Source organism: Streptomyces desertarenae (assembly GCF_042681365.1).
GTDB classification, from domain to species: domain Bacteria; phylum Actinomycetota; class Actinomycetes; order Streptomycetales; family Streptomycetaceae; genus Streptomyces; species Streptomyces desertarenae.
On sequence record NZ_JBHUFU010000003.1, the window covers coordinates 57672 to 113401 of the forward strand.

The following is a 55730-nucleotide window of genomic DNA, read 5'->3' on the forward strand; positions in this document are numbered from 1 at the left end:
TCACTTCCTGCTCGGTGCCTGCCTCTTCCGACTGGGGGAGACTGCCGCGGCCGTCAAGCCGCTGAGCCAATGCCTCGGCCTCGACCCCGATCACGCCGAAGCCCGCAATGCGCTGGGTATGACGCTCGGTCGCCTCGGCCGCCACGAGGAAGCGGACATTCATCTCGCCAAGGCGGCGTACCTGGGGCACGTACAGGCTCCCGGCACTCTTGCGAAGATGGGCGTGGACTTCTGCAGGACATGCGCCGCGCCCGTGTACTCCACTGCCGAATCCGACGCCGACGTGGTCATCGTCCCGCCCGAGATCGGGTGGAAGTGCGCCGCATGCCGGACCGTAGGCTGCGGCCGGTGCGTGACCGGGAACGGCACGTCGACTGTGGGCCCCCGCTGTCCGCACTGCAGTGGGCCTCTCGTTCAGCTCACGAAGTAACTCTGCGGAATCCTCGGCTCACCCGAGGTCCTCAAAGGCTTCGAGGTGGGCGGTTCGCCTGCTGTGCGCGGGATGCGGCGGCTTGCCGGGGCGCGCCGGCAAGCGGACCTTGAATGCAACGCGGGTGAGCCATCGCCTCGGTAAAGGCGGGTGTTCTCCAGACGGCAGGACGGTGATGCACCCGGGTGGCACCGCGACCTGGCCGCAGAACTCGGTCTCCACCACGCCTGGGACTGGTGAAACGGGAATGGCGGGCCGAATCCCTGCGGCTTCAGCACGGCGGTCCCCGCTTACCGAGCCTTTTCCAGCCTGCCGTATGCACTGGTCAGGAGCCTGTGGCCAGACCGCGGTCACGATCGGATCGGGCCTTTGAGGCAGCGGTCCGCTGCTCGCGCGACCGGTTGCCGACCGTTCCGGACGAGGCCCGGCACTCCACGTCGGTCAGGTTGGAGAAGGCTCAGCAACCGGGCCGCCCGCTCCCGCAGGCCGTCCGGATCAGGATCAGTACGCACCCCGAACCCCTGCCGACCAAGATCGTCGAGCACCAGGCCCGCAGCTCAGCTCATTTGAAGCGATCAGTTAGTCAGGACCGATCACGACCGCCGCCACCACTGGTCCATAACCCGGAATCCGAACCACTCTTGTCGTGGTGCGCAAGAGTGCGTCCTGGCTGAGTAAGCCTTCTGCCTCTTCGTGGCACACGATCGCCAGTGCGAGGTCGCACATGCGGTCGTGGTCGTAATCAGAGGGGGTCTGACGGGTGGTGATGCGGCAGTCCGAGATGTCCGCGCCTTGGCTGATGTACTCGGCCGTCGCGTAGATCATGTCCGGGCTGGGGGCTGCCGCGGCGCTGTGCAGGATGTGAATGTGCTCAATCCTCTGACCAGTGTCGAACACCCGCCGTACCTTGTGCGGCTTCCCGTTCCTCTCCTGCAGCCCGCTGTCGTAGATCATGACTGCTTCGGGGCACCCGCACTGCCGGCATTCGGTGATGGGCGGCTTGCGCCACCGTCTGTTCCCGCGCAGGTACGTGTACAGGGCCAGCGCGGTGAGGTCGTGCCGGATGAAGCACCGAAGACAGTGCACCACGCACTCGCTTGTGACCTCACTGCCCCGGCCCAGGACTTCGGCCAGCCTGCAGTACGGCGGAGTCACGGCCGTGAGCGCGGAGAACTCCGTAGCGAGCAGCGCGGAGCCCGCCTCGACGGCCTCCGCCACGAAGGCGGGGACATCACGATGCAGGAGGCGGGTGCGTCCGTCCACGCTGAGCCGCGTGATGAGCCGCTCGCCGGCCCAGGACGACGAGCGCTTCTCCTCACGGGTGAAGTGGGCCCGCAGGCGCTTCCACATGGTGTGTTCCTCGCAGTGCGACACGTGCTTCCGGCTCCCATGTTCCCCGCAAACCGGCAACAGGCAGGGCGAGTTGGGGGAAGATTGAGGAATGACGACAACGACGACCGGCCGGCGCAGGGTCTGGGCGTGGCTCGGGGCCTGCCTGGGCGCCGCGCTGGCCGTGGGGCTGCTCCTGCTGGTCTTCCTGGCCGACCTGGCGGCAGCCGATCAGGCGGCCAGCGTGGCAGGGGTGTTCGTGGGCCTCGCGGGCTTGGCCGTCTCCGTGCGTGCGCTCTGGCGGGACTCCGCCGCCCCGGAGCCGGGAGACGATCTCCCTCCCGCTCACCGGTCGAGGGCCGAGCCTGGGAGAACTGTGACGGCATCCGGACCGGGGGCCGTCGCCATCGGCGGGGACAGCCGGGGCAACGTCTCGACACGGAGCGGACACACGGCGGCGCCGGGTGACGTGCGCTGGCCCGGCGACGGTCGCCGAGGCGGAAACGGAGGCGAGAGCGGGCCGCGGCACAACCGTCAAGACGGGAGTATGTGACGCGGATGGCACCTCTGTTTCGCCGCCGCGGCAAGCCGACTCCGCAGTCCGAAGCCCCGGTGGCTCCGAACCGGCAGCCGGAGGCGGCCGTGTGGATGAGTGTCTCCGGCGACTCGGCCGTGGGGGTCGCCGGCGACAACAACGGCTACATCTTCACCGGCGACCACGCGAGTCCGACGATCCTGCCACGTGAGGCTCTGCTGCCCGTCACCGAGGTGGAGTTGACGGGGCGGCTCACGAACCTGCCGCGGTTACGCGCGCAGGCGTTCGTGGGCCGCACGAGCGAACTGACAGACCTCGACGCGGCATTCGACGCACCCGGCGGAGTACTCGTCCGGGCGGTGCACGGGCTCGGCGGCGTCGGCAAGACAGCCCTCTCCGCTCACTGGGCCGCCACGCGGGGCGCTTCCTTCAATCCCCTGTGGTGGATCACCGCGGACAGCCCGGCGTCGATCGAACGCGGGCTCGCTGAACTCGCGAGAGGACTGCAGCCGGGGCTGGCGGAAGCGCTGTCGTCGCCGTCGTTGCGCGACCGGGCCGTTCGCTGGCTAGCGGCTCACCGGGACTGGCTCATCGTCCTGGACAACGTCGACGGCCCCCGGGACATCGGTTCGCTGCTCGCCGAGTTGCCGCACGGCCGCTTCCTGATCACCAGCCGCAGGGCGTACGGCTGGCAGGGCCTCGCCGAGACCGTGCGGCTCGGTGTACTGACCCCGGACGAGTCCGTCGAACTGCTGACCCGCATCGTCGCCCGGGCGGAGCGGCACGACGTGGACGGCGCCGATGCGCTGTGCTCGGAGCTTGGCGGCCTTCCGCTGGCGATCGAGCAGGCGGGGGCTTTCATCGCCCAGGCCGGGATCACCCCACGGGACTATCTCGGGCTGCTCGCGGAGTATCCGGCGGAGATGTATCGCACGGGTAGCGAGGAGACGGAGCTGTCGCGAACCGTCGCCCGGGTGTGGCACATCACGCTGGAACGCCTGGCCGGCACACCCCTCGCCGGGGAGATCTTGCGGATCCTCGCCTGGTACGCGCCGTACAACATTCCGCGTTCTCTGCTGGACGGTCTCGCACCGGCACCCGAAATCGCCGCGGCGGTCGGGCGGTTGGCCGCGTACAGCATGATCAGCGCCTATCCCGCCGGTCTCGATGTGCACCGAGTGGTCCAGGCAGTGACCCGCACCGCCGACCCGGACGACCCCTTCCGGCAACCCGACGACATCGACAGGGCACGGGAAACTGCACTCGCCCAGCTCTCCGCGGCGCTGCCGGAGGGGGACAACGCCGAGCCCGCTCGTCGCGACCTGCGGGACCTGATCCGGCACGCGGACGCCCTGGAGGAACACACCAGTCCGGAGACGGACACAGAGGCTGCCGTGCGGCTCTTCGACAAAGCTGGAAAGCTCCTGCTGGAGCAGCGGGACTTCGCCCGTTCCGCCGTGCACCTCGACCGAGCGCTACGTGCCGGAACGCGGCTCCTCGGCCCGGACGACACCTTCCTGCTGGCCACCCGGGATGCTCTCGGACACGCCCACCAGGAGGCCGGGAACCTGCGGAAAGCCGTGCAACTCTTCGCGTGGAACCACGAGGTCTGCCTCCGAGTCCTGGGGAGCAGGCACCGGGACACCCTGCACTCCCTGGACTCCCTCGCCCGCGTCCACCTGCAGGTCGGCGATGTCGAAAGGGCCTCCCAGATCCTCACCGAAAGCCTTGCGATGCGGGCCGAGGCACTGGGGCACGGTGACCCCGACACCATGGCCGCCCTCAACAACCTGGGCGACACCTGCAGACTGGCCGGCGACCACCAGCGAGCGCTGCAACTCCTGCAGCGGGCTCTACGCGACAGCATCCGGTTGTACGGGGCCGACCATCCGAACACCCGCAAGGTGCGCAACAACCTCGCCTACGCGGATCTGGCAGGAGGGAACGTGGATCGCGCACTGCGGCTGTTCCGCCTCAACCTCCAACAGGCCGAGGGGGACCTGGGCGAGGAGCATCCCGCGACCCTCATCGCCCGCCGCAGCCTCGCCACCGCGCTTCAGGTAGCGGGCGAAACCGACCAGGCCGTGGCACTGAACGAGCGGAACCTCACCGACAGCGTCCGGATCTCCGGCGAGGGCCACCCCGACACCCTCCGCCACCGCAGCAGCCTCGCCGCCGCCTACGCGGCCGCCGGCCGTTCGGACCAGGCACTTCCCCTCTTCGAACGGCTCCTTCACGACTGTCTCCGGCTCTACGGCGGAAACCATCCGATGACTGCACGGGCCCGCGCCGACGCTGCCTTCGCCTTCGAACGGGCGGGGGACGGGGAGCGAGCCGCCGAGATCCGGGCCGGGAGCGGACAGGCGGGGCAGGTGGCAGCCGCCGGAGGGGAAGCGGCTGTCGAGTTCGTCCGTACCGAACAGCCCGAGGAAAGCCCGTACACCTACCACCTGCACCGAGGCCCGGACCGCGCATCCGCCCTGACCTTCCTGCGGGCGACGCCGGTGCGGGAGGAGTTCGTGTATGTGATCGTCGAAACCCCCGAGGGCAATCTGGGTCGGGACTTGATCTTCATCTTCGACGAGGCCACCGGACAGCCGCTGGAGTACGGACCGCGGCCCGCGCTGCCCGCGCCCGTTCTCTCCACCACCAGATGCGGATGGTGCGAGTCCGTCGTCGTACCGCTCGAACTCGACCCACCCGGGCAGGAACTCGCGTCCAGCGGTGCCGAGATCCTCATTGCGCGGGATGCGATGCTCGGCACAGGTATGGGCTACCGCTGCTCTGGGTGCTCCCTGCTTACGTGTGCCTTCTGCGCGCCCGAGCCAGACAGGGGCGACACGCGCTGCTGCCGGGTCTGCGGTGATCCGCTGACACCGCACACCGCCGACGACAGCGGTCCCATGAGCTGACCACCATGCCGGCTTGGTTCACGGTTCGTGGCTCTGAGCGTCTTCCGACGCCGGTCTGAGCAAGTCGGATGCAGGGTGAGGAGGGCCGGGCGAGGCCGGCGATGCGGGTGGTGGAGCAGCGCGGCTTGCGCAGGAGCCGCCAGGTCTTGAGGGTGGCCACGGCCTGCTCGACGAGAGCGGATCTTCGCGTGCGAGCGGCTGTGAGCCTGCCGACTGGCGGAGAGGGCCTCCCGGCGCCCCCAGTAGGGCGCCCGTGTGGTGCCGCCGGCGCCCCGGTGGCCCACCACCTCACGGTGTTGAGCGTCCTGACGCGGCTACGCCGGAGTGGTGCCAGGGCTTCGTCAGCCGCCGACGAGGGCGACAAGCTTGATGAAGGCCAGGTCGGGATCTGCGGTGAGGTCCACGACTTCGTCGAGCTCCTCGACCTGGTGGTCCCCGGCGAGAACGAAGAACCCGTTGGAGAGGAAGGCGCGCTCGGCGATCTCGGCTTGGCGCTCCCAGTCGATGCGGCGTGGCTCGCGGAAACGGTAGCCGTTCAGATCCGCCTCGGCGCCGTCGGGGCGGACGAGGCCGTTGAAGCGATCGCTCGGACGAGCGTTGTGCCGGGCGACCTCCTCGCGGACCCGGAGCCTGATCAGCTCCCGTACGGTCATGCGTGCCGGCAGTCCGGCGACCTCGAACTCGGTGACCGGCTTGCCCGTCGCGGTCTCGTCCCGGAACCTCACGGTGGCCATCAGGCGCCTCGCTTGATCTGGTGGAGGATGGTGTCGTCGGTGATCGTGGTGTCGGCGGCCAGCAGGAGGGCCTTGCTGAGGATCAGGGAGAGCCGGTCGTCCTCGAACGGCAGGAACACCGTGCCGCCGCTCCTGCGGGGTGAGGGGACGATGCACAGGTAGGTGTCGTCGGGTTCCATCAGGATGTTGGCCGAGCCCAGGTGGATCTTGTAGGTGCGCAGGTCGCCGCGGACGACGAGGAAGCGGCCGTCGAGCGAGCACCTGTCGGCGATCTTCAGGCGTGGCAGGATCCGTTCCAGGGCGTCGCGGCGTGCCCGGGCGCTCTCGGCCAGCTCGCCGAACGCGGCCGTCCGCCGGTACGCGGCATGGCGGTCCTCGCCCCGGTCGGTCCAGTCGGGGTCGGCCGCGATCGAGGTCACGCCCACGAACAGGTCGACGTCGCGCATCGCCTCGCTGAACACCAGCGGCGGCACCTCGGCCAGCGGCACCTCCCGAAAGGCGCCCTCCACCCGGCGGGCGAAGCGCACCCGATCGGTCGCGGCCAGCTCGTGGTCGCCCTCCCAGTCCGCCAGGGCGTGGCCGAAGCGGGCCTGCCACTGCCCCGCCGCCAGGGTCCGTACGGCCTCGTCCTCGTCTCCGCCGTCCCAGGGGCCGAGCAGGCCGCTCGCCCACCCCCGGGCTCTGAAAAGCGCGAACATCCTGCGGTAGTGCACCAGGTGCCCGGCAAAGCGGTTGGAGTAGACACGGGTCTCCTCCTCTGCGGGGGTGAGCAGATAGATCTCCCGGAACGCCTGCTTGAACGGCTGCCGGATCCGTCGTTCGGTCAGCAGGTCCCGCCAGGCCCGTACGGTGCCGGGCTCGGAGCGGATCGGGTGCCAGAGCCGTACTGAGGCATCGTCGGGGGCGTCGGGAAGGTTCCCGGCCCCGGGTAGGACGGCCCGCCATTCGCCGGGAGCGACCTCGATCTCCCAGACCAGCCGGCGCACGACGGCCCGGGCGATCGGATGCCCGACCAGCTCGGCGCGCCACCATCCGTACGGATGGACAGCGTCGACGGTGAAGCCGCCTTCCAGCGCCCGCGCGAGGGTGCCGAGCTGGACGCCCACCCGCTTGACCAGGTCGCGCAGCTCCTTGACCAGGTCGCCGTGGTCGCGGCGGACGGGTGCGGGGGCACCGCGCAGCGGGCGGCCGTCCTTCTCCCAGGTCAGCCCGGCGGTTTCGGCGACCGTGACGACGGCCGCGTAACCGCCCGCCTCCCTGCGCAGGACGCCGTCGTCGCCGAATCCGAGTGTCGGCAGCCGCAGCGCCACGTCGGTCCGCTCGGCCAGAGCCGCCTCGACCCGCTTGAGCATCCTGTCGAGCTGCCTGGGCACTCCGGCGTGCCGGACGACCGTCCGTACGGTACGTACCGCGGTCACCAGCTCAGGAGTCGGGAAGTCCTGCCCGGCGCGGACCACCTCGTACAGGAGTGCCTGCGACGGCAGGGTCTTGGCGGCCGTCGGGGCGACCGCGATGCCGGGCAGCAGCCGGTCGAGCAACGCCGGCAGCCACGGCTCGTCGCGCAGCAGCGCCACCCGCGCGGCGTGCCCGAGCGCGACGACCTCCCGCTCCGTGAACGCCTTGTCCGCCCGGTAGGGGATCTTGCCCGCCTGGATCGCGTCGGCGCGGTCGGCCGCCGCTTGCAGCGCGCGGCGGGCGAACGCGGCGTAGGCGGGGACGCCGGCCAGCCTCTGCCACGCGTCCGCGAGGGGCGGCGGCGAGGTGAGCGAACGGGCCCGGTCGATCTCGGACAGCAACGCCCGTTCGGCCGGGGCGAGGCCGGTGATGGTGCCGGTCTCGTCCAGTGCGATGGGACCTTCGCTCCGGCAGAGGCGCTCCGCGACCGCGCGCAGCACCGTGCCGCCCGCGAGCCCCGCCACTGCGAGCAGCGCGTACGGCTGGTTCATGTCGTCCTTCTCCAGGAGGAATTCGGTCAGTGTGCGGGCCGGGCCGAAAACATCGGGCCACGGACCGGTGCAGCGCAGCAGTGAGCCCGCCCCCAGTGTGAGGTCCGCCCGGTTGCGCGCCTCCCTCTGTGCGACGAGCGCCTCGAACATCCGGCGGCACGCGTCGGGCGTGTAGCGCGGCTGCCGTTCCCTGCCCAGGTCCTGGATCGCGGAGCGGGCCGTCATCATCGAAGGCGTGCTTGAACGGCCCACACGGTAGGCCGCCGGGAGGAGGCTGCCGAGCTCCTCGTCGGAGATCTGCGACAGATCGGCTCTCTCGACCTCGACCTGGAAGGACGGGTCGGTCAGTGCGCGCATCAGCCGGTCGGCGAGTCTCATCAGGTGCCTCGCTTGATCTGGTGGAGGATGGGCTCGTCGGTGACCGTGGTGTCGGCGGCCGGCAGGAGGGCCTTGCTGAGGATCAGGGAGAGCCGGTCGTCCTCGAACGGCAGGAACACCGTGCCGTCGCCCCTGCGGTGCGAGGGGACGGTGCACGGCGGGTGTCGTCGGGTTCCGTACACCCGTCCTGCGCCGCAGCTGGGACCGTACGGGGCGACGTCCTCCTTGGGGCCGGCGAAGGGAAGGTGAGCCGCACCGTCGGTCGCGTCCTCGATCGCCACCCGTGCCCGGTGCTCACCCAGCCCATGTTCCAGCGAGCCGTCCGAGGCCGGGCCGTGGCCGGACACGCTGCGCTCGATGAGCTGCCCCGCCGTGATGCCCTGCCTCCCGGCAGCCGTCACCAGGGCGGTGCCGAGCCGCCTGCGCAGAGCCCGTGTGTGATCCGAGCCCGTGTGTGATCCGGGCCTGCAGCCGCCACAGGGCCTCCAGGGCGGCCGGCGCACCTGCCCAGACGATGCTGCGCGCCAGGCCTCCGTCAGATCGACGAGCCGGTGAACGCCTTCGAGCGCGGCCGATCTCACTCCGCCGAGCGAGTCGTCCTTGCAGGGTTCGGCGACCAGGGTGTCGTGGGGCATGGTGGGATGCTGGCAGACCGGACCGACAATGCGACCGATACCGAGTCGGCACGGGGCCGGCGTGGGCCCGCCCGCAGGGGAGGGGCCCACGCCGTTGGCCGGGCCGGGGGATCACCCGAGCCGGCTTCGACGCGATGCCCGCCGGTCCGGTCGCCACCTGCCCCACCCCGGCCGCCGCCGTCCACACCTCCGGCTGCGACTGCGCCCCGGCGGGCGCGTACCCGCCCGGGCCCGATGCCGGGATCGGCCGATCCGGCTGCCGCTTCGGCCGTCCCCGGATGCCGAGTACCGCCGGTTCGTCCGCCGCGTGATGGTGCCCTGGCGGGGTGTCCGCCCCCGCCTGGGCGCAGCAACGCGGCCACAGGAGCATTTGAAGATGAATACCGTTTTCATGTAGTGTTCGGAGCGCCCACCGAACAGGAGGACCGCCATGGCCGTACCCAAGCGGAAGACGTCCCGCAGCAACACCCGCCACCGCCGCGCCCAGTGGAAGGCCCGCACGCCGCGGCTCGTGCCGATCACCGTGGACGGAGTGTCCTACCTGGTGCCGCAGCACCTGGTCAGGGCGTACGAGCGCGGCCTGCTGCGCCCCGGGGACTGAGAAGGCATGGCACACGAGCGGCTGCCGGTGACCGTCCTGTCCGGATTCCTCGGCGCGGGCAAGACCACCTTGCTCAACCACGTCCTGGCCAACCGCGAGGGTCTGCGGGTGGCGGTCATCGTCAACGACATGAGCGAGGTCAACATCGACGCCGCCCTGGTGCGCGGCGGGCAGGCGGCCCTGTCGCGCACCGAGGAGCGCCTGGTGGAGATGACCAACGGGTGCATCTGCTGCACCCTGCGCGACGACCTGCTGGAGGAGGTCGACCGCCTCGCCCGCGAGGGACGGTTCGACCACCTGCTCATCGAGTCCAGCGGCATCTCCGAACCGATGCCGGTCGCCGCCACGTTCTCCTTCCCCCGCGACGACGGCGCCACCCTGTCGGACCTCGCCCGCCTCGACACCATGGTCACCGTCGTCGACGCCGCGAACTTCCTGCCCGAACTCGCCGGCGGGGACGGGCTCACCGAGCGGGGCCTGGCCCCGTACGAGGACGACGAGCGCACCGTCAGCGACCTGCTGACCGACCAGGTCGAGTTCGCCGACGTCATCGTGCTCAACAAGCTCGACCTGGTCGACGCCGCAACCGCCGACCGGCTGCGGGCCGCACTCACCCGGCTCAACCCGGCCGCCCGCATCGTGTCCGCCGCCCACGGGCGGGTCGCCCTGGGCGATGTCCTGGGCACCGGCCTGTTCGACCTGGAGAGGGCGCAGCAGGCGCCGGGGTGGGTGATGGAGCTCAACGGCGACCACGTGCCGGAGACCGAGGAGTACGGCATCTCCTCCACCGTCTTCCGCTCCGGCCGGCCGTTCCACCCCGGGAGGCTGTGGTCGTTCGTGACCGAGGACCTCGACAGCGGGAGGTTCGGGCAGGTCCTGCGCTCCAAGGGCTTCTTCCACCTGGCGTCCCGCCCGCACGTGACCGGGCTGTGGTCCCAGGCGGGCTCCGTCGCCCGCTTCGAGCCCTCCGGCGTTCGCGGGGCGGGGGACGGCCAGGAGCAGGAACTGGTCTTCATCGGCACCGACCTGCGCGCCGACGAGTTGCGGGCCGCCCTGTCCGCGTGTCTGACGGCCGAGGGCGAGGCGCCTCCACTCCGCGACCCGTTCCCCGCGTGGGACGCCCACGGCATCGACGACGCCTGCGACCACGACCACCGGCAGCCGCTGCCGGCGGCGTGAAGGCTCCGGGCCGGGCGGTGGTGCAGCCACGGCACCGCCCGGCCCGGCCCTCTTCCTCCGCCGCCCACCGGAGTCCCCGCCGACCGGACCGCCGGGACGTTCCCCTGATCCACCTCGGACGTCGCCTCCGGAGTCCCGGACCGGATTCCGCGCTCCTTCCGGACGGCTCGTCCCCGGGCAAGGTGCCCGACGAGCCCGGCGGCGCGAGGCGTCCCCCGGTCGGCCCCGGCCATCCGCCCCGCACCCGGAGGGGCTTCCGCGCGGAAACCCCGCGTGTCCCCTCCCGTCCCGGCTCCCGAAACCCTACCCTCGATGAACCTGAATTTCGTTGCCAAGAAGAGGAGTCGGCGGTGCCCGATCCCTACGCCGCGTCCGCCCCGTACATCGATCCGCTGATCGCCGGTTTCTGGCACGGCACGTCCCCCGCTCTGACCGCCGAGCTGAAGGCCCTTGCCGCACTGTCGGGGCCGGTGGTGGACCTCGGTGCCGGGTCCGGGCGTGGTGTGCGGGTCATCACCTCGGCCCTGCCCGGCGTCCCCGTGTCGGCCGTCGAGCCCTCTGCCGCCATGCGTACCGCCCTGTTCGCCCGGCTGGCCGACGACCCGTCCCTGCACTCCACCGTCACCGTCGTCGACGCCGACGCCCAGAGCTGCGAACTCCCCGGCGGGCTGCGGGCCGTGGTGGCCATGAACGTCCTCGGCCACCTGACCCCCGGGCAGCGCCGGCGGCTGTGGGCGAGAATCGCGGAGCGCCTGGAGCCGGGCGGAGTGCTGCTGGTCAACAACCTTCCGCCCCACACCCCCCAGACGGTGCCACCGGCCAGGATGGGCGGCTTCCGCGCCGGCGAACAGGACTACGAGGGCTGGGCGCAGGCCGACCCCTCCGGCGAGGAACGCCTCACCTGGAGGATGACCTATCGGACCCTGCGCGACGGCCGGTGCGTGTCCGAGACGACCGTCGACCACGAGTGGTGGACGGCCACCGACGGGGAACTGCGCGCCGAGTGGGCCGAACACCGGCTGACATCCCGCGTCGCCGGTGAAGGCGGGACCGCCTTCCACGTCGTCGGCCGTGGCAGCGGGCCCCTCCACTGACCCTCGACCGGCCCCCTCCCCTGATCGACGACGACACGCTCACCCACCCCAGGACCCCACGGACCCCGCATGCACAACCGCCGCCCCTCTCCCCGCCCCATCGGCCCCTACCTCGTCCGCCCCGCCACCCCGGGGGACGTCGACGGCGCACGCAGCGTCATGCTGGACACCTTCTACCGCGAGTTCGGTTACGGGTACGTGCCCGCATGGCACGCGGACGTCACCGACATCCACGGCACCTACCTGGCGGACTCCCGGCACCTGCTGCTCGTCGCGGTGCACGGCGGCGCACCGGACGGGAAGGTGGTCGCCACCACCGGCCTCCTCTCCCGGGGCCCCGCGCACCCACCGCATCCGCGGTGGATCGCCGAACGCTACCCGTCCGGCTCCACCGCCCAACTGGTCCGCGTCTACGTCCGCCCCGAGCACCGGCGCCACGGGCTGGCCAGGGCCATGGTGGAGATGGCGGCCGACTTCGCCGCCGCGGCGGACTACGCCGGCCTCTACCTGCACACCAACGCCGACATTCCCGGCGCCCAGCCCTTCTGGGACAGCATGGCCAAGGAGGTCTTCGACGCCAGGACCACCGGCGAGCACGGCCCTGGCTTCGCCACCGTCCACTACGAGATTCCGCTGCCCCGCTGACACCCGGTCGGTGCCCGCGGTTCGCGCCCCCCGACCGGATCAGGCCGTGGGACCACGCGCAGCACCGGCGAACGGGGGCATCGCCTCCAGCAGCTGCCGGGTGAACGGGTGGCCGGGATTCGACAGCACCTCCCGGGTCCGGCCGGACTCCACCACACGCCCCTCGTCGACCACGGCGATCCGGTCGGCGAGTGCCGAGGCCACCGACAGGTCGTGGGTGACCATCACCACAGACGTCCCCCCGCCCGTGACGGCACCCTTCCCGGAACCGGCCGCCAGATCCGCGAGCAGCGTGCAGATCTCCCGCCGGTTGACGGGGTCGAGGCCGGAGGTGATCTCGTCGCACAGCAGGACGGCGGGGCGCGCCAGCAGAGCGCGGGCGAGCGCGGCCCGCTGCAGCTCACCGCCGGACAGACCGCCGGGCGGACGGGCCGCGGTGCCCGCGTCCAGTCCTACGGCGGCCAGCGTGGAGAGCGCTTCGGCGCGAGCCGCCTGCGGGTGCGCGCCGTGCAGCCGGACGGCGGTGCGGGTCACCTGGTTCAGTACCGGCCGGTGCTCGTCGAACGAGGCCCTGGCGTCCTGGAACACGTACTGCACGGCGGCCAGCTGCTCCCGGCCGCGGTCGCGCACGCTGCGGGGCAGCGGCTCGCCGTCGAGCAGGACCCGGCCCGACCAGCGCCGGTGCAGCCCTGCGAGGCAACGGGCGAGGGTCGTCTTGCCCGAGCCGGAGCGGCCCACCACGGCCAGGCACCGACCGGTGCCGAGCGTCAGCGAGACGTCGTGCAGGACGGTGCCCGTGCGGCGATGCCCGTGCCAGGCCGTGACGCCTTCCACCCGCAGGACGGGCGGGGCGTCCCCGTCCCGACCGCGGGATTCCGAGGCTCCGCCCCCGTGTGCCGGTACGGCGGCGGACAGCAGCTCCGCGGTGAGCGGATGGCGGGGCGCGGAGAGGACCTGCGCGGCGGGCCCCGCCTCCAGCGCCCGGCCGTCCCGCAGGACGACGATGTCGTCGGCCATCTCGCGCACCACGTCCAGGTCGTGGCTGAGCAGTACCACCGCCACCCCCCGGTCGAGGACCGCCCGCAGCTCGGCGACCACCCGCTGCCTGGTCAGCGCGTCCTGCCCGGTGGTGGGCTCGTCCGCGACGACCACCGGTGCGCCCGACAGCAGCGCCTGCGCGAGGACGGCCCGCTGCTGCTGGCCGCCCGAGAGCTGGTGCGGATACCTGCGCAGGACCTGGTCCGGGTCGGTGAGCTGGGCCGCGCGCAGCGCGGCGCGTATCCGCCCGGCCCGCTCCGCGCGGCTGCCGCCCTGCAGGCGGGCGATGTCGGTCAGCAGCGCCCCGGCCCGCCGGGCCGGGTGGAGCGCGGCGGCGGGGTTCTGCGGGACGTAGCCCGCCCGCCCCTCCACGGCGACCGTGCCGCTCACCCGCGCCCCGGCCGGGTACTCGCCGAGCAGGGCCAGACCGGTGGTGCTCTTGCCGCTGCCGGAGGGGCCCACCAGGGCGGTGCAACGGCCGGGCAGGACGGTGAACGAGACACCGTCCACCAGGGCCCGGCCGCCGGCCTCCACCCGCAGGTCCTCAACGCGTGCCACGGGCCGGGACATCACGGCGGGCCTCCTTTCCCCCGGATCCGCCCCGGGCCCTGCTCGCCAGCAAGGCGTCGAACAGCAGGTTGGTTCCGGTGGTCAGCGCGACGATGAGCACGGCCGGAACCACCACGGCCCACGGCTGGACGAACAGTCCGGTGCGGTTGTGGTCCACCATCACCGCCCAGTCGGCGGCGTCGGGGGCGACCCCCACGCCCAGGAAGGCGGCGGTGGCCACCAGGTACAGCGCGCCCGTCAGCCGCACCCCGGCGTCGGCGACCAGGGTCCGCAGCATCGAGCGGCCGACGTAGCCGGCGGCCATCCGCCACCAGCCCTCCCCCTGCATCCGCATGGCCTCCACCGCGGGCCGGGACGCCGCCTCGGCGGCGCCGGCGCGCACGATCCGGACCGCGTCGGGCACGTTCACCAGGGCCACGATCAGTACCAGCCCCGCGGCCGAAGGGGTGAACAGGGCAGCGGCCATCAGCATCAGCAGCAGCGAGGGAACGGCCAGCACCACGTCCCAGGGGCGCATCAGCAGCTCCTCCAGCCAGGCGCGGTGGGTGAGGGCCGCGGCCAACCCGATCGGCAGGGCGATCAGATAGGCCGCCGCGGTGGCCGCCGAGGCGGTGACCACCACCGAGCGTCCGCCGAGCAGGACCTGCCGCCACACGTCCCGGCCGGTGAAGTCGGTGCCGAGCCAGTGACCGCCGCCCGTGGTGAAGGAGACCCCGCGGGGGCCCGGTTCACCGGCGAGCCAGGGGCCCGCGACGGCGAGGAGCAGGGGCACGGCGATCAGCGCCGCACCGAGCACCGCCTGCCCCGGGGGCAGCCGCTTCGGACGTCCCGTGCTCACGCCGTCACCTCCGACCGCGGTGCGAGGCGGTGCGTCACCAGGTCGGCCCCCAGGTTCAGTACGACCGTGACGGTGCCGAAGACGACCGCCAGCCCCTGGACGACCGGGATGTCGCGGGCCGCCACCGCGTCCATCAGGACGGTGCCCAGTCCGGGGACGACGAAGAGGGACTCCACCACGATCACCCCGCCCAGCAGCCAGTCGGCGGTCCGGGCGAGCTGCTGCGCCGCCGGGGCCGCCGCGCCCGGCAGGGCGTGCGCCCAGCGGATGCGGCGGCCGGTGACGCCGTAGCGCCTGGCCTGGGCGACGTGGGGCGAGGCCAGCGCGTCGATCATTCCGGCCCGCACCAGCCGGCTGACGGAGCACACCGGCCGGGCCAGCAGAACCAGCACCGGCAGCACCAGGACGGCCGGATGGCCGAGCAGGTCGGAGCCGTAGCCGACGGCGGTGGGCGGCAGCCAGCCCAGCCACAGCGCGAACACCACGGTCAGCAGCACACCGAGGGCGAACTCGGGCACCGCGTACACGCCGAGTGTGACGATGCTGATCACCCGGTCGGCGGGGCCGCCCTCGCGGCCGGCCGCGAGGACGCCCAGCCCCACCGCGACCGGGACCAGCAGCACCACGGTCACACCCGCGAGCAGCACGGTGGGCCCCAGGCCCGCCGCCAGGTACTCCGTGACCGGGCGGCCGGACACCAGCGAGACGCCCAGGTCCCCGCGGACCAGCCCGGTCGCCCAGTCCGCGAACCGTTCGGCGGCCGACTGGTCGAGCCCCATGGCCCGGCGGATCCGCTCGACGCGTTCGGGGTCCGGGGCGTCCCCGGCGAGCGCGACGGCCGCGTCGCCGGGGAGCGCCTCGGTGAGCGCGAAGACCAGCACCACCACACCGGCGGTCTGCGCCACGCCGAGCACCAGCCGCCGCAGCAGCCAGGAGGGACGGTCCCTCACGCCATCCACACCCGGTCGAAGCGGGCCCAGTCCAAGGTGTTGGCGGGCGCGTCCTTCGCGACCCCGCGCACGTTCGACGCCGTGGCGACGATCCAGTCGGCGAATCCCCAGACGAGGAAACCGCCCTCGGCGTGGAGCCGGCGCTGCATCCGCTCGTACAGCGCGGTCCGTTCGGTCTCGTCGGCGGTGGCCTGGGCCTGCCGGTAGAGCTCGTCGAAGTCCTCGTGCCGCCACTTGGTGGCGTTGGTGGGGGAGTCGGTCAGCAGCCGCTGGGAGATGTGCGTCTCGATGGGCATGGTCCCGGAGCGGGTGCAGGCCAGGACGCCGGAGTCGAGAGTGTCGCTCCAGTAGGTGTCGGCGTTGCCGACCTTGACCTCGATGGTGACGCCCGCTTCGGCGGCCTGCTCCTTGAAGATCTCCGCGGCCTCGACGAAGCCGGTGGCGACCGGTGAGGTGTCCAGGGTGACGGTGAGACCGCCGCCGTGCCCGGCCTCGCGCAGCAGGCTCCTGGCGCGTTCCAGGTCCCGCTTCCGCTGCGGGATGCCCGCGGCGTAGTACCGGTAGCCCTTGCCGAACAGGTCGTTGCCTATCTCCCCGGCCCCCGAGAGCGCTCCGTCGACCAGCTCCCGGCGGTCCGCGATGAGGAAGAACGCCTCGCGCACCCGCCGGTCGTCGAAGGGCGCGCGGTCGGTCTTCATCACGAATCCCTGCATGGCGCTGTTGCGCAGCCGTACGATCCGCACCCGCCCGCTCTTCTCATGGGCGCGGGCGGTGGTGGGATTGAGCTCGTGGGCGTACTCCACCTGGCCGCCCAGCAGGGCGTTGATCCGCGCGGACTCCTCGTCGGCGACGGTGAACTCCAGCTCGTCCAGATGGGGCGCGCCGTCCCAGTAGCCGTCGAACCGCCTGGTGAGCAGGGACCGGCCGGGGGTGAAGGAGACGTGGCGGAACGGGCCGCAGCCGATCGGCCTGCCGAACGTCTCGGTGCCGTCCTGCACGATGTACGCGCCGAAGGCGGCGAGCACGTTGGGGAACTCGGCGTAGGGGCGCTTGAGACGGAACTCCACGGTCCGGTCGTCCCGGGCCCGGCTGGCGTCCAGGTCGATGGCCTCCAGGGACGCCTTGGCCCGGAAGGCCCGCCCGGGGTCGGCGATGCGCCGGTAGCTGTGGAGCACGTCGGCGGCGGTGACGGGCTTGCCGTCGTGCCAGGCGGCCTCGCGGAGGACGACGGTCCACCGGTCCAGGGTCTTGTTCGGCTCCCAGCTCTCGGCGAGGCGGGGCCGGGCGGACATGTCGGAGCCGAAGTCGGCGAGCTTGTCGAACAGGGCCTTGGCGCGGGCGGCGTCGGCGAACAGGTTCGTCAGGTGCGGGTCGAGGGTCTCGTTCGCCCCGCCGCCGGCGAAGGCGGCCCGCAGCTTCCCGCCGCGGCGGGGCTTGCCGTCGTCGCTGCCACCGTCCGTCCCCCTGCCGCCCGCTGCGCCGCAGGCGGCGAGGGCCAGGGCGGCGGCGGTACCGCCCGACGCCGCCAGGACGGTCCGCCGCGCGGGCCCGGCGGGGTACTGGGTGCTGGTGTGTCTCATCGTGTTCGTTCCTTGCTGCTGGTGCCGGGACGGTACTGGGGGGCGGCGTCGAGGGTGGCGGTGGGAAAGGGCTCAGGCTGCGGGCCGGTGCTCCGGTGGCCGGGCGCGCAGCCGGGCGACCAGGTGCAGTCGGTCGCCGTCGGCCGTGCCGTCCGGGGCGGGGGCGCCGGGGCGCCAGGGCGGTTCGGTGCGCGGCCCGGGTCCGTCGTGCAGTTCCAGCACCTCGAACCCGGCGGTGTCCAGCAGGTGGCGTATCTCCTGGGGGAACAGCAGCCGCCAGGCGGAGCGCTGCTCCACGGGCGGGGAGCCGTCGTCGGCGCTCCACACCCGGCGCCGTCGCAGTAGCTGGGCCGCGCGGTCGATCCACAGGGTGGTGACGGAGGTGTACGCGGTGCCGTTCCAGGTCAGCGACCGGGTGCGGGGGGCGTCGAGCAGTTCGGTGCTGCCCAGGAAGAAGGCGCCGCTGCGCATCTCGGCGACGAGCAGGCCGCCGGGTGACAGGTGCCTGCGGCAGGCGGCGAGGAAACCGGCGAGTTCGGTGTTGGTGTGGCAGTACAGCAGCGCGCTGTCCAGGCAGACCACCGCGTCCACCGTGCGATCCAGGGCGAAGTCGCGCAGGTCGGCGCGGAGGTAGTCGGGGCCGGGGTGGTGGAGGCGGGCGTGGGCCAGCATCGTCTCGGCCAGGTCGATGCCGGTCACCTGCCGGCCGAGCCGGTGGAGGTGGGCGGCGTCCCGCCCGGTGCCGCATCCCGCGTCCAGGACCCGGGGGCCGGCACCGTGGCGCAGCAGGACGTCCTCGGTCCAGCGCGCGGCGACGCGGTCGGGGTCGGGGAACTGGGCCTCGTACAGTTCGGGGCGGTCGGTGAGCAGGTTGCCGACGGTCGTGTCTTCCGTCACGGGACCGCCTTCCGGACGGAGGTGGTACGGGAGGGGGGCACCGGCTCGGGCAGGACGGCCCGGCGGCGCAGCACGGCGACCCCGGCGGCGGAGGACAGACCGAAGGCCAGGCAGCACAGCCACGGCAGCCACGGCAGCTCCATCCGCCGCCCCAGGTCCATGGCCCAGCCGACGGCGGTGTTCCCGGCCGCGGCCGCGATCCCGGAGACCACGTAGAAGACGCCGAAGTGGGTGCCGGTGAGCGATTCCCGCCCGAAGGCGGGGATCAGCTCCATGACGAAGGGCTGGGCCACCATCACGCCGAGGTAGAGCAGGAACGCCCCGGCCAGGACGGGCAGCATCCGCAGTGCCGCCGCGGCCGCCGTGTCCGGCGGGCCGGTGTCCGCCCGGCCGGTCACCGGCAGCGGGAGGAGGAACGCGGCGCCCATCAGGGCGAGTCCGGTGGCGATCCAGCGTCCGCGGTCGCCGCGCTCCTTGAGCCGGGCGGTGATGCGCAGTTGGAGGGCCAGGCCGGCGACGGTGCCGGTGAGGAAGACCAGGCCGGCCGCGCCCGCCCAGCCGGTGGCGGTCCGGGCGCCGTCCGGCAGCAGGAGGTAGAGCTGGGTCTCCAGGGTGAACATGCCGGTCATGGCGAGCGCGAACAGCAGGAAGCGGCGGTTGGCCAGCGCCTCCCGCCAGTCGCCGAGGACCGAGGTCCGGCCGGTGCCCTCCACCTCGCGGGCGGGCAGGACGAGGGCCTGGGCGACGGTGAGGACCGCGAAGACCGCGGCGGCGGTCAGCGCCGAGGTGCGGAAGTCCACCAGGAGCAGGACGCTGCCCAGCAGCGGCCCGGTGAGCGCACCGCAGGTGGCGAAGAGCTGGAAGAGGGCGAACGCCTCGGCCCTGCGCTGCCCGGACTCCACGGAGATGTAGGCGCGGACGGCCGGGTTGAACAGCGCTCCCGCCAGCCCGCTGAGCACGGAGGCGGCGAGCAGCACGGTGAGGGAGTCGCCGAGCGCGAAGAACCCGAAGCCGACCGTGCGCAGGGCGCAGCCGGAGATGATGACGCCGCGGGCCCCGAGGCGGTCGGCCGCCGACCCGCCGATGATGAACAGGCCCTGCTGGCTGAGGTTGCGCACCCCGAGCACGATCCCGATCGCCGCGGCCGACATTCCCAGGTTCTCGTCCAGATGGAGGGCGAGGTAGGGGATGAGGAGGTAGAAGCCGGTGTTCACCCCGAACTGGTTGACCAGGAGCAGGCGCACGGCCGGGGGGAAGCCGCGCACCGCGCGGAGGGTCTTCACGCGGAGCCCCCTCCCGGCGGGAGTGCGGCCGCGGGGGGGACGGCGGCCGGCGCCGGTGCGACGCCGAGTCCGGGCAGCCCGGTGGTGCGGACGGTCCCGTCCTGGCCGCCGATGCCCTGCCACGGGTCGCGGGCGAGCAGCAGGTGGCCGTCCAGGTCGGCCCAGCGGGCGCGGTCCGCCAGGTGCACCGCGGGCGCGATGCCGAGTGAGGAGGCGGTCAGGCAGCCGAGCATGACGTCGGTGCCGCTGCCGCCGAGGGCCTCGATGATGCGCAGGGCCTGGTGGACACCGCCGCATTTGGCGAGCTTGACGTTCACCCCCTGGACCCGTCCGGCCAGGCGGAGTGCGTCGTCGTAGCCGACCGCGTCCTCGTCGGCGATCAGCGGCAGGGGGGAGTGCTCGGCCAGCCGGACCAGCGCCTCCACGTCACCGGGGGCGGTGGGCTGCTCGACCGCCTCCACCCCCAGGGCGGCGAAGCGCGGCAGCAGCGCCTCGGCCCGCCCGGGTGTCCAGGCGCCGTTGGGGTCCAGCAGGAGGCGCGCGCCGGGGGCGGCGTCGCGTACCGCCGCGACCCGGTCCAGGTCCTCGGCCGGGTCGGCCGTACCGGCCTTGATCTTCAGCAGGCGGAACCCCCTGGCGGCCAGGGAGCGGGCCTGGGCGGCGGCGTCGGCCGGATCGGTGATGCCGATGGTGCGGGCGGTCGCCGCGGCCGGCGGTGCGCCGTGGGCGTCCCGGCCGGGCAGCAGCCGGTGGACGGGCTGCCCGGTGTGCTTGCCCAGCAGGTCCAGCAGGGCGGAGTCGACGGCGGCCGTGACGCCCGGCGGGAGTTCCGCGGGGAGCAGGGCGCCCTCCCGCAGGGCGGCCAGGGCGGGTGCGGGGCCGGAGTGCCGGGCCAGCGCGGGGGCGGCACGGCCGAGCAGGGCGCGGGCGGCCTGCCCGGCCGTCAGGCCCAGGTACGCGGAGCCGACCACCTCGCCGTACCCGGTGGCCCCCGCGGACTCGACGCAGGCCCACACGGCGTCCCGGCGGGCCATCACGGACCGGGAGATGCGCAGCGGCCGGTCCAGTTCGAGGGAGACGGTGCGGACGGTGAGCTTCATGCCCGGCCCTCCGCTCCGGTCGCGAGCGGGTCGACGACGGTGCGGCAGCGGGTCCACCCGGTGGCTTCGACGGACTGCGGGTGCGGGATCTCCAGGGGCCGGTCGCACGGCGGGCCGCCGGTGCCGATGCCGTTCCGCAGGCAGTAGTCGTCGTCGTAGATCGTGCCCAGGTAGCGGTGGGGCCCGTCGGGGAAGACGGTGGCCACCACCGCGCCGGGCCGGGTGCGGGCCGCCCACGCGGCGACCAGGGCGACCGCGCCGGTGCTCCAGCCGCCGCTGACGAAGCAGCCGCGGGCCAGCCGGCGGCAGGCGTCCACAGCCTCGTGCGGGCCGACCCAGTGCACCTCGTCGAAGATCTCGTACCGGACGTTGCGGGGGTGGATGCTGCTGCCCAGCCCGCGCATCAGCCTCGGACGCGCGGGCTGGCCGAAGATCGTGGAGCCGACCGAGTCCACCCCGATGACGTGCAGTCCCGGCCAGCGGCGGCGCAGCGGGCCGGTGAGTCCCGCGCTGTGCCCGCCGGTGCCCACGCTGCACACCAGGACGTCCAGGTGCTCCAGGGCGTCGCCGATCTCGGCGGCCATGGCGGCGTAACCGGCGGTGTTGTCCGGGTTGTTGTACTGGTCGGGCCAGTAGGCGCCGGGCAGCTCGGCGAGCAGTTCGCGCAGCCGGGCGATCCGGGCGGCCTGCCATCCGCCGCGCGGTGCGGGACGGTCCACCAGTTCCAGCCGGACCCCGTGGGCCCGGAGCAGACCGCGCACCGCGGGCTCCAGCTCGGCGTCGCCGACGAGCACCACGGGATGGCCCAGGGCCTGCCCGGCGAAGGCGAGTCCGACACCGAGCGTGCCCGAGGTGGACTCCACCACGGGAGCACCGGGCCGCAGTTCCCCGCGCTCCCGGGCGCCGCGCAGCATGGCGACCGCGGCGCGGGCCTTCAGCCCGCCCACCCCCTGGGCCTCCAGCTTGGCCCAGAAGCCGGGGTGGGGGCGGGGGAGGGGGACGGCGATGCGGGCCAGGGGAGTGCGGCCGAGGAGGGACAGCAGCTCGGGCGCGGCGGCCTGTTCGGCGGTGAGCGTGGTCATGTGGCGTCCCCCGGCCTGTCCCCCGGTCCGTTCGGCAGGCGGTAGTGGTGGAGCACCCCGGGGCCGCCGTCGAGCCAGAAGAAGGGGTAGGGCTCGGCGGAGACCGCCGTGACCCCGGCACCCAGGAAGCGCGGCAGCACCGCGCTGCCGGTCTGGGCGAAGAGGACCAGCGGCTTGCCGGTGGTGCGGGCGTGCTCCAGCAGCGGCTCGAAGGTGCCGTTGCCCAGGGTCATGCCGGAGACCAGCAGGGCGTCGCAGCCCTCCAGCTCCGCCTGTGCGTCGGTGCGGACCGGTTCCCCCCACTCGGTGGCGCCGCCCTTGAGGTCGCACGGGATGTAACCGGTGCCGCGCTCACGCAGCCGCTCCAGGAGGGAGTTGACGACGCCGACGACCAGGACCCGGCGTACGGCGGGGCCGGACGGCAGCAGATCGACGACCGCCCGGGCGCGGGCGCGCGACTTTCCCAGGCTGTCGCCCGGCGGCAGGGGGAGGGGCCGGGCCCCGTGGGCGGGGGTGTGCGGCAGGACGTGGGCGAGGTAGGCGTCCAGGGCGGCGATCCGCACCGCAGGCAGCGGATGGTCCAGCAGGTGGGCGACATCGGCGCCGACACAGTCGTCCAGCGCGCCCTGCGGCAGCGTGCCGGGCTCCACCGCGCAGGAGCCGACCGCCGCGGCCAGCCGCAGACTGAGCACCTCGTTGCGGTATCCGCCGCCGCGGCCCCGGTGGCGGACGGCCTGGGTGGTGGTGAAGGCCAGGGAGATGCGCTGACCCGCCGGATCGGGCCCGAACTCGCCGCCGCGCACCCGTCCGAGGAGTTCCGCGACCGACCGGACGGCGGGCACGGTGGCGGCCGTCACGCACCCACCTCCACGGCCCCGGTCCAGCGGGGGCGCAGTCCGGCCAGGACGGTTTCCGCCCGGGCGCGGGCGGCGCCCGCCTCGGCGGAGGTGACCATGACGTGGCCCAGGTAGTCGTTGTTGCTGGTGGCCGCCCGCACGGTCCGGCCGGGCGCGACGAGGTCCAGTTCGCGGACCTCGGGGGCGGACTGCGCGGCCTCGGCCCCGTCGAAGCCCGCGAGCTCACCGTCCCGGTCCGGCAGCAGGAAGGCGATCGCGGCACTGCGGACGCCGGTGTCCCGGGGGGTGAGGCCCGGGTGGCGCCCCAGTGCGATGTCCACGGCGGCGGCGGGCAGGTCGACACCGGTGACGTGCCGGACCAGCTCGGTGATCCGGTTGCCGGCCGGGCGGGGGTTGACCTCGACGATCCGCGGACCGCCGGCCGTCAGCTTGATCTCGGTGTGGGCGACGACCTGGTCCAGGCCCAGGGCCCGGAGCGCGGCGACCGCGGTGTTGGCGGCCTCCCGCACGGCGTCCGGATCCAGCGCGGCCGGGAACATGTGGCCCGTCTCGATGAAGGCCGGGGCCCCGCCGACGCTCTTGTCGGTCACTCCCACCACGTGGCAGGTGCCGTCGTAGGACACCGTCTCGACACTGACTTCCGGACCGGTGAGCAGCTCCTCCAGCAGGACGGCGGAAGCACGCCGCTGGCCCCGCGCGTTGACCGGGAAATCGCCCATCGCCTTGTACGCCTCGGCGAGCTGCCTCTCGTCGGCCACCCGGCGCACGTACATCCCGGCGCACAGATCGGTCGGCTTGACCACCAGGGGGAAACCGATGTCCGCGGCGGCCCGGGCCACCTCGGGCCAGTCCCGGCACACCGCGTAGCGCGGCCCCGGCACCCCGGCCTCCTCCAGCGCCTGCCGGGTCGCGTCCTTGCGGCAGGCGGTCTCGACGGAACGCGGTGCGGGCCCCGGCAGGCCCAGGCGCTCCGCGACCCGGGCCGCCGCCGGGAGGTAGTAGTCGCAGGACGAGACCACACCGTCGAAGCGCAGCACTCCGTGCAGCCGCTCGGCACGGTCCAGCAGCGCGGGGAGGTCGTTGGTCTCGACGGTGAGTACGTTCTCCGCCGCGAGCAGGGGGTGCGGCCCCGGCGGCCGCGCGGAACGCAGGTAGTGGTGCAGGTTCCTGGTGAGGAAGGTGAAGCGGTGCCCCGACTCCCCGATCGCGCGGGGCAGTAACCGACTCATCGACCCGACCCAGCTCTCGATCATCAGCAGATGTCCCACGGTTCACCCTTCGCGTGGCATGAGCACGGCCGCGAGAGAGGTTATCGATTATCGTTTTCATTGTCACCTGATGGTGCGTCGGAAATTTCGGCGGACGGGTCACCGGGCGCGGCGGGGTGCGGCGTCTCCGGGCGCTGTCGGGGCATCCGGAGACGCAGCGCTCCGTCCTGGTCCCGGGAGATCCGTCGGAGGAAGCGGCCGTCGCCCGCCGTGCCGCGGAACGGGCTGTGGCACGGTGGTGCGGAACCTGCGCCAGGCGTCCACCGCCGACGTGGTCGCGCACCCGGCCCGTGTGATCGGCGTGCGCACCGTCCTGCCCGCCGACCGGTCCGCACCGGGGACCGGGGCGGTCGCCGCTGCTGCCGCCGGTGTGCCGCGCGGCTGCCCGGCTCGTTCGCCGTACGGCCGGCAAGGGGCTGCCGGAGGGCTCGCGGTTCCGTGTCCCTTGGAGTCGGTGCCGGGGAAGCGGGCGCGGTCGCGGTCCGGCTCGGGGAGGGACCGGTGGGCGTCGCGCCGGGTGCGGCGGGCCGGAGCGTGAGGACAGGGGCGGAGGAGCCGGCCGAGGGCGGCGTGGGCCGCGCGATCCGCGCCGCCGGGGAGCCCGGCAACCGTCTTCGCCCCCGGCGCCGCGGAAAGGCGTTGCCGCCCCCTGCCGCCCCTGGGATGGCTACGATCCGGTGTGTCCGCGACATCAGGGGGATCGGTGCGGGAACTCGTCTACCTGTCAGACAACAAACTGAAGCAGTTCGTACCCGGGAGACGGCGGTGGGGCAGGACAGGCCGCCGTCTCAACAGGTTCAGGCTCGACGCCAACACCCCCGTGGGCGGTGGAGGGATCGAATTCGATCTCGGCGGGGAGCCGGCCCCCGCCGCGGCCGCGGTCCGGGACCTCGACGCCGTGGTCGGGTACATCGAGGAACACGCCCTCTGGTACCAGGATCCGGACGCACGGGCAGGCCGATGGGTCTACTTCGAGGCACCGCTCCACTTCTTCCGCGTCGGCAGTCGGGACCCGGGAATCGGAACGGTCCTTTTCCTCGACTCACCCGTCTCGGACGGTTACGCCCCCGGCCCCTGCCGTCTCCTGCTCCACGGGAACGACCGGCATCTGCTCGCGCCCCTCCCCAGTACGGGCCTGACGCTGAAGGACGTGGCCGGGAGCGCCTTCACCGCTCCCGGTGTCCGGCGCACGGCAGGCGTCGGGCAGCCGCCCGCCGCGGACCGGATCGACGCAGCTCCGGAGCCGATGCTGCCCCCGGCGCCCGCGCCGCCCCCGTTCGTGGTTTCCAAGGTGATCGAGCGCGCCGACTTCCTGCCGCCCGCCGGTGCGGCCTGGATGCGAGGCTACGCGCGAGTCACCACCCTCCTCGAAGCACGCGGCGCAACGGTGACCGTTGCGACGCCCCTGTACGTGGAGTACGCCCACGACCTGCCGGACTAGCCGGTGCCCGGATCGGGGGCGCGGACCGGTCCGCGGCCGGACGGTGCCCGGGCGGCCGATCCGTGGGGCCGGCCGCCTCCCGCCGGACGACCGGCGCACTCGTCGTGCCGCTCTGCCCTCCCCGGCCGGATCGCTCCCGGGCAGACCGGGGCGGCGCCGGGCGAGGTCGGAGCGGACAGCACCGGCTCCGCCTCACGTCCGGCCCCGGGACCTCAGCCGCAGCCCGAAGGCGGAGACGGCCGCAGAAGCCGCCCCGATCGCGATCGCGGCGGAGAGGTCGTCCGCCGCCCCTTGGGCGACGATGAACCCCGCAAAGCCCGCGACCATGGTCCTGAGAAACCCCGAGCCGTGCGAGAACGCCTCCGGTGGAGGCGAGAACACCTCCGGCGGAGGCGCCGCGGAACCGCCGAGACCCTCCGGCCGCCGAGCGGCGTCTCCGGCTCCCGACGCGCCGTACAGCAGGATGCGGCTCGCGCTGACCGACGAGCGCGTCTCGGGGCTCACTGCGAACTCCTCCGCGAGGCCGAGGAGGGTCGTGCACGCCTCGGGGTGCACCCGGGCCGCCCCTGCCGAGGGGGGCGGTCCGCCCGCCAGGAGGACGGCGCAGGCGCCGAGCCGGTCGGCTCCCAGGTCGAGCACCTCGGCTGCGCGGCGCTGGGACGCGTGGGACGCGAAGGGCTTCAGCCTGCGCAGGACGGGCACCGCGGTCGCCGTGAGGAGGTCGGCGGCGGCGGCCGGAGAGCCGCTCCGGATCTGCTGCCCCGCCGCTCTGAGTGCGTCGGAGGCGCTGTCGTACGACAGCGCCAGCACCTCGTCGAACACGTCGTCCAGGAGGTGTTCGCCCAGGCCGGACCAGGCGAGACAGCAGCGCACCAGGTGGTCCGCGTCCTCCGCTCCCGCCGCGAGCCGGGCGACCGGCATCACCAGTGCGCGCGGAAGCTCTTCCCGGACCGCGTCGACGGAGGAGGGCTCAAGGCGGGGATCGTCGAGAGCGTCGGCCCGCCGGCGCAGGTGGCACCAGAAGTCCTCGCGCTCCACGAGCGCCGACCACAGGCCCGCCGCCTCCTCCCACTCCCGCTCCCCTCCGGGCCGCCCCTCCGCCGCCTCTCCCCGCCCGCTCGCGTCGAGTTCGGCGTCGAGCAACCGGGAGTGCAGCCGTACCGCCTCGTCGTGGTCCTGGTGCAGCGGGGACGACGGGGAGCAGCCGCAGGATCCGGACGGGGAGCCCCAGTACCAGAACATCTCGTGGACGATGCGGTGCCGCGGGTCCCGGAGGACCTCGAAGGCCGCGAGCACTCGCTCCCACCCCGGACCGACGGCACCCTGCACCTTGGCCTCGCGGTACCTGCTCCGGACCTCACCGCGTGTGGCGCCGGTGGGCAGTCCGGCGGTGCGGAAGGCGTTGCCGCGGTACAGCTCGGGCCCCGCGAGCTCGCGCAGCCGCGCCAGGCATTCGTCCATCCCGCCCAGGATGGCCGCAGTACCGCACCGCGCGCCATGGGATCGGTGAAAATCCGGCGGTACGCCACGAAGGTGCCGCCGCGCACCCTACGCTGTGAGCCATGCACACGGGACTGATCGTCCTCGCCGGCCTGTTCGGCGCCGCGGCCGGGGTGCTGCTCGTACCGCGCATGGCCTACCGGTTGTCGGTACGGCCCGGGCAGGACTGGCGCGCCACCTGCCCCGGCGGGCACCTGCTGCCGGGTTGGACGGGGCCGGCGTACTGCGGGGACTGCGCCTCCGCACCCGGCCCGGCCGGCGGTGCGGGCACCGGGCGCCGCGGCGGCTGGTACGGTCCCCGCACCGCCGCCCTCGCCGTCGACACGGCACTCGTCTGCGCTCTGCTCGCGTACACCACCGGGCCACGTCCGGAGCTGGGCGTCTGGCTGTCGCTCACCCCGTTCGCGGTCGTCCTGTGCCTCACCGACTTCACCGTGGGGCGACTGCCGAGCGTGCTGACCCTGCCCCTGGCCGGAGCGTGCGCCGCTCTCCTCGGGGTGGCGGCGCTGTTTCCCGGTACGGCGGGATCGTGGCCCTCGGCACTGCTCGGCGGGACGGCCCTCGGCGGCGTGTACTACACGCTCCACCTCGTCAGCCCGTCGGGCATGGGCCTGGGCTGTGTCAAGCTCGCGCCCACCGTCGGAACCGCGCTGGGCTGGTACGGCGAGAGGACCTTCCTCATCGGTTCCTTCGCGGGTTTCGCCCTCTCGGCCGTTTACGCGCTGGGCATGATGAGGGCGGGCCGGGTGAGTCTGCGTACGTCCATGGAGTTCGGTCCGTTCGCGGTCTGCGGCGCGCTGATCGGTGTGGCGGTCGGTGGCCTCACCGCCTGAACCGTCTCGTGCGGACCCGTATCGGTGCCCCTTTCTCGGCACGGGGCGCAGGAGGAGGAACGTGCCCGATCGAATCCCCGCTCCGGAGCCCGTGGCCGGCGGCTCCGGTTTCCAACCGGATCTCAACAGTCCTCCATCGGCATCGTCCGGCCCGGCCCGCAGACTCGGAACACCGGCGGCGGGGACACCGGGAGAGGACGGCCGCACGTGAGCAACCGACCGCCGGTGAGGCTGAGGGTGACCTCTCCGACCGGAAAGGCGAGGATGTACGACCTGGAGAAGGCGCTGTACACGGTCGGGCGCGCGGCGCCCGGGTACGAGCCGGACATCGTTCTGGATCCCGACCCGCAGGGCTGGATCAGCCGGTTGCACTGCATTCTGGACCGGGAGCACGGACAGTGGTGGGTCACCGACCACGCCAGGAACGGCACGCTGCTGCAGCGTGGTGCCCCGGACACCGAGGTGCGACCGGTGCGCGGCAGGGAACTGCTGAGGCACCGCGACACCCTCCTCGTCCTCGGCGACATGGTGGGCGACGAGGCGCGGCTGTACTGGAGCCTGACGTACCTCGACGCGCATGCGACCCAGCCGGCGCCGCCCGGGCCTGCGGGTTCCCGTCCGGGGATTCGCTACGACAGCGTCGGATGCCGTGTGTACCGCGTCGAGGGCGGCAGGGAGACCCTCGTCGAGGGGCTGCGGCCGAAGGGCCACCAACTCCTGCGCCACATGGTGTCCCTCAGCGGCGGCAGGCATGCCGAGGCGGTCGCCTGTGACCACGCCGAGCTCATCGCCGCGCTCTGGAGGCCCCCGGAGGAATGGCCGCCGGGGAGGTCGTACAACAGGACGGACCTCGCGGGTGTGGTACGCGCGGTACGGCTCCGTATCGAGCCCGATCCCGCCGATCCGCGGATCCTGGAGACCGTCCCGAAGGTCGGGTACCGGCTGTACGTCCACCCCGGGCCCCGGTCCCGGGGCTCCGGAGCGGAGTGGGGATGACCGGAGGAGCACAGGCCCTGCTGTGCCGGGGCCGGCGGGTCAACGGCGGGCTCGTCGTCGACCGCAAACTGGGGGAAGGCGCCTTCGCCGAGGTGTACCGCGTCAACCACCCGATCTTCGGGTGGCAGGCGCTGAAACTCTTCAAGCACGTCGCGTCTCGCGAAACCACGTCAAGGATGCTCGACGAGGCCCGGATCCTCTCGACCCTCGGGCATCCGAACATCATCCGGGTGTTCGACGCCAACACCGTGCAGACGTCCGAGGGCATGCGCGGCTACATCACCATGGAATACGTGGCGGGCGGCAGCCTGGAGCGGCTCGCCGCCGCTCATTCCGGGGCCGTGCCGGTCAACGAGGTCGTCACGGTGGTACGGCAGACCGCCGAGGGGCTCGCGGTCGCCCATGAGCGACCGCACCCCATCGTGCACCGCGACCTGTCGCTGGCCAATGTGCTCGTCACCTACGACGACGACGGGCTGAGGGTCAAGGTCAGCGACTTCGGTCTGGCCAAGGAGACCGACCCCGGAACACTGACGGCCAGCGCCAGGGGAACCCCGGCCTTCATGCCGCCCGAGGTGCTGTGCGGCGGCAGCGGGCACTCCTGCGCCTCGGACGTCTGGGCCCTGGGCACCATCGCGTACCACCTGCTCACCGGCCACTTCCCGTACGGCGGCGACGACCTGGTCGACCTCTTCTCCCGGCAGCGCTTCGAGGAGCCGCTCGTCCCGCCCAGCGCCTTCAACGACGACGTGCGGCCGGATCTGGACCGGCTGGTTGCGGACATGCTCCGCGTCGATCCCGGTGGGCGGCCCGCCACGGCCCGCGTGGTGGCCAAACGGGCGGAGCTGCTGGAGCCCTCGGCCGGAGCGCGCTCCGAAGGCCCCGGGGACGGGTCCCCCATGTCCGGGGAGGAGGCCGACAGGCGGGTGCGGGAGGCCATCGCCCTCTCCAGGGAGCCCGGCAGGCTGGCGGAGGCGGCGGACCGCCTCGAGGAAGTCGTCAGCCGTGATCCCCGGCTGAGGGACAGACACCTGAACCGGCTCATGAACTGGCGTCGGGGCGTCCTCATCTGAGCCGCTGCCCGGCGGCGGGAGGGTTCCCCGGGCCGGGGACAGCGGGTCGACACCCGAGTGATCCCGCCGGAGGCGGCGGGACGAGTGATACAGGAGATGACCGCGTTGCGCGAAACCATCGACTTCGGAATCGACCTCGGCACCACGAGAAGCGTCATCGCGGTGGCGGAGGACGACGGTGTGAGGGTGATCAAGAACAGCGACGGCTGGGACTGCACCCCGTCCGCCGTGTGGGTTCCAAAGGAGGGTGTGGTCCACGTCGGCCGCCGCGCGCGTGCGCGGACGCTGAAGGACCACGAGGACATCGCCACCGAGTTCAAGCTGGGCATGGGGGTGTCCGGCACTCCGCGGCACTTTCCTCGCTCAGGGGTCTCCCTCACTCCCGAGCAGCTGTCCGCCGAGGTCCTCAAGTCGCTGTGCCAGGACGCGGCCCACGAGTACGGCCGTCCACCCGAGGCCGCCGTCATCACCGTTCCCGCCTCCTTCACCGTGAACCAGACCAGGGCGACCAGCAGCGCGGCCGCGCTCGCCGGCCTCGGCGAGCAGTGCCCCCTGGTGCAGGAACCGACAGCCGCCGCGATCGCGTACGGCGCGCAGGACGCCGCAGACTCCGAGCACTGGATGGTCTTCGACCTGGGCGGCGGAACCTTCGATGCGGCTGTGGTGAGCAAGAGGGACGGGGAGCTCGAACTGATCCAGCACGCGGGAGACCCCTATCTCGGCGGCAAGCTGATCGACTGGGCCATCGTCGAGGGGTTGCTGGCACCCGCGGTCCGGCAGGAGCACCGGCTGAGCGACTTCGTCCGGGGGAACCCCCGGTGGAGCGCGAACTTCGCCAATCTCAAGCTGGAGGCGGAGGAGGCCAAGATCCAGCTGTCCCGATGCGACACCTTCCACATCGGTGTGGACCTCGAGGACGGCAGGGGCGGCATCCTGCCGTTCGACTACACGCTCCGCCGGGGTGCCGTGGAGGATCTTGCGCTGCCCTTCTACACCCGTGCGATCGGGCTCTGCCGGCGTGCGCTGGCCGAGAGCTCGCTGCGCCCCGACCACATCGACCGGCTGCTGCTGGTCGGCGGCCCCACCCTCGCCCCCGGGCTGCGGGAGCTGCTGGCCGACCCGGCGGCAGGCCTCGGCATCCCCGTCGACCACAGCCAGGACCCCACAACGGTGGTGGCCCGCGGTGCCGCTCTCTTCGCCGCGACGATGCGGCTGCCGAGGAGACCGCCGAAGCCCGGGCCGGGCGAGTTCACGGTGGAACTGCACTACGAGCCCCGTGCCGTCCAGACCTCCGGTGTCCCGGTCTCCGGGAAGCTGGTCAGCAGCAGTACCGTGGACTGGACCCGGTACGCCGTCGCGCTGAGCAATCCCGCAGGGCATCCGCCCTTCCACGGCCCGCGCGTTCCCCTCACACCGGACGGCACCTTCTGCGCCGAGGTCGACATCGACGCGAGCGCCAAGTCCCACTTCACCCTGGAGTTGACGGACGCCTCCGGCACCCCCCAGCGGCTGAGTCCCCGAACGCTGACCATCACCCCCACCCCTTTCCTGCCGCCCGACGCCGTGCTGACCGGCACACTCGGCTTCGGCATGGCCGACGGCACGTTCGCACCGATGATCCGCAAGGGCACCCCCCTGCCCGCCAGGGTGACGAAGACCTACCGGACGACCATCCCGTTGCGCCGCACCGAGCAGAACGCCGTCATCCGCATTCCACTGCTGGAGGGGGAGCGCAGGCAGGCCGACCGCAACACCCGTGTCGGCATGCTGGAGATCCGCCCGCAGGACGTGCGTATCGACCTGCCGTCCCAGAGCGAGGTCGAGGTGACGTTCGACATCCGCGCCACGAACCGGGAGGTCGTCGTCACCGTCGACGTTCCGCTGGTCGAGGCGAAGTTCGAAGCCGTCGTCAACCGCTCCGAGCTGCTTCCTCCCGACCACGGCCTACTCGTGGACCGTTTCCACGACCTGGAGAGCCGCCTCCTCACGGTCCGGCGGCGGGTGGAGAGCGCGGACTGCGAACGAGCCCGGTCGATGCTGCGCGAACTCACCGGGCAGAAGGCTCTGCTGCACCTGCGCAAGGAGATCGACGCCGCAGCCGTCGACGTGGCCGCGGCTACGGCAAGCGACCGCCGGATCCGCGATCTCCAGGCGGTGCTCGACGACATCGAGGAGGCGATGGAGATCCCCGGCCTGCGGCGGGAGCTGTCAGCGGCGCTCGGCCGCTGTGAGGAGCTGGTGGAGCGGATCGAGGCCGGCCCGGCCGAGCGGAGAGAACTCCAGAGCCTTCGCCACCGCTCGGACACGGCAGGTGACGACACCGATCCCACGACCGTGCGGCGACTCGCCGTACGAGCCCGCGATCTCGAGATCGATCTGCTGCGCCGAACCGACCAGTGGCCTTACCTGGTGTTCCACTCGCTGGTCGACCTGCGGGACGCCATGACGTCACGGGCCCAGGCGGACTCCGCCATCGCCGAGGGCATGAGAGCCGCTGCCGCGCAGGACCGCGGTGCCCTCACCCGTGTCAACGAGCGGCTCCGTCGGCTGCTGCCGCCGGAGTACTGGGAGGGGAACCTGATCGGCGGGCTGCAGTAGGTCCCGGGCGGACGGGCGTGCGGGAATCGCGTGGAGGCGCGCGGGAAGTGTCTCCGAGGAGGCCGTAACCGTGCCGTGGGCGGCCCCGGCCGCCGTGCCCCAGCGGGCGCAGCGCGACGGGGGCCCACGGAGCGCCGAGAACCACCGAGCGTGCCCCCGTGCTCCCCCCCCCCCGCACCCGCGTTCACGCCACGCACACGCCGCTGCACGGAGCGGAGTGGAGTGTGGCGGGAACCGGCACGTGGACGCGCCCCCGCGCGCTATGGCCGGACGGTGCCGTGCTCCGCGTCGAAGGTGTCGCCGGTCAGTTTCGTCTTCACGAAGCTGAGCAGCGAGGAGATCTTCCCGCCGGGGGTGTCCCAGTATTCGGCGCTCTCCACGTCGACCCTGACGAGCACCGCGTCCGGGTTGTCGGGGCCGCCGGGCAGCCACGCCTCGGCGAAGGTGTTCCACAGCTCCCCGAGTTTGGCCCGGTCGTCGACGATCTCCGCGCGTCCGGTCATCGCCACCCAGGAGTCCCGGGAGGAGAAGGTCAGCGACACCCGCGGGTCCACCCCGATGTCGCGGACGTGGCGGGTGTCCCGGGCGGTGATGAACCACAGCTCGGCGCTCGGCTCGACCTCCTGGCGGGCCATGGGGAAGCTGTGCGGCCCCTCCGACCCGTAGGTGGTCATCATCGCGATGGGCATGTCCCGCATCAGCTCGACCAGCTTCTCGCGCTTCTCCCGCTCGTCGGACATGGGCCCTCCTGCCTCGTGGGGGTGGCCGTACGGTGGCCCTTCCCGCAGTACCCGGTTCCGCGCCCCCGACACGGCCCGGCGCGTGCCCCGGCGGTCGGGTTCCCGCCGCCCCGGCCGGTGCCCCGGCCGGCGCCGACGATTCGTTCGGAGCGAGGGCCCGGGCGCGCCGAACGGTGGCCCGCTCCCCGGTGCGGGCGGCGGGCGGCCGTCCGCCGGCGGGCCCGACAGGACGAAGGCGCCGCACGCCCCGGCGGGTCGCCGGTGGCGGGCGGCACCACCTGCGCCTCCACCTGCACCTCCACATGCCGCAGCCGCCCCGGGTGCGCGAGCCGCGCCCGCGGACCGCTGTCGCGCCACTGCCGGAGTGCGGTCAGTTCGATCTGCCGGCCGGTGAACGGGAGGATGGGGAAACGGGCGTTGAGCATCCGGCTCGGCAGCCCCGACAACCACTCCGCGTCGGTCCCCGGGGGAGGACGCCACTTGGCCGGCAGGTAGACGAGCGTCCCATCTCCGACCACGTGGAGGTCCGCCCCGATCGTGCCGTAGGCGAATCCCGCGGTTGCCGTGACCCGCTGCTCGACGTGCGGCTGCGGCCCACCGGGCCCGCCGGTCGTCATCGGCCGGCGGGCGACGCCCTCGGGGACCTGGGAACGGGCGGTGACGCATGACGGGCGATGACGTTGCCGCCCGGCACGGCGAAGACCCGGCCGTGGTCTCGCGCCACGCTGCGCCGGCCCCAGTGGCGCTCGTGCTGCGGCAGTGCGGACAGTGCCTCGGAGGTCAGCGCGCGGATCTCCTCGGCAGCGCCGGGATGCTCCCTCACCGGCTCTCCGGAACAGCCGGACCACGGCTGTCCGAGTGCTCGGCCGGGCACCGGCGGCCATCGCGGCGACGGTGGCGGCACCGGCGCCAGCGGCCGGAGCGGTGAGCGACTCCCTCAGCATGGGGCCTCCCTGAGCCAGCCCCGTGAAGGGCGATCCCGGCGCGGTACGGCCTGTCTCCCGTAACCCGGCAAGGCAACACGGCCCGCAAAGGGGGGGAGACAGGTTTGTGCGGTCGTCATTCCTGGTGGGGTGACACGGTGAAGGCACGACTGAAGTCTCCGGCTGCCGCCAGTGGGATGCCCGTTGCCTGCGCCTGGTCGAGGACGGCCCGGTGCCCTGTGGGAACCCCTCGGGATTCTGGTCGGCCTGCGGCTGGGCGCCGCCCATCCGAGCGGCGCCACAGCCGGTCGATCGGGCCCCTGGCGGTAGACGATGCGGGTGGAGCAGCCGGTCGGCAGGCCTTCGGCCAGGGCGCGGTTGCGGGAGCCGCCGGGCCGGGACAGGTCGATGGTGGGCATGGGCGCGGCCGGGTCGAACGCCACGGTGGAGGGGGCGTCGAGCACCCCGGCCGGGTCGCCGGCGATCAGGCGGCGCAGGGCGCGGGCGAGGTCCTGGGCGGCGCCGGCTCGTCGGCTGGTGACGGCTGCTGCCCCCTCATCCGGTGGCGGCCTGGAAGAGACGGCAGGAGACGGGGTCGCCTCCCTCCGGGGCGTCGAGTGCGTTGACCCGGTCGACGGCGAGCCCGTGTTCGGCGAGCAGGTTCTCCCACGATTCGGGGGCGAGGACCCACATCCACACGGTGAGCCGGCCGCCACCGGCCAGGGGCAGGATCTCCGGCCGGGCGGTGACGGTGGCCGAGGGGCCGTGTCCGTCGGAGTCGGTGTGCAGGACGGAGAAGACCAGGCGACCGCCTGGACGCAGTGCGGCGGCGACGGCAGGCAGGAGCCGCCGGGGGTTGATGTAGGCGAAGCCGTGGATGGAGTAGATCACGTCGTACGGCTCCGCGGTGCGCAGATGCTCGACGGCGTCGGCCAGGATCAGGTTCAGGCCGGGTTGTCGGCCGTACCGGGCGCGGGCACGCTCGTACTGGGTGGCGGAGGCGTCGACCGCGTCGACCAGGGCACCGTGTTCACGGGCCAAATGGGCGGCGTACCTGCCCGTCCCGGAGCCGAGGTCCAGCACGCGGCGGCCGGAGACGTCCCCGAGGACCTCGGCACCGGGGCCGGTCGGCCAGAAGCCCCAGGTGAAGCGGTCCACGTCGGGCGTGTCGGTGCCACGTGCCAGGTGGTGCGCGCCGTAGGCGGTCCAGGCTTCGGAGTTCGTCGGTTCGGCGTCCATGGCGCTGTCCTTCCGGGGCGGCGAAGGGGCAGGGCAGATCGGTCCTGTGGCAGCTTCCGTCCTTTCGACACCCCTGTGGAAGGGCGCGGTCGGTGTCGGCCGGACTGTGCGGCGCCCCCGTGGCGGAGTCCGGGGGAGAAGGCCAGGGGCTCCGGAGACCGGGGAACTCGTACGTGACGGGCGGTGGGTGCCGAGGACTCCGGCGGGGCTCGGGATCCACAGTCCGCCGTGCCGGTGTCGGATCGGTGAGCTGTGGAGGGGACGTCGAGCGCGACTCGATACGGGACCTGAGGGGCTCCTGCGGCGGGTGCTGACGGGCGAGGCCGCCCGCGCAACGGCCAGGGGGTCCGTCCCGTTACGCCCTCGCCTTCGGACACCAACCCCTCCGGGCACAAGAGGGGAGAGGTTCCCTCAGGGAGTGAACTGTTTCCATTCGCATCTCCATGGTGCCTTCGCCGCGTTCACTCCGCACTCGAATCGGCCGGGGTGCCGCAGGCCGTCAAGCCGCAACCCTCCCGGTCAACCCGTCGACGGCGGCAGGAGATGGCTGCACGGGTCTTGACTGCCGCCGAGGGGACGGTGATGGTTGATTCGTTTCAATCCACCGGACGGGTCAGGCGTCCACACCTCACCGCGCAGCGAGCCGCGCACGGCTGCGACGAGGAGGTGGCCCGGAACCGCCTGCCGGTACCACACACGACCGAAGGGTTCCCCGTGGCATCCGCGCAGGCATCGCAACCGGCCCCCGCGACTCCTGCCGGGGCGGACGGCGGGGCCACCCGGCAGCAGTGGAAGTGGACCGTCCTGGCCGGCATGGCCTCCTATCTGGACGCCGGATCGATCGTCGCGATCAGTTCCGGACTCAGCCTGTTCCAGGCGGAGTGGGGGCTCTCGGACGGCATGATCGGCACACTGACGGCCATAGGCCCCAACGCCATCGGCGCGGCCATCGGGGCTTTCGTCGGCGGACGGCTCGGTGACAAGCTCGGACGCAAGCGCATCTACCAGTACGACCTGCTGGTCTACGCGGCGGCCATCTTGGTGATCGCCTTCGCGACGGGGCCCGGGATGCTGTTCGCCGGCACCTTCGTCGTCGGCCTCGCCGTCGGCGCGGACGTACCCACCTCCCTGGCCCTGGTCGGCGAGTTCTCCCCGGCCAAGGCGCGCGGAAGGCTCCTCGGCTTCACCCAGGTGAGCTGGAGCCTCGGTCCGGTGGTCGTGCTGCTGCTGGCCTGGGCGCTGGCCGACCTCGGCATGCTCGGCATCCGGATCGTCTTCCTGTCCCTCTTCGCGGTCTCGATCGTCACCTACCTGCTGCGCCGCGGCATGGTGGAGTCGGCCACCTGGAAGGCCGCCGCGCGGAGCGGCGAGGCCACCGCGGCCAAGGTCGGCGACCTGTTCCGCGGCCCGCACCTGCAGGCCATGCTGCTGACCGGCGGCATCTACCTGTTCTGGAACCTGGCCGCCGGCACCAACGGCACCTTCACCCCCTACATGATCAACACCCTGGGCGCGGGTGACCAGGCCGCGAGCGTGGCGTTGACCTGCGCGAGCTTCGCGCTGGTCATCCTCGGGTCCGTGGCGTTCTACATGCGACTCGCCGACCGCAGCCACCGGCACCGGAGGGCCATGTGGATTTCCGGTTCGCTGATGCAGGTCGCGGCCTACGGCGTGTTCCTGTTCGCGGACTTCACCATCCCGGTCATCGTCCTCAACGTGGTCCTCTTCGGCATCGGACAGGCGCTGGCGGGCGAGGCCGTCTACAAGACGTACAGCCAGGAGCTGTTCCCGACCATGCTGCGCGGCACCGCACAGGGCATCACCTTCGGCACCTCCCGCGTGGTCCTGGGCATCTGGTCGTTCTTCGTGCCGGCCCTGGCGGCCACCGGCATCACCACCGTCGCCGCGTTCCTCACGGTCTCGCTCGGCGTCTGCGCGGTGATCGGCCTGTTCCTGCCCGACACCACCGGCAAGACCCTGGAGCGGATCGAGGCGGAGCGCTCCGCGGCCCGCGCCTGACGGCCCCGGCTCCCGGCCCACGGGACTGCGGGGCGTTCGGTTCCGTCCCCCTTCCGGTGGTGACGTGAAGCCGCCGGGCGCTTCCGGTCGACGCAGCCGCAGGCGGCGCCGCGACCCGGCTTCCCGACGCGTCGGAAGCGCGGGGGAAGTGCTCCCGCAGGTACGGGGCCGAGCCTGTGCCGCCGTGCGGGCAGCCGGTGGAGTGCGACGGCCGTGCCGGCCGGCCGCACGGCGGTGCTTCCCGTGGGGGACGGCCGGCCCCGCAGGGCGCGGGAGAAGGCCCCGAATGGCCGAAAAGGGCCTGCGAGGATTCTTGCCGGTGACCACTGGCGCACCTACAGTCATGCTACTCGCCGGTATTGACATGTTCACTAATACCGGACGGACCCCCGTGTGCGCCTCGCGGCCGCGGGGTGGAGCCGCACCACCGAGCACAGTTCGACGAGCCACCGATCCGTCGCAGTCCGATGCAGAAGGCGTGCCCGCGAGCCACCGCGGGCCGCCGGAGGGGTGTGTGATGAAGGACGTCCAGGACAGAACCGCCGCCGGCCGCGTCAGATGGCGCCGGTTCGCCGCCGTGGCCGTGCCCGGCTTCGCCGCCACCGGGGCGCTGGCCGTCGCCCTGGCCCAGGGCGCGCTCGCCGCGTCGTTCGCCGTCTCCGGGCAGCAGTTCAAGGTCTCCGCCGACCGGCTCACCGGAACCGGCTTCGCCCAGTACGGGAGCGTGGACGTCAACGCCCGCGACGAGCTGCTCCCCGTGGCCGTGACCGGCATCAGGGAGGCCGACCTCCACGGCCTGTGCCAGTCGGTCGTCACCACCCTGCCCCTCCTCGGCGACATCTCGCTGAACCTGACGGCCGGCAAGGAACGGCCGGTCGAGGCCACCGACCTGTTCGTGGACGCCACCCAGCTCTCCGGCGACGCGTCCTTCCGGAACATCGAGATCGGCCGGGACGCCTCCACGCTCGACAAGGGCCCCGACGGCGCCCAGGGCATGCAGGACGCCTTCTCCCAGCAGGCCGACAGCATCGAGATCGGCAGCCTGCGGCAGGTCGCCTGGGCCACCAACGCCGGGACCTTCAAGCTCCCCGGCCTGAACATGAAGATCACCAAAGGCAAGCGCGAATGCTTCTGAGGTGGCGGCGCTGGCGCCGCAGCAGGCCCTTCTGGGGCGGACTGGTCACCGCCGCCGCGGGCGTGGAGATCGCCGTCATCCCGCTGGCCCCGCTGACGGTGATGCTGCACCAGGGGGTGGCGGGAGCCGCGTCCGTCCTCCTGGGCGCCGTCCTGGTCGTGATGGGCCTGTCGGCCTGGTTCGCGCCCCAGTACCGCTCGCTCGCCGGAATCCTCACCGCCATGGTCGCCGCGACGGCCCTGGTCCTCTCCAACCTCGGCGGCTTCCTCATCGGGACGCTCGCCGGTGTCATCGGCGGCGCGATGCTCTTCGGCTGGCAGCCGGACGCACCGCCGCCGTCCCCCCACCCCGCCCCCCGACCCTCGAAGGAGACAGTGTGACGCACCGTCCACCAGCCCCCACCGCCCCCCGCCGCGCCCTCCGCACGGCGGTCGCGGCCGGCGCCGGACTGACCGCCGCGGCCGCCCTGGTGCTGGCCGGGACCGGGAGCGCGACGGCCCGGCCGGCCGCCGCGGGCTCCACCACGGTCACCCCCGCCGGCCACCACTTCGCGGCCAACCTGACCGGCAACGCCACCTTCAAGGCCGGCGCCGTGACCGTGACCTGCACGGTCTCCAGCTCCCAGCCCACCTCCCCGACGGGCGCCGACGACGCCAACCGGGTCCCGGCCGCCCCGGACAACGGCAACGCCGCCGGCCCGGTCGGCGGGCCCCTCAACGCGCCCACCTACAGCTCGTGCCGGACCAGCATGCCGGGCGTCTCCGCCACCGTCACCACCTCCGGCTCCTGGGGCGTCTCCGTCCAGCACGGCAGCCCCTCCACCGCGAACCTGGCCATGCCGCGGGGCGGCCTCGTGGTGAGGACCAGCGGACTGGCCAACTGCACGGTGACCGCGGCGCCCGACGGCGCCGCCACCGTGGCGGGCACCTGGACCAACGGGGCGCCCTCCAGGCTCACCTTCACCAACGCGGCGGTGCCCGTCGACGTCGTCGGCGGGTTCGGCTGCCCGACCAGCGCCACCAGCTCCGTCTTCAACGCCGCCTACACCGTCACGGACGTGACCGACCCCGCCTCGCAGATCACCGTGGGCCCGTAACCGGCGGGCCGCGACCGCACCGAAGGGCCCCGGACGGCGGCCAGGCAGCCGTCCGGGGCCGCCCCGCGGCGTCCGCTGCGGCCCGGGGGAGGCCGGGGTTACGGTGGAACCGGGGAACCGGGCGCGCACCGGCGCCGAGGAGGCGGCGGCCGGCGCCCCCGCCGAGCCGGGCCCCGGAGCAGGACGGCGCGCACCCGCGGCGTTCGGCGGTCCGAGCCGCGCCGGTCCACCCGCCGCATCCCGGACCGCGCGGGCTTTGCACCACCCAAGGAGCAGACCATGACGCACACACGGGACTGGAAGGTCCGCCTCCACCTCTTCGAGGACCGGGGGACGACCAAGGCGCACGCCGTGCTGGACATCGGGGACACGGCGGTCACCGGGCAGGGCGTCGCACGGCGCAACCCGCACGACCGGGACATCCCGGAGATCGGCGACGAGCTCGCCGCGGGCCGCGCCATGAACGACCTGGCGGTGAAGCTGCTGGGCATCGCGCGGGACGACATCGAGGGCGTCTCGCGTCCGGGCCCCTGAGGGATCCGTCCCGGGCGGCCGCAGGCCGCCCGGGGCCGGCCCGGGGCCCCGCCGGAACTCAGCGCGGGGAGTAGGTCAGGCAGTCGGCCGTGTCGTGCCGGGCACCCACCGAGATGCCGGTGGCGTGGCACTCGAAGTCGGCGTTGTAGCGGCAGTCGGACATCTTGCAGGCGCCCACGTGCCCGGCCGCGGCCGAGCTGCCGCCCTTGCGCGGCGAGGTGAAGAACGTGTCGCAGTGGGCGTGCTGAGGATCGCCGACGGTGATGGCCAGCGCGTGGCAGACGTGCTCCCTGTTGTAGGCGCAGGTGTCCACCGCGCACTCGTTCACGACGGGCATCTCCGTGGTTGCCATGTTCTCCTCCTGGGCTTCGGCGCCACCGGGCATCCCGGTCTTCCGGTCCGGTCGCGGACCGCCGCGTGGAGTGGTTCCCCGTCCGGCGCGTGCGGCCGCACCGACCCGGGGCCGGGTTCACCCGGACGCCGGGGAACGGGCGGCGGCAGGGGCCGCGGGGCACTGGCCGAGACGGCGGGAGGAAGAGGAAAAGTGTGCCAAGCGCCGCACGAAGACGGGGAGGGAGGAGAAGCGGGACTCCGGGCCCACCGGGGTACCCGGCACCGGCCGGAACGGGAGCGGACCGCCGCCCCCGCACGAGTGCCGGAGGTGGCAGGACCATGACCCGCAACGTCACCGTGGGCCTGGACGGCTCGCGCGAGAGCCTGGCCGCCGCGCGCTGGGCGGCCCTGGAGGCGGTGCGCCGGAGGCTGCCGCTGCGGATCGTGCAGGTGCGCGAGCCCCACCCCCGTCTGCTCCCCTCGGTGGAGCCCGAGGCGCAGGAGGGGTGGGAGCGGATCGCGGACGAGGCGGCGGCCGGCCTCGTCCGGGAGCACCCGGGGCTGGAAGCGGACGTCGAGCGCCTGGCCGGGCGCCCGGCGGAGGTGCTGCGGGACGCCGCGGGCGGGGCCGAGGTGCTGGTGCTGGGCTCCAGGGGGCGCGGGACGCTCGCGGGGTTCCTGGTCGGCTCCGTGGCGCTGTCGACGGTGGCCCACGTGGAGTGCCCGGTGGTGCTGGTGCGGGCGGGTGCCGAGGACGGGGAGGCGCCCGCCGAGCCGGAGGGGGACGTGGTGGTCGGGGTGGACCTGAGCCGGCCGCACGACGAGATCGCGGCGTTCGCGTTCGGGGCGGCCGCCCGGCGCGGGACCGGGCTGGAGGTCCTCCACGGCTGGGACCCGCCGCCGGTGTACGGCATCGGCCCGGTGGCGATGAGCCCGCACCTGCTGGACGACCTGGCCGAGGAGAAGGCCCTGGCCCTGGACAGGGCCCTGCGGCCCTGGCGGCAGCGGTACCCGGAGGTGGCGGTCAGGCCGCGAACGGTGGTCGGGCGGGTCTCGCACCACCTGCTGGACGCGGCGGAGCACGCCTGCCTGGTGGTCGTCGGCCGCCGGAGCCGCCGTTCGCCGCTGGGCTTCCACACCGGGCCGGTCACCCACGCGGTGATGCACCACTGCGCGGCGCCGGTCGCGGTGGTCCCGCACGGCTGACGCCCCGGCTCCGGTGGAGCGGTGGCCGGCGCGGCGGTGCGCGGCGGACCGGCGGGGATCGGCAGACCAGGCGGGAAGCCGGTTCTCCGGTCAGGCTGGTAGGGGGGCGGGACGCGCACCCGCGTCCCGCCGTCACACGGCCGGACGGGAGGTGAGGACGATGGACGCCGACTCCGGCACCGAGGCCGGACTCCGGGGGCACGTGGCCGTCGGAGTGGACGGTTCCCGGCGCTCCGGAATCGCCCTGGAGGAGGCGGTGGCGCAGGCACGGCGCCGCGGGCTGCCGCTGGAGGTGGTGCACGGCCGGCCCTGGTCCGCCCTCCCGGAGGACGGAGGGCTCGGCTGGGAGGGCGGCGCCGGGACCGCCGCGGAGGGCCCGGTGGCGCACACCCGCTCCCGCGACGAGGCCCGCCGGCTGGCGGAGGCGGCCGCCGGCCGGGCGCGCGGACTGGCCCCCGGGCTGGAGGTCCGGGCCTCGGCGGTGGACGGCGACGCCGCCGACGTCCTGGTGGAGCTGAGCCGCCGCGCGGCGCTGACCGTGGTCGGGTCCCGGGGGCTGGGCGGCTTCCGGGGGCTGCTGCTGGGCTCGGTGAGCCTGCGGGCCGCCGCACATGTGGAGGGTCCGCTGCTGGTGGTGCGCGGTGAGCTGCCGCCGGAGCACGAGCGCGTTCCCCGCGGCACCGTCCTGCTGGGGCTGGAGGGCGAGGACGACCGGGCCGCGGCGGAGGCGGCGTTCGAGGAGGCCGCGGTCCGGGACGCCGCGCTGACGGCGCTGCACGCCTGGGTCTACCACCATCTGGCGCCGCCCGGTGAGCCGCTGGTGCCCACCGGTCCGCCCCGGCGGGACATCGCCCGGATCGGGCGGAGCGAGGAGATGATGGCCGAGTGGGTCCTGGAGCCGTTCCGCGAGAGGTACCCGCAGGTGCCCGTCCGGGTCGAGGTGGTCAGCGGCGCCGCCGCCCACCTGCTGGTGGAGGCGAGCGAGGAGGCGGATGTGCTGGTCGTCTCCGCCCACCGGGGGCGGGGCAGGCTCGCGATGCGGCTGGGGCCGGTGGTGCACTCGCTGCTCCACCACGCCCGCTGCCCGGTGCTGGTGATGCCCGCCGCACGCGGGAGCGGTGGGGAGCGGTGACGGCCGCCCTGCCGGGGTGCGCCGGCGTCCGCCTGCCGCTCCGACCGGAGCGGAAAGGCGCCGGGCGGGGGGCCGCGACATGATCGAGGTTCTGGCGGTCGTCCTGCTGCTCGCCCACGCCCTGGCGCACCTGAGGGTGTGGGCGACGCCGGAGGACCCCGACCACCCGGCCCCCTTCGCCCCCGGCCACTCCTGGGCGCTGGCCGCGGCCCACCTGACGCAGGAGACCGCCCGGGCGGGCGCGGTGGCCATGGCGTCGATCACGGCCCTGCTGTACGGCGTGGCGGGTGTGGCGCTGGCGGCGGGCCTCGACTGGTGGGCGCCCGCGGCGGTGCTGGCGGCGGCGGGCGGACTGGTGCTGAAGACGCTGTGGTTCAGCCCCTGGCTGCTGGTGGGGATCGCCGCCGACGCGGGTGTGGTCCTGGCGGTGACGCTGGAGTGGCCCGCCTCCCTGTACTGAGCCCGTGCCGGGCGGGCCGGCGCAGTCGGCCCGCCCGGCACGGCGCGGGGCCGTCAGGCGAAGGCGGCCTCCCAGGTGCGCGGTCCGACGACGCCGTCGACGGCCAGTCCGTGCCGGGCCTGGAAGGTCTCGCACACCCTCCTGGACCGGGCGTCGTAGCGCCCGTCCACCCCGATGGACCAGCCGCGGTCGCGCAGCCGGAGCTGCCACACGCGCACTCCGGGGTGCTCGGTGGCCGGGGGGTGGGAGAAGTAGACGCCCGGCCAGGCCGGTGGCCCCGCGGCGGGCTCCAGCGAGCCGTCCAGGACGTAGGGGGAGAGCCCGCCCGGGCAGGAGGTGGGCAGGTGGTCGGCGTGCCGGTTGATCCCGCGGCCCGCGCCGCCGACGTCGCGCAGGGTGCCGATCGACCAGCGCAGGGCGTCCAGGAGCCGGTCGGTGACGGGGTCGTAGTCGGAGGGGGAGCCGCCGGTGAGCGCGCAGACCGCGTACCAGTCCCGGTTGCCGGTGTCGGTGCCGTTGGCCGCGGTCCGCACTCCGGGCCCGCGGCCCTCGAAGACGTACCCGTGGACGCAGACCAGGTAGGTGTAGGCGATGTCGGCCCAGCCGTTGCCGTCCATGTGGTGGTTCTGGATGCCGCGCACCTGCCCGGCGCAGGAGCCGTGGTCGGACTGGGCGGTGCGGGAGCCCCCCACGTGGTGGACGGTGGTGCCGCCGTTGCCGGGCGTGATGTCGGCGGACCGGTTGCGGGGGGCGCGGGCACCCCACTCCGAGCGGGGGACGAAGACCGCCATCAGGCCTCCGCCCGGTCGGCGCCGCACCGCACCCCGGCGTTCAGGGGTTCGGTGGCGTCGTCGCAGCCTTCGGGGTAGAGGGCGGTCGGATGGTGCGGGTGGGTGGCCGCCGGGAACCGGTGGCCGGTGTACTCCGCCGTGCGGGCGCCGAGGACGGGAAGGGACGCGGCGCAGGCGGCCAGGGCGGCCGTGGTGCCGGTGATGCCGAGGAAGCCGCGCCGGGACGGTCGGGGTGGGGTGGGGAGGGTGGGGGACAACGTGTTCTCCTGCCGCCGAGGGAGGGGGTCGGCGCTTGTTCGCCGCGGTGCGGGGAGGGGCCTACCCCCGCAGCCGGGGCGCAGGCTCGGCCGTAGCGGTGAACGTTCCCACCGGGCGGACGGGTGGGGCGGGCCCCGGGCCGGCCGCCGCTCCGGACCGGGGGCTCCCGTGCCCCGTTCCGCGGGAGGAGGCGGACAGGTCCTCCGGGGTGCCGGTTTCCGCACCGGCCCGCATGTGTCACCCGTAAGCGGGTACGGCGTCCTCCTGTCACCAACGATCACAACCGATCGCGACCGAGGGGCCGGAGGCACCGGCCCCGGGTCGCGGAGCCGAGGAGGCCGACATGACCACGCCCGAGGAGAACCGGCCCAAGACCGGGAAGACCGACCAGGTGGTCTTCGACGAGCAGGGGCAGGAGGCCGCGCGCCGGGCCGAGGCCGCCAACGAGGACCGGGGGAACGTCGGGCGGCAGCTGGAGGACGCCATGAACGAGGCCGGCGTGGACCGCGAGGACCTCACCGGCGAGCGCGAGGACGAGGGCGGCCGGTGACCGGCGGAGGTTGACGGGCGGCCGGGGCGCCGGTGCGTCCCGGCCGTTCGCCGACATGTCCTCGGGGCGCGCCCGCAGCCGCGGGCCCGCCCCGAGGATGTCGCGGCCGGAAGGGGTCAGCCGTTGCCGAAGACCGCCTTGCTGACGTCGTCCGGGCCGTCGAAGCGGTCCTTCTTCAGCGAGGAGAGCTCCTTGACCACTTCTTCCTTCGCGCCTTTCCTCCTGGCGTTCTCCACCAGGGAGTCGCGGTCGGCGGGGTAGTCCACGCCGCCCAGCGCCTTCTGCAGTTCGATGGGGTTGTCGATCCCGCCCATGGAACACCTCCGTTCGCGTGTGGACCGCCGGAGTACCCGGCGGTCCCGCGGGGCATGCACGGTGCGCGCCGGCGGCCCCGGGGGGCCGGGGCGTCGGGCGTCAGGAGGTGCCGCGCGAGCCGCCGGAGAGGCGGCGGGCCCGTCCGCCTCCGCTCCGCTCGGCGGCGGGGGCGCCCGCCCGGCGGCTGCGCGCGGGGCGGCGGGCCCGTCCGCGGCCGCCGGACGGCGCCTCGCGCCGGGTCCGCTCGGGCTCCGCGGCGGGGAGGGTGACGGGGACGCCGGAGGGCTCCTTGGCGCCGGTGATGCGGACGAGGTCCCCGCCCGTGGAGCGGACCGGGGTGACCTGCGGCGAGATTCCCGCGGCGACCATCATGCGGTCGACCTCGCGGCGCTGGTCGGGCACGACCAGGGTCACGACGCGGCCGGACTCGCCGGCCCGCGCGGTGCGCCCGCCGCGGTGCAGGTAGTCCTTGTGGTCGGCGGGCGGGTCCACGTTGACGACCAGGTCGAGGCTGTCGACGTGGATGCCGCGGGCGGCGACGTTGGTGGCCACCAGGACCGTGGCCTGTCCGTCCTTGAACTGCTCCAGGGTGCGGTTGCGCTGGTTCTGCGACTTGCCCCCGTGCAGCGCGCCGGCCCGTACGCCGCTGGCCAGCAGGCGCCTGACCAGCCGGTCGACGGCCCGCTTGGTGTGCACGAACATGATCACGCGCCCGTCGCGGGCGGCGATGCGGGTGGTGACGGCGTTCTTGTCGTCGACGCTCACCCGCAGGATGTGGTGCTCCATCGTGGTGACGGCACCGGCGGGGGGATCCACCGAGTGGACCACCGGGTCGGTCAGGAACCGCCGCACCAGCCGGTCCACGTCGCGGTCCAAGGTGGCGGAGAACAGCATGCGCTGGCCGTCGGGGCGCACCTGGTCCAGCAGGGCGGTGACCTGCGGGAGGAAGCCCATGTCGGCCATCTGGTCGGCCTCGTCGAGCACGGTGGTCCGCACCTCGCCCAGCCGGCAGTCGCCGCGCTCGACCAGGTCCCGCAGCCGCCCGGGGGTGGCGACGACCACCTCGGCGCCGTCCCTGAGCGCGGCGGCCTGGCGGCCGATCGACAGGCCGCCCACGACGGTGGCCAGCCGCAGCCGTACGGCCCTCGCGTAGGGGGTCAGGGCCTCGGTGACCTGCTGGGCCAGCTCCCGGGTGGGGACGAGCACCAGGGCCAGGGGGCGGCCCGGCTCGGCGCGCAGCCCGCTGGTGCGGGCGAGGACGGCCAGCCCGAAGGCGAGCGTCTTGCCCGAGCCCGTCTGCCCGCGGCCCAGGACGTCGCGGCCGGTGAGGGAGTCGGGCAGGGTGGCCCCCTGGATCGGGAACGGCACGGTGACGCCCTGGTGGTGGAGGGTCTCCAGCAGGGGGGCGGGCATGTCCAGGTCGGCGAACGAGGCCACCGGGGGCAGGCCGGGCGTGCCGGTGGGCACGGCCGACTGCTCCCGCCGCGGCGCGCCGGCGGCACGGCCCCGGGCCGGGGCCTGCGCGGGCTTCCGTGCGGGGGCGCCGGTGCGGGCGGGACGGCGGCGGGGGGACCGGGTGGAGCGGACGGGGGACGTCATGGGGAAGAACCTTCCTCGGGGCGGCGCGTGCCGAGGAAGACCCCGCGGTGGAACCGGGCGGGGCATCGCGGGAACGAGCCGGGGTGGGATCCGGGGCCCGCCGTGCGGCGGGAGGACCGGGCGGTCACCGTCGGGACCGCGTGTGCCGCACCGCGGCACGGGCGCCCGTCCCCGCGCGGCGGCGGAGTGCCGTCCGGGCGCGGTCGGGGCGGGTATGGCGCAGAGCCGGGGCCCGCACCCCTGGTGCGGGCCCCGGCTCTGTGGTGCTGTGCTGTCGGCAGCGTCTGGGCGGTCAGGCCGGGACGATGTTCTCCGCCTGCGGGCCCTTCTGGCCCTGCGTGACGTCGAAGGTGACCTTCTGGCCCTCCTGGAGCTCGCGGAAGCCCTGGGTGGCGATGTTCGAGTAGTGGGCGAAGACGTCGGCGCCGCCGCCGTCCTGCTGGATGAAGCCGAAGCCCTTTTCCGCGTTGAACCACTTCACGGTACCGGTGGCCATTTTTTCTCCTCACAAGGGGGCAGAGCGGGAGGTCCGCACCGTGCGGACCTCCGTGTCGCCGGAATGAGACCCCACCGGAAGAGCCGGAAAAACAAAGGCGCCTGAAGGTCACAACCGCCAGGCGCGCACAAAGTTCATGGGTACCAAAACTGCAACGGAAACCAACCTAACACACTTTCCGTTCGGCGGGGAGAGGAGAGGGGCGCCGGCGTCCCGTGCGGCCCGGAAGGGGCCGCGGCCGCCGCGGCCCCCATGGCGGCGGGGCCGCCCGGTGCGACCGGGCGGCCCCGCCGTGCGCACCCCCCGGTGCGCGGTTCGAGGGGAGGTCAGGCGGTGTGCAGCGTCAGGCCGTACACCGACAGGATCTCGTTGACGGGCTGGAACCAGGTCTCGCCGCCGCCGGAGCAGTTCCCCCAGCCGCCCGACGTCACGCCCTGGGCCTGGTCGCCGCTGACGAACGAGCCGCCCGAGTCGCCGGGTTCGGCGCACACGCTGGTCTTGGTCATCTGGTGGACGGCGCCCTGGCTGTAGTTGACCGTCTCGTTCTTGGCCAGCACCTGGCCGCAGTGCCACCGGGTGGTGGAGCCCGAGCGGCAGATCGAGGCGCCCACCGGGGCCTCGGCCGACCCGCGCACCAGCACGTCGGGCGTCGCCCCCCAGCCCAGCACCACCGGAACCGTCCACCAGCCGTGTCCGGTGCTCACGAAGGCGTAGTCGTTGCCGGGGAAGGACGAGCCGCGGAACTGCCCCATCTGGGAGCCGTCCCAGCCGCGCACCGAGTCGCCGGCCCGGCCGCAGTGCCCGGCGGTGACGAAGCCGCCGTGGACGGAGAAGCCTATGGAGCAGCGGGCGTTGCCGGTGTAGTACGGGTCGCCGCCGACGACACCCGCGGCGAAGGTGCGCGGTGCCTCGCCGGCGCTCTCGCGGACCGTCACCGGGCCGGCCTCGCGCGCGTCGTCGAGGAAGGCGCGCACGGCGCCGTCGCGTCCGGCCCCCTCGACGAGCTCGACCACCACGCTGTTGGACCGGGGGTCGACGTGCCAGCTGCTCACCCCGGCCGGGGCGGCCTCCTTCCCGGCACGGGCGTCGATGCGGGCCTTGGCGGCGTCCAGCTCCTCCGCGCTGTGCTCGACGATCCGGGCCGCGGCTCCGGCCCGGCGCACCTCGTCGGCCCTCTCCCGGCTGGTCACGCCGACGACCAGCTTCCCGGCGCGGGCGTCGAACCAGGAGCCGCCGAAGGCGGCGCCGGCGGCCTTCTCGGCCCGCGGCGCGACCCGGGCGGCCTCCGCCTCCTGCCGCAGCCGCTCGCGTGCGTCGCTCTCGGTCAGTCCCAGGTCGCGTTCCATGGCGTCCACCAGGGCCTGGGCCGGGGCGGGGGAGGAGGGGGCGGGGGCCGCGGCCGCGGTGGTCAGGCCGGTTCCCGAGGCGGTCAGGGCGCCGAGCACCAGAAGTGCGGACAGGCCCGCGCGCACACCGGATCTGCGTCTCATGACGGTGGGTCTCCTTCACTGTCGCCCGACCGGGGGCGGCCGGGGTGGGGTGGGACAGCGGGGAGACGCTGGGAGCGCCGGCTTCTGAGAGCGCTCTCAGCGTCTGGCCCGACCGACTCTAGAGGGGGTTCCGGGTCATGTCCATACCAACCTGGAGGGACGCTTCCGTATCCGGTCCGGGAACGAGGCGGAGAAGGGGCGCGCAGACGGCCGGGAGTCGCGCCGGCCCGCGGTCCGGCGCGCGCCGTCAGGAACCGGCGCGCACCTCGGAGCGGTCCCCGCCCCACAGGGTGTGGTAGACGCCCGCCCGGTCGGTGCGCCGGTAGGTGTGGGCGCCGAAGTAGTCGCGCTGGGCCTGGACGAGCGCCGCGGGCAGCCGTCCGGCGCGCAGCGCGTCGTACGAGGCCAGCGCGGCGGACAGGCCCGGCACGGGCACGCCGTGGCGCACGGCCTCGGCCACCGCCGAACGCCACGCCGGCTGCGCCTCGCCGACCTCTCCGGCGAACCCCTCGTCGGCCAGCAGGGTGGGCAGCGCGGGGTCGGCGGCGAAGGCGGCCCGCACGCGGTCCAGGAAGGCGGCCCGGATGATGCACCCGCCGCGCCAGACCGCGGCCACCGTCCCCGGGTCGATGCCCCAGCCGTACTCCTCGCTCGCCGCCCGCATCATGTGCCAGCCCTGGTCGTAGGAGACGAGCTTGGAGGCGTACAGGGCCTGCTCGATCTGGTCGGCGAAGTACGCGGCGTCCTCCTCGGCCAGCGGCGGCCGGTGCGGGCCGGGCAGCCCGGCGGACGCCTCGCGCAGCCGGGTGTGGCCCGACAGGGAGCGGGCGAGGACGGCCTCGGCGATGCCGGAGACCGGCACGCCCAGGTCCAGGGCGGTCTGGACGGTCCAGCGGCCGGTGCCCTTCTGCTCGGCGGCGTCGGCGACGACGTCGACGAAGGGGCGCCCGGTGACGGGGTCGGCGTGGGCCAGGATCTCGGCCGTGATCCGGATCAGGTAGGAGTCCAGGCGGCCGGTGCCCCAGGTGCGGAAGACCTCGGCGATCCGGGCCGGCTCGTACCCGGCGACGTGCCGGAGCAGGTCGTGGGCCTCGGAGATGAGCTGCATGTCGGCGTACTCGATGCCGTTGTGCACCATCTTCACGAAGTGCCCGGCGCCGTCGGGGCCGATGTGCGCGGTGCAGGGCGCGCCGTCGGCGGCCTTCGCCGCGATGTCCTCCAGCAGCGGACGCAGCGCCGCCCAGGCCTCCGGTGAACCGCCGGGCATGATGCTGGGACCGTTCAGGGCGCCCTCCTCGCCGCCGGAGACGCCCGCGCCGACGAAGTGGACGCCGCGCTCGCGCAGCCGCCGCTCGCGGCGGCGGGTGTCGGCGAAGTGGGCGTTGCCGCCGTCGACGACGACGTCGCCCTCGTCCAGCAGCGGGGCGAGCCCGTCGAGGACGGCGTCGGTCGGCGCGCCCGCCCTGACCATCACCAGCACGCGGCGCGGCCGCTCCAGCGCGGCGACGAACTCCTCCGCCGTCCGCGCGGGCACGAAGGCGCCCTCGTGGCCGAACCCCTCCACCAGGGCCCGGGTCCTGGCGGCGGTGCGGTTGTGCACGGCGACGGTGTGGCCGTGACGGGCGAGGTTGCGGGCGAGGTTGCGGCCCATGACGGCCAGTCCGGTGACGCCGACCTGCGCCGTGCCGCCGACCGCCGGGTCCTTCGCGGTGTCGCTCATGGTGATGCCTCCTCGAACGCGGAAGGCCGGGGTACCCGGCTGGGCGGCCGTGATCCCCGCGGGCACCCGCCCGCCGGCCCCCGGGCCCGTACCGGTCCGAGCAGGCCACCGACGCGCTCGTCCCCCGCGTCCGCCCCGGGGAGTGGGCGGCGGCCCGGCGGGTAGCCGGTGCCGGACGGAGCGGCGCGGCGGGAGGGAGCGGGCGTGTTCGACGGCTTTGCGCTGGAACGGGTCGACACCGGGGAGGCGGTCCTGCGGGTGCGGCACGGCGGTTCCGGCCCGCCGGTGCTGCTCCTCCACGGCCACCCCCGCACCCACGCCACCTGGCACCGCGTCGCGCCCCTGCTCGCCGACGCGCACACCGTGGTCTGCCCCGACCTGCGCGGCTACGGGCAGTCCTCCAAACCGCCCACCGACGACGACCACACGCCGTACTCCAAGCGCGCCATGGCCCGCGACTGCCTGGCCCTGATGCGGCAGCTGGGACACGAGGGCTTCGCCGTCTTCGGCCACGACCGCGGCTCCTGCGTCGCCTACCGGCTCGCGCTGGACGCGCCCGGGGCCGTGACCCGCCTCGCGGTGGGCGACTGCATCCCCATCGCCGAGCACCTGGCCCGCTGCGACGAGCGCTTCGCCCGCGCCTGGTACCACTGGTTCTTCTTCGCCGTCCCCGACAAGCCCGAACGCGCCATCCTCGCCGACCCCGCCGCCTGGTACGGCGGCTCGAAGGAGGCGATGGGAGCCGAGGCGTGGGAGGACTACCGGCGGGCCGTGCACGACCCGGCCACCGTCCGCGCCATGCTGGAGGACTACCGGGCCGGGCTGACGGTGGACCGACGGAACGACGAGGCCGACCGGGCCGCGGGGCGCCGCATCACCTGCCCGACGCTGGTGCTGTGGTCCGAACACGACGACCTCGGCGACCTCTACCCGGACATCCCCGGCATCTGGCGCGCCTGGGCGGACGACGTCACCTGCGGCACGATCGACAGCGGCCACCACATGGCCGAGGAGAACCCCGGGCAGCTCGCCGCGGCGCTGCGGGCCTTCCTCGCCCCGGAACGGGCCTGAAGCGCCCGGTCTCACGCGGCGTCCGCGTAGCACTCCACCACGGCCGTGGTGAACGGGAAGCGCACCGGCGTCTCCCCGAAGGCGGCGCGGCCCGCGAGCTCCCCCGCCGCGCGGACCGCGCCGGCCACCGCGTCCGCCTCCTCCGCAGGGCAGTGCACGATCACCTCGTCGTGCTGGAAGAACACCAGCTCCGCCCGCATTCCCGCCAGGGAGCGGCGCAGGGCCGCCAGCACCAGCAGCATCCAGTCCGCCCCGCTGCCCTGCACCACGAAGTTGCGGGTGAACCGGCCGCGGGCGCGGGCGCCGGCCGTCGTGCCCGGCCGGCCCTCCGCCGCGCCCGCGCCGTCCGGGGCCGCCGGCCCGTCCCCCGCGCCGTCCGCGCCCGCCGGCGGGCAGGTGCGGCCCAGCCAGGTGCGCACCAGGCGGCCCTCCTCCCCGGCCCGCGCCGCCTCGTCCACGTACGCCACCGCCGCCGGGAAGCGGCGCCGCAGCTCCGCGAGGTGCCGCAGCCCGTCGCCCGAGGTCTGCCCGTAGACCGCGCCCAGCAGCGCCAGCTTGGCCCGCTCCCGGTCACCGCCGAAGACCCGGTGGGACAGCACCGAGTACAGGTCGCGGTCGCTGCCGGCCACCTCCATCAGGCTCCGGTCGCGGGAGACCGCGGCCAGCACCCTCGGCTCCATCTGGTCGGCGTCGGCGACCACCAGCCGCCACCCCGGATCGGCCACCACCGCGCGCCGCACCACCTTCGGGACCTGCAGCGCGCCCCCGCCGTTGGTCGTCCACCGCCCCGAGACCGTGCCGCCGGGCACGTACTCGGGGTGGAAGCGGCCGTCGCGCACCCAGGTGCGCAGCCAGGACTCGCCGTGCGCGGTGTGGAGCCGGTACAGCGTCTTGTGGCGCAGCAGCGGCGCGACGGCCGGGTGGTCGACCTTCCGCAGCTCCCACGCCCGGGCCGAGGCCAGCCGGATCCCGGCCCGCGCGAACGCCCCGACGACCTCGGCGGGCACCTCCGGCCGCACCCGCACCCCCGGTCCGAAGGCCCGCGAGACCTCCTCGGCCAGCTCCGCCAGCCGCCGGGGCTCCCCGCCCGGATAGCGCTCGCCCAGCAGCTCGTGCAGCAGCCCGCGGTGGACGTCGGCCCGCCAGGGCAGCCCCGTCCGGCCCATCTCCACCGCCACCAGCGTCCCCGCCGACTCCGCCGCCAGCAGCAGCCGCAGCCGCCCGGGGTGCTCGGCGGCCTCGGTGCGCCGCACCTGTTCGGCGTACACCTCCAGCAGCGCCCGCAGCGGATCCGCGCCCGGCGGCAGCGGCACCGGACCCGGCGCGAACAGCGAGGGCTGCCGGTCGGCCGCGGGCAGCGGCGGATCCGGCGGCACGGGCAGCCGGTGCAGCCGGGCCCAGGCCGCGGCCAGCGACCGGGGCTCGCCCCAGCGGCCCTCGTGCCCCAGCAGCAGCGCCTCGGCGGCCTCCACGTCGTGGCACCGCTCCACCCGCACCCCGGCCTCCAGCAGGCGCGGGTACACCTCGGCGGTGGACCGCCACACCCACCGGGCGACCTCCGGACGGGTCCGGACCGCCTCCGCCGCGTCCGGCTCGGCCACCACCGGCCCGTCCGGGCGCCCCCGCCCGTCCAGCGGGCACAGCAGGGCCGTGCCCCCGGCCGTCACCGCCAGGGCCCAGCGCGCCCCCCGCGCCGGCCCGTCCCCCGCCCGGCCGAGACCGGCGCCGCCCCCGTCGCCCGGCCCTCGTTCCTCGTGCATGGGGCGAGTGTGGCAGCGGCCACCGACACCCGGGGCCACCGGCGCCCGGGCCCGGTCACGGACGGTCGCCGTCCCCCCGTGACGCCGCGCCCCCGATCGGGCATACTCCCATCACCACGGCCGCCGACCAGCCGATCCCGTGATCCGGGAGGGCTTCACCGGCTGTGGCGATCACATCCCGGCGGCGCCGCCACACCCCCGAGCGTCCGCCGCCGCAGCGCCCGACAGGGAGGAGAGCGCCGCGATGACCGACCACGGCCCCCAGCCGGTGGAACGCCGGATGCCCACCGAGGAGGCCCGCGATCTCCTCACACTGGTGCGCGAGCTGGCCCAGCGCGAGATCCGGCCGGCCGCCGCCGAGGAGGAGGAGGCCGGGCGCTTCCCCCGCGAGACCTTCACCCTCCTGTCGGAGTCCGGGCTGCTGTCGCTCCCCTACGACGAGGAGTTCGGCGGCGGCGGCCAGCCCTACGAGGTCTACCTCCAGGTCCTGGAGGAACTGGCCGCGGCCCGGCTCACCGTCGGCCTCGGCGTCAGCGTCCACACCCTCGCCTGCCACGCCACGGCCCGCTTCGGCACCAAGGAGCAGTGCGCCGAGCACCTGCCGGCCATGTTCACCGGGGGGCTGCTGGGCGCCTACTGCCTCTCCGAGCCCTCCTCCGGCTCCGACGCCGCCTCGCTGCGCACCCGCGCCGTCCGCGACGGGGACGAGTGGGTCATCGACGGCACCAAGGCGTGGATCACCCACGGCGGCATCGCCGACTTCTACACCGTCATGGCCCGCACCGGGGCCGAGGGGCCCCGCGGCGTCACCGTCTTCCTCGTCCCCGGCGACGCCGAGGGGCTGAGCGCCGCGGTCCCCGAGCGGAAGATGGGCATGAACGGCTCACCGACCGCCCAGGTGCACTTCGACGGGGTGCGCGTCCCCGACAGCCGCCGGATCGGCGAGGAGGGCCAGGGCTTCGCCATCGCCCTGGACGCCCTCGACTCCGGCCGGCTGGGCATCGCCGCCTGCGCGGTCGGCGTGGCCCAGGCCGCCCTGGACGAGGCGCTGGCCCACACCGCCGGGCGCGAGCAGTTCGGCCGCCCCGTCTCCGACTTCCAGGGCGTGCGGTTCATGCTCGCCGACATGGCGACCCGGATCGAGGCCGGACGGGCCCTGTACCTGGCCGCGGCCCGGCTGCGCGACGCGGGGCAGCCGTTCGGCCGGCAGGCCGCGATGGCCAAGCTGTTCTGCACGGACACCGCGATGCAGGTCACCACCGACGCGGTGCAGCTGCTGGGCGGGTACGGCTACACCCGCGACTACCCGGTCGAGCGCCTGATGCGCGAGGCGAAGGTGCTCCAGATAGTCGAGGGCACCAACCAGATCCAGCGGATGGTCATCGCCCGCCACATCGCGGGCCCCGAGCGCCGCTGAGCCGCCGGTGGCGCCCCGCCGCCCCGGGCGGCGGGGCGGAGCCGCCCGCCTCCCGACCGGTCCGCGGCGGGGGGCCGGGCGGCTTCCGTATCTGCGGGCACCCGCAGGCGGGTGCCGTCCCCGCCGGCGCGGCGGAGCACCCCCCGGCCGGATCCGCGGCCTCCGCGGGACCTCCGCGGTATGTGTCGTGCTGTGACAGATTTCCGCGAGCATGCCGCAGCCGCCCCGGCGGCCGAGAATGACGCCGAAGCAAACGGTCCGGTCCGCGCCCCCACGCGGACCGGGCCGGCGGCGCCCTCCGTCCGGGAGGGCGCAGGAGGGCCCCCGACATCCTTGCCGCGACCGGGAAACGGCAAGGCTCTCCCTCCCCGGACCGGTCCCACCCCCACGTGGGACGGGTCACCGCCCCGGCAGGAACGAGGTAGAGATGTGCGAGCTTCCGGACCGCGCCCGGCCGCGCCCCCGCGGCGAGTGGACCCGCGTCCCGGCGGAGGAGGTGCCCGCGATCGCCGAGCAGGTGGTCGCCGAGCTGCAGCGCACCGGCGACCGTCTCGCCGAGGCCCTTGCCGGTCCCGGCCGCGAAGAGGTCAGGGACGCGGTGGAGCGGGCCCTTCTGTCGGTCCTGGGGCACCGGAGGGAACCGGCGGGCCGAGGGGAACCGGCGGACCGGGGAGAGGGCGGGGAGGACCGGGGCGCCGGCTCCCGCGGGGAACCCCCGGCCGCCCCCGTGCCGATCGACCGGGCGCGACGCCACCTGCTCGCCGCCCTCACCGGCGATCCCCGCGGCTCCGAGGAGGACTTGGCGGAGCTGGCCCGCCCTGCCCGCTGGCCCCTGCCCGGGGCGGTCCGCGCCGTGGTGCTCGCCGCGCCGGCCGAGGCGCTCCCGCCGGCCGCGCTGCCGGGGGACGCCCTGGCCGGCACCGCCGACGGCGAACCCTGCCTGATCGTGCCCGACAGGGGCGTCGCCACCCGCGCCGCGCTGGAGAGCGCGCTGCGTGGCCGCCGGGCCGCGGTCGGCCACCCCGTGCCGCCCGGGGAGGCCCCGTCCTCGCTGCGCTGGGCGCGGCGGCTGTCGGCGCTCGCCCCCGGCCGCCGGGACGGCGACACCGGCCCGGTCTTCGTGG

49 protein-coding genes and 1 pseudogene (2 of these 50 cut by a window edge) are annotated in these 55730 nt (G+C 74.2%); 23 read left to right on the top strand and 27 right to left on the bottom strand.

What is annotated here, in order from left to right; all coding sequences use genetic code 11:
• A protein-coding gene (locus ACFSJS_RS06420) for a tetratricopeptide repeat protein (protein ID WP_380897701.1) crosses the window boundary here: on the top strand, window positions 1-430 show its 3' portion. The gene continues 164 nt to the left of window position 1, outside the view; the window shows 430 of its 594 coding nt (coding positions 165-594); its start codon lies beyond the left edge, outside the window; it ends in the stop codon at window positions 428-430.
• 579 nt (window positions 431-1009) lie between these two features.
• On the opposite strand, the gene ACFSJS_RS06425 is transcribed toward ACFSJS_RS06420, so the two are convergent.
• The gene (locus tag ACFSJS_RS06425) at window positions 1010-1780 is read right to left on the bottom strand and encodes a hypothetical protein (RefSeq protein WP_380897702.1); all 771 of its coding nucleotides are present in this window, start codon (window positions 1778-1780) and stop codon (window positions 1010-1012) included.
• Between the two features lie 537 nt (window positions 1781-2317).
• On the opposite strand from ACFSJS_RS06425, the gene fxsT reads away from it, so the two are divergent.
• On the top strand, window positions 2318-5206 hold the full coding sequence (gene fxsT, locus ACFSJS_RS06430) for an FxSxx-COOH system tetratricopeptide repeat protein (RefSeq protein WP_380897704.1): 2889 nt from the start codon (window positions 2318-2320) through the stop codon (window positions 5204-5206).
• A 50-nt stretch (window positions 5207-5256) separates the two neighbouring features.
• Here the strand turns inward: fxsT and ACFSJS_RS06435 are convergent.
• From ACFSJS_RS06435 to ACFSJS_RS06450, 4 genes and pseudogenes are all read right to left on the bottom strand, one after another.
• Window positions 5257-5487 (bottom strand): annotated as a pseudogene (locus ACFSJS_RS06435) (IS5/IS1182 family transposase); the annotation flags it as partial.
• 60 nt (window positions 5488-5547) lie between these two features.
• The gene (locus tag ACFSJS_RS06440; RefSeq protein WP_380897706.1) at window positions 5548-5940 is read right to left on the bottom strand and encodes a hypothetical protein; all 393 of its coding nucleotides are present in this window, start codon (window positions 5938-5940) and stop codon (window positions 5548-5550) included.
• Window positions 5940-8264: a DUF4132 domain-containing protein gene (locus ACFSJS_RS06445; RefSeq protein WP_380897709.1), complete on the bottom strand. Its 2325-nt coding sequence runs from the start codon at window positions 8262-8264 to the stop codon at window positions 5940-5942. Before ACFSJS_RS06445 ends, ACFSJS_RS06440 begins: the two co-directional genes overlap by 1 nt.
• Complete coding sequence (locus ACFSJS_RS06450) at window positions 8264-8665, bottom strand: DUF7737 domain-containing protein (RefSeq protein WP_380897712.1); 402 nt, start codon at window positions 8663-8665, stop codon at window positions 8264-8266. Before ACFSJS_RS06450 ends, ACFSJS_RS06445 begins: the two co-directional genes overlap by 1 nt.
• Before the next feature lie 664 nt (window positions 8666-9329).
• On the opposite strand from ACFSJS_RS06450, the gene rpmF reads away from it, so the two are divergent.
• The 4 genes from rpmF to ACFSJS_RS06470 all read left to right on the top strand — a co-directional run bounded on the left by rpmF (window position 9330) and on the right by ACFSJS_RS06470 (window position 12418).
• Window positions 9330-9500, top strand: coding sequence for a 50S ribosomal protein L32 (gene rpmF, locus ACFSJS_RS06455; protein ID WP_380897714.1), 171 nt, complete (start codon window positions 9330-9332; stop codon window positions 9498-9500).
• A 6-nt stretch (window positions 9501-9506) separates the two neighbouring features.
• Window positions 9507-10679 (top strand): GTP-binding protein, encoded by a 1173-nt coding sequence (locus ACFSJS_RS06460; protein WP_380897716.1) that lies wholly within the window; start codon window positions 9507-9509, stop codon window positions 10677-10679.
• Between the two features lie 350 nt (window positions 10680-11029).
• Window positions 11030-11773: a class I SAM-dependent methyltransferase gene (locus ACFSJS_RS06465; RefSeq protein ID WP_380897718.1), complete on the top strand. Its 744-nt coding sequence runs from the start codon at window positions 11030-11032 to the stop codon at window positions 11771-11773.
• 69 nt (window positions 11774-11842) lie between these two features.
• Window positions 11843-12418, top strand: coding sequence for a GNAT family N-acetyltransferase (locus ACFSJS_RS06470; RefSeq protein ID WP_380897720.1), 576 nt, complete (start codon window positions 11843-11845; stop codon window positions 12416-12418).
• 39 nt (window positions 12419-12457) lie between these two features.
• Here ACFSJS_RS06470 and ACFSJS_RS06475 read toward each other — a convergent pair whose 3' ends face one another.
• The 10 genes from ACFSJS_RS06475 to ACFSJS_RS06520 form a co-directional block, all read right to left on the bottom strand.
• Complete coding sequence (locus ACFSJS_RS06475; protein ID WP_380897722.1) at window positions 12458-14026, bottom strand: ABC transporter ATP-binding protein; 1569 nt, start codon at window positions 14024-14026, stop codon at window positions 12458-12460.
• The gene (locus ACFSJS_RS06480; RefSeq protein ID WP_380897725.1) at window positions 14001-14864 is read right to left on the bottom strand and encodes an ABC transporter permease; all 864 of its coding nucleotides are present in this window, start codon (window positions 14862-14864) and stop codon (window positions 14001-14003) included. Before ACFSJS_RS06480 ends, ACFSJS_RS06475 begins: the two co-directional genes overlap by 26 nt.
• On the bottom strand, window positions 14861-15814 hold the full coding sequence (locus tag ACFSJS_RS06485) for an ABC transporter permease (protein WP_380897727.1): 954 nt from the start codon (window positions 15812-15814) through the stop codon (window positions 14861-14863). The genes ACFSJS_RS06480 and ACFSJS_RS06485 overlap by 4 nt, the downstream gene beginning before the upstream one ends.
• On the bottom strand, window positions 15811-17394 hold the full coding sequence (locus ACFSJS_RS06490; protein WP_380897729.1) for an ABC transporter substrate-binding protein: 1584 nt from the start codon (window positions 17392-17394) through the stop codon (window positions 15811-15813). Before ACFSJS_RS06490 ends, ACFSJS_RS06485 begins: the two co-directional genes overlap by 4 nt.
• A 72-nt stretch (window positions 17395-17466) precedes the next feature.
• Window positions 17467-18291, bottom strand: coding sequence for a class I SAM-dependent DNA methyltransferase (locus ACFSJS_RS06495; RefSeq protein ID WP_380897730.1), 825 nt, complete (start codon window positions 18289-18291; stop codon window positions 17467-17469).
• The gene (locus ACFSJS_RS06500; protein ID WP_380897732.1) at window positions 18288-19574 is read right to left on the bottom strand and encodes an MFS transporter; all 1287 of its coding nucleotides are present in this window, start codon (window positions 19572-19574) and stop codon (window positions 18288-18290) included. Before ACFSJS_RS06500 ends, ACFSJS_RS06495 begins: the two co-directional genes overlap by 4 nt.
• Window positions 19571-20674, bottom strand: a complete 1104-nt coding sequence (locus ACFSJS_RS06505; protein WP_380897735.1) for a dipeptide epimerase — start codon at window positions 20672-20674, stop codon at window positions 19571-19573. The genes ACFSJS_RS06500 and ACFSJS_RS06505 overlap by 4 nt, the downstream gene beginning before the upstream one ends.
• Window positions 20671-21756, bottom strand: coding sequence for a PLP-dependent cysteine synthase family protein (locus tag ACFSJS_RS06510; protein WP_380897737.1), 1086 nt, complete (start codon window positions 21754-21756; stop codon window positions 20671-20673). Before ACFSJS_RS06510 ends, ACFSJS_RS06505 begins: the two co-directional genes overlap by 4 nt.
• Complete coding sequence (locus ACFSJS_RS06515; RefSeq protein WP_380897739.1) at window positions 21753-22613, bottom strand: Rossmann-like domain-containing protein; 861 nt, start codon at window positions 22611-22613, stop codon at window positions 21753-21755. Before ACFSJS_RS06515 ends, ACFSJS_RS06510 begins: the two co-directional genes overlap by 4 nt.
• The gene (locus ACFSJS_RS06520; RefSeq protein ID WP_380897741.1) at window positions 22610-23881 is read right to left on the bottom strand and encodes an ATP-grasp domain-containing protein; all 1272 of its coding nucleotides are present in this window, start codon (window positions 23879-23881) and stop codon (window positions 22610-22612) included. Before ACFSJS_RS06520 ends, ACFSJS_RS06515 begins: the two co-directional genes overlap by 4 nt.
• Window positions 23882-24560: 679 nt before the next feature.
• Between ACFSJS_RS06520 and ACFSJS_RS06525 the strand changes: the two genes are divergently transcribed.
• Window positions 24561-25322, top strand: coding sequence for an SAVMC3_10250 family protein (locus ACFSJS_RS06525; RefSeq protein WP_380897743.1), 762 nt, complete (start codon window positions 24561-24563; stop codon window positions 25320-25322).
• 192 nt (window positions 25323-25514) lie between these two features.
• Here the strand turns inward: ACFSJS_RS06525 and ACFSJS_RS06530 are convergent, their stop codons facing one another.
• Window positions 25515-26783, bottom strand: a complete 1269-nt coding sequence (locus ACFSJS_RS06530; protein WP_380897745.1) for a hypothetical protein — start codon at window positions 26781-26783, stop codon at window positions 25515-25517.
• Between the two features lie 101 nt (window positions 26784-26884).
• Here ACFSJS_RS06530 and ACFSJS_RS06535 point away from each other — a divergent pair, with 101 nt between their 5' ends.
• From ACFSJS_RS06535 to ACFSJS_RS06550, 4 genes are all read left to right on the top strand, one after another.
• Window positions 26885-27655: a prepilin peptidase gene (locus tag ACFSJS_RS06535; protein WP_380897747.1), complete on the top strand. Its 771-nt coding sequence runs from the start codon at window positions 26885-26887 to the stop codon at window positions 27653-27655.
• Between the two features lie 207 nt (window positions 27656-27862).
• Window positions 27863-28651: an FHA domain-containing protein gene (locus ACFSJS_RS06540; RefSeq protein WP_380897749.1), complete on the top strand. Its 789-nt coding sequence runs from the start codon at window positions 27863-27865 to the stop codon at window positions 28649-28651.
• Window positions 28648-29724 carry a serine/threonine-protein kinase gene (locus tag ACFSJS_RS06545; protein WP_380897752.1) on the top strand — a complete coding sequence of 359 codons (1077 nt, stop codon included), beginning with the start codon at window positions 28648-28650 and terminating at the stop codon, window positions 29722-29724. The genes ACFSJS_RS06540 and ACFSJS_RS06545 overlap by 4 nt, the downstream gene beginning before the upstream one ends.
• Before the next feature lie 105 nt (window positions 29725-29829).
• On the top strand, window positions 29830-32322 hold the full coding sequence (locus ACFSJS_RS06550; RefSeq protein ID WP_380897754.1) for an Hsp70 family protein: 2493 nt from the start codon (window positions 29830-29832) through the stop codon (window positions 32320-32322).
• Between the two features lie 260 nt (window positions 32323-32582).
• Here ACFSJS_RS06550 and ACFSJS_RS06555 read toward each other — a convergent pair whose 3' ends face one another.
• Both ACFSJS_RS06555 and ACFSJS_RS06560 read right to left on the bottom strand, forming a co-directional pair.
• Complete coding sequence (locus ACFSJS_RS06555; protein ID WP_380897756.1) at window positions 32583-33062, bottom strand: pyridoxamine 5'-phosphate oxidase family protein; 480 nt, start codon at window positions 33060-33062, stop codon at window positions 32583-32585.
• A gap of 1478 nt (window positions 33063-34540) precedes the next feature.
• A complete protein-coding gene (locus ACFSJS_RS06560; protein ID WP_380897758.1) occupies window positions 34541-35224 on the bottom strand; it encodes a class I SAM-dependent methyltransferase in 684 nt (227 codons plus the stop codon).
• 714 nt (window positions 35225-35938) lie between these two features.
• On the opposite strand from ACFSJS_RS06560, the gene ACFSJS_RS06565 reads away from it, so the two are divergent.
• The 5 genes from ACFSJS_RS06565 to ACFSJS_RS06585 all read left to right on the top strand — a co-directional run bounded on the left by ACFSJS_RS06565 (window position 35939) and on the right by ACFSJS_RS06585 (window position 40008).
• A complete protein-coding gene (locus ACFSJS_RS06565; RefSeq protein WP_380897760.1) occupies window positions 35939-37243 on the top strand; it encodes an MFS transporter in 1305 nt (434 codons plus the stop codon).
• A gap of 517 nt (window positions 37244-37760) precedes the next feature.
• A complete protein-coding gene (locus ACFSJS_RS06570) occupies window positions 37761-38378 on the top strand; it encodes a DUF6230 family protein (protein ID WP_380897762.1) in 618 nt (205 codons plus the stop codon).
• Entirely contained in the window at window positions 38369-38758 is a 390-nt protein-coding gene (locus ACFSJS_RS06575) for a DUF6114 domain-containing protein (RefSeq protein ID WP_380897764.1), read from the top strand. Before ACFSJS_RS06570 ends, ACFSJS_RS06575 begins: the two co-directional genes overlap by 10 nt.
• Entirely contained in the window at window positions 38755-39474 is a 720-nt protein-coding gene (locus ACFSJS_RS06580) for a hypothetical protein (protein ID WP_380897766.1), read from the top strand. The genes ACFSJS_RS06575 and ACFSJS_RS06580 overlap by 4 nt, the downstream gene beginning before the upstream one ends.
• 279 nt (window positions 39475-39753) lie before the next feature.
• Entirely contained in the window at window positions 39754-40008 is a 255-nt protein-coding gene (locus tag ACFSJS_RS06585) for a DUF1876 domain-containing protein (protein WP_380897768.1), read from the top strand.
• Window positions 40009-40066: 58 nt separating this feature from the next.
• Here the strand turns inward: ACFSJS_RS06585 and ACFSJS_RS06590 are convergent, their stop codons facing one another.
• Complete coding sequence (locus ACFSJS_RS06590; protein ID WP_380897770.1) at window positions 40067-40360, bottom strand: DUF1540 domain-containing protein; 294 nt, start codon at window positions 40358-40360, stop codon at window positions 40067-40069.
• 320 nt (window positions 40361-40680) lie between these two features.
• On the opposite strand from ACFSJS_RS06590, the gene ACFSJS_RS06595 reads away from it, so the two are divergent.
• The 3 genes from ACFSJS_RS06595 (at window position 40681) to ACFSJS_RS06605 (ending at window position 43139) form a co-directional block, all read left to right on the top strand.
• Window positions 40681-41547 (top strand): universal stress protein, encoded by an 867-nt coding sequence (locus tag ACFSJS_RS06595; RefSeq protein WP_380897772.1) that lies wholly within the window; start codon window positions 40681-40683, stop codon window positions 41545-41547.
• 160 nt (window positions 41548-41707) lie between these two features.
• Window positions 41708-42679 carry a universal stress protein gene (locus ACFSJS_RS06600; RefSeq protein WP_380897774.1) on the top strand — a complete coding sequence of 324 codons (972 nt, stop codon included), beginning with the start codon at window positions 41708-41710 and terminating at the stop codon, window positions 42677-42679.
• Between the two features lie 79 nt (window positions 42680-42758).
• A complete protein-coding gene (locus ACFSJS_RS06605) occupies window positions 42759-43139 on the top strand; it encodes a hypothetical protein (protein ID WP_380897776.1) in 381 nt (126 codons plus the stop codon).
• Between the two features lie 53 nt (window positions 43140-43192).
• On the opposite strand, the gene ACFSJS_RS06610 is transcribed toward ACFSJS_RS06605, so the two are convergent.
• On the bottom strand, window positions 43193-43930 hold the full coding sequence (locus tag ACFSJS_RS06610; RefSeq protein ID WP_380897778.1) for a peptidoglycan-binding protein: 738 nt from the start codon (window positions 43928-43930) through the stop codon (window positions 43193-43195).
• On the bottom strand, window positions 43930-44187 hold the full coding sequence (locus ACFSJS_RS06615; RefSeq protein WP_380897779.1) for a hypothetical protein: 258 nt from the start codon (window positions 44185-44187) through the stop codon (window positions 43930-43932). The genes ACFSJS_RS06610 and ACFSJS_RS06615 overlap by 1 nt, the downstream gene beginning before the upstream one ends.
• Before the next feature lie 344 nt (window positions 44188-44531).
• Between ACFSJS_RS06615 and ACFSJS_RS06620 the strand changes: the two genes are divergently transcribed.
• A complete protein-coding gene (locus tag ACFSJS_RS06620; protein ID WP_380897781.1) occupies window positions 44532-44738 on the top strand; it encodes a hypothetical protein in 207 nt (68 codons plus the stop codon).
• 116 nt (window positions 44739-44854) lie between these two features.
• On the opposite strand, the gene ACFSJS_RS06625 is transcribed toward ACFSJS_RS06620, so the two are convergent.
• The 5 genes from ACFSJS_RS06625 to gndA all read right to left on the bottom strand — a co-directional run bounded on the left by ACFSJS_RS06625 (window position 44855) and on the right by gndA (window position 50358).
• Complete coding sequence (locus ACFSJS_RS06625; RefSeq protein WP_380897783.1) at window positions 44855-45052, bottom strand: DUF2795 domain-containing protein; 198 nt, start codon at window positions 45050-45052, stop codon at window positions 44855-44857.
• Between the two features lie 100 nt (window positions 45053-45152).
• Window positions 45153-46652, bottom strand: a complete 1500-nt coding sequence (locus ACFSJS_RS06630) for a DEAD/DEAH box helicase (protein WP_380897785.1) — start codon at window positions 46650-46652, stop codon at window positions 45153-45155.
• Between the two features lie 292 nt (window positions 46653-46944).
• Complete coding sequence (locus ACFSJS_RS06635; protein WP_242334262.1) at window positions 46945-47148, bottom strand: cold-shock protein; 204 nt, start codon at window positions 47146-47148, stop codon at window positions 46945-46947.
• Between the two features lie 326 nt (window positions 47149-47474).
• Entirely contained in the window at window positions 47475-48638 is a 1164-nt protein-coding gene (locus ACFSJS_RS06640) for a S1 family peptidase (protein WP_380897787.1), read from the bottom strand.
• Window positions 48639-48885: 247 nt separating this feature from the next.
• A complete protein-coding gene (gndA, locus tag ACFSJS_RS06645; RefSeq protein WP_380897790.1) occupies window positions 48886-50358 on the bottom strand; it encodes an NADP-dependent phosphogluconate dehydrogenase in 1473 nt (490 codons plus the stop codon).
• Between the two features lie 204 nt (window positions 50359-50562).
• Between gndA and ACFSJS_RS06650 the strand changes: the two genes are divergently transcribed.
• Window positions 50563-51429, top strand: a complete 867-nt coding sequence (locus ACFSJS_RS06650; protein WP_380897792.1) for an alpha/beta fold hydrolase — start codon at window positions 50563-50565, stop codon at window positions 51427-51429.
• 11 nt (window positions 51430-51440) lie between these two features.
• Here the strand turns inward: ACFSJS_RS06650 and ACFSJS_RS06655 are convergent, their stop codons facing one another.
• The gene (locus ACFSJS_RS06655; RefSeq protein ID WP_380897794.1) at window positions 51441-53189 is read right to left on the bottom strand and encodes a bifunctional 3'-5' exonuclease/DNA polymerase; all 1749 of its coding nucleotides are present in this window, start codon (window positions 53187-53189) and stop codon (window positions 51441-51443) included.
• Between the two features lie 244 nt (window positions 53190-53433).
• Here ACFSJS_RS06655 and ACFSJS_RS06660 point away from each other — a divergent pair, with 244 nt between their 5' ends.
• Together ACFSJS_RS06660 and ACFSJS_RS06665 are read left to right on the top strand one after the other, a co-directional pair.
• Window positions 53434-54606, top strand: a complete 1173-nt coding sequence (locus tag ACFSJS_RS06660) for an acyl-CoA dehydrogenase family protein (RefSeq protein ID WP_380897796.1) — start codon at window positions 53434-53436, stop codon at window positions 54604-54606.
• A gap of 427 nt (window positions 54607-55033) precedes the next feature.
• Window positions 55034-55730 carry the 5' portion of a PucR family transcriptional regulator gene (locus ACFSJS_RS06665; protein WP_380897798.1) on the top strand. The gene runs 401 nt beyond the window's last position, so only the first 697 of its 1098 coding nucleotides appear in the window; the start codon lies at window positions 55034-55036; the stop codon falls past the right edge of the window.

Bases quoted from the DNA above. Each gene is read 5' to 3' on its own strand.
- ACFSJS_RS06425 (WP_380897702.1), bottom strand. From the start codon at position 1,780: ATGTGGAAGCGCCTGCGGGCCCACTTCACCCGTGAGGAGAAGCGCTCG.
- fxsT (WP_380897704.1), top strand. From the start codon at position 2,318: ATGGCACCTCTGTTTCGCCGCCGCGGCAAGCCGACTCCGCAGTCCGAA.
- ACFSJS_RS06440 (WP_380897706.1), bottom strand. From the start codon at position 5,940: ATGGCCACCGTGAGGTTCCGGGACGAGACCGCGACGGGCAAGCCGGTC.
- ACFSJS_RS06445 (WP_380897709.1), bottom strand. From the start codon at position 8,264: ATGAGACTCGCCGACCGGCTGATGCGCGCACTGACCGACCCGTCCTTC.
- rpmF (WP_380897714.1), top strand. From the start codon at position 9,330: ATGGCCGTACCCAAGCGGAAGACGTCCCGCAGCAACACCCGCCACCGC.
- ACFSJS_RS06460 (WP_380897716.1), top strand. From the start codon at position 9,507: ATGGCACACGAGCGGCTGCCGGTGACCGTCCTGTCCGGATTCCTCGGC.
- ACFSJS_RS06470 (WP_380897720.1), top strand. From the start codon at position 11,843: ATGCACAACCGCCGCCCCTCTCCCCGCCCCATCGGCCCCTACCTCGTC.
- ACFSJS_RS06475 (WP_380897722.1), bottom strand. From the start codon at position 14,026: ATGTCCCGGCCCGTGGCACGCGTTGAGGACCTGCGGGTGGAGGCCGGC.
- ACFSJS_RS06490 (WP_380897729.1), bottom strand. From the start codon at position 17,394: ATGAGACACACCAGCACCCAGTACCCCGCCGGGCCCGCGCGGCGGACC.
- ACFSJS_RS06505 (WP_380897735.1), bottom strand. From the start codon at position 20,674: ATGAAGCTCACCGTCCGCACCGTCTCCCTCGAACTGGACCGGCCGCTG.
- ACFSJS_RS06510 (WP_380897737.1), bottom strand. From the start codon at position 21,756: ATGACCACGCTCACCGCCGAACAGGCCGCCGCGCCCGAGCTGCTGTCC.
- ACFSJS_RS06530 (WP_380897745.1), bottom strand. From the start codon at position 26,783: ATGGACGAATGCCTGGCGCGGCTGCGCGAGCTCGCGGGGCCCGAGCTG.
- ACFSJS_RS06535 (WP_380897747.1), top strand. From the start codon at position 26,885: ATGCACACGGGACTGATCGTCCTCGCCGGCCTGTTCGGCGCCGCGGCC.
- ACFSJS_RS06545 (WP_380897752.1), top strand. From the start codon at position 28,648: ATGACCGGAGGAGCACAGGCCCTGCTGTGCCGGGGCCGGCGGGTCAAC.
- ACFSJS_RS06555 (WP_380897756.1), bottom strand. From the start codon at position 33,062: ATGTCCGACGAGCGGGAGAAGCGCGAGAAGCTGGTCGAGCTGATGCGG.
- ACFSJS_RS06560 (WP_380897758.1), bottom strand. From the start codon at position 35,224: ATGGACGCCGAACCGACGAACTCCGAAGCCTGGACCGCCTACGGCGCG.
- ACFSJS_RS06570 (WP_380897762.1), top strand. From the start codon at position 37,761: ATGAAGGACGTCCAGGACAGAACCGCCGCCGGCCGCGTCAGATGGCGC.
- ACFSJS_RS06575 (WP_380897764.1), top strand. From the start codon at position 38,369: ATGCTTCTGAGGTGGCGGCGCTGGCGCCGCAGCAGGCCCTTCTGGGGC.
- ACFSJS_RS06585 (WP_380897768.1), top strand. From the start codon at position 39,754: ATGACGCACACACGGGACTGGAAGGTCCGCCTCCACCTCTTCGAGGAC.
- ACFSJS_RS06590 (WP_380897770.1), bottom strand. From the start codon at position 40,360: ATGGCAACCACGGAGATGCCCGTCGTGAACGAGTGCGCGGTGGACACC.
- ACFSJS_RS06595 (WP_380897772.1), top strand. From the start codon at position 40,681: ATGACCCGCAACGTCACCGTGGGCCTGGACGGCTCGCGCGAGAGCCTG.
- ACFSJS_RS06600 (WP_380897774.1), top strand. From the start codon at position 41,708: ATGGACGCCGACTCCGGCACCGAGGCCGGACTCCGGGGGCACGTGGCC.
- ACFSJS_RS06605 (WP_380897776.1), top strand. From the start codon at position 42,759: ATGATCGAGGTTCTGGCGGTCGTCCTGCTGCTCGCCCACGCCCTGGCG.
- ACFSJS_RS06610 (WP_380897778.1), bottom strand. From the start codon at position 43,930: ATGGCGGTCTTCGTCCCCCGCTCGGAGTGGGGTGCCCGCGCCCCCCGC.
- ACFSJS_RS06620 (WP_380897781.1), top strand. From the start codon at position 44,532: ATGACCACGCCCGAGGAGAACCGGCCCAAGACCGGGAAGACCGACCAG.
- ACFSJS_RS06625 (WP_380897783.1), bottom strand. From the start codon at position 45,052: ATGGGCGGGATCGACAACCCCATCGAACTGCAGAAGGCGCTGGGCGGC.
- ACFSJS_RS06630 (WP_380897785.1), bottom strand. From the start codon at position 46,652: ATGACGTCCCCCGTCCGCTCCACCCGGTCCCCCCGCCGCCGTCCCGCC.
- ACFSJS_RS06635 (WP_242334262.1), bottom strand. From the start codon at position 47,148: ATGGCCACCGGTACCGTGAAGTGGTTCAACGCGGAAAAGGGCTTCGGC.
- ACFSJS_RS06640 (WP_380897787.1), bottom strand. From the start codon at position 48,638: ATGAGACGCAGATCCGGTGTGCGCGCGGGCCTGTCCGCACTTCTGGTG.
- gndA (WP_380897790.1), bottom strand. From the start codon at position 50,358: ATGAGCGACACCGCGAAGGACCCGGCGGTCGGCGGCACGGCGCAGGTC.
- ACFSJS_RS06655 (WP_380897794.1), bottom strand. From the start codon at position 53,189: ATGCACGAGGAACGAGGGCCGGGCGACGGGGGCGGCGCCGGTCTCGGC.
- ACFSJS_RS06660 (WP_380897796.1), top strand. From the start codon at position 53,434: ATGACCGACCACGGCCCCCAGCCGGTGGAACGCCGGATGCCCACCGAG.